The following is a 55,968-nucleotide window of genomic DNA, read 5'->3' as shown; positions in this document are numbered from 1 at the left end:
CGATGAGGGCGGCAGGAGACGCCGGGGGCCCCGGGGCCGGCGAATCCCACCGGCCGCGGGGCCCCCGGTCCGTGCGGCGTGCGGAGCGTCAGCCCCAGGTGATCAGCCGCTTGGGCTTCTCCAGGATGGCGGCCACGTCGGCCAGCACCTTGGAGCCCAGCTCGCCGTCGACCAGGCGGTGGTCGAAGGAGAGCGCCAGCGTGGTCACCAGGCGGGGCACCACCCGGCCCTTGTGCACCCACGGCAGCTCCCGCACCGCGCCGAAGGCCAGGATGGCGGCCTCGCCGGGGTTGAGGATCGGGGTGCCGGTGTCGACGCCGAAGACGCCGACGTTGGTGATGGTGATGGTGCCGCCGGTCATGGCGGCCGGCGAGGTCTTGCCCTGCCGGGCGGTCTCGATCAGCGAACCCAGCTCGGTGGCCAGTGCGGGCAGCGTGAGCGCACCGGCGTTCTTGATGTTCGGCACGATCAGGCCGCGCGGCGTGGCGGCCGCGATGCCCAGGTTCACCTGCCCCTTGAGCACGATCTCCTGGTTGGCCTCGTCCCAGGCCGCGTTGATCTCCGGGTACCGCTTCACCGCGGTGAGCAGCGCCTTGGCGACCAGCAGCAGCGGGGAGACCCGCACGCCGGCGCCCAGCTCGCCGCTCTCCTTGAGCTCGCGCACCAGCTTCATCGTGCGGGTGACGTCGACCTGCACGAACTCGGTGACGTGCGGCGCGGTGAAGGCGGAGGAGACCATCGCCTGCGCGGTGGCCTTGCGCACGCCCTTGACCGGGATCCGCACGTCCAGGCCGGTGGCGAGCGGGGCGGTCGGCACCTCGACCGGCGCGGCGTCGGCGACCGGCGCCTCGACCGGCGGCGGGGTGGCCGGCTGCGCCGGCTGCGGCGCCGGAGCGGCGGCCGCGTGCACGTCCTCGCGGGTGATGACGCCGTCCTTGCCGGTCGGCACCACGGTGCGCAGGTCGACGCCGAGGTCCTTGGCCAGCTTGCGCACCGGCGGCTTGGCCAGCGGGCGCTCGGTGACCTGGGCCGCCGGGGCGGGCGCGGCGACCGGAGCAGGCGTGGGGGCAGGAGCCGGAGCGGGGGCAGGAGCCGCGACCGGAGCAGCGGCGGCCACCGGGGCGGCCGGGGCGGTGCGCCGGGCCCGGCGCTGCGCCGCACCGGTGCGGGGGCCGTAGCCGACCAGCACCTCGCGGCGCTCCGGCTCGGTCTCCTCGGCCGGCGCGGCGGCCGGCGCGGCCGGAGCCGCGGCAGCCGGAGCCGCGGCGGGAGCGGCGCCGGCCACCGCGACCGCGATGATCGCGGTGCCCACGTCGACCGTGGTGCCCTCGGCGAAGTGCAGCGCCTCGACCGTCCCGTTGAACGGGATGGGCAGCTCGACGGCGGCCTTGGCGGTCTCCACCTCGCAGACGATCTGGCCGTCCGTCACGGTGTCACCCGGCTGGACGTACCACTTGAGGATCTCGGCCTCGGTCAGCCCCTCGCCCACGTCGGGCATCTTGAACTCACGGAGTGAGCGAACTTCGGTGGTCATGGACCCACTCCCTCTCAGAACGCCAGCGCGCGGTCGACGGCGTCCAGCACCCGGTCCAGGTCGGGCAGGAACTGCTCCTCGACCCGGGACGGCGGGTACGGCGCGAAGTAGCCGCCGACCCGCAGGATCGGCGCCTCCAGGTGGTAGAAGCACTGCTCCGTGAGCCGGGCCGCCAGTTCGGCGCCCATGCCCATGAAGACCGGCGCCTCGTGCACCACCACGGCCCGGCCGGTGCGCTTGACCGACTCGGCGAGGGTGGCGAAGTCCACCGGGGAGAGCGAGCGCAGGTCGACCACCTCGATGCGGTGACCGTCCTGCTCGGCGACCGCGGCGGCCTCCAGGCAGGTCTTCACCATCGGGCCGTAGGCCAGCAGCGTCAGGTCGGTGCCGGGGCGGACCACCTTGGCGGCGTGCAGGTCCAGCACGGGGGCCGCGCTGATCTCCGCCTTGTCCCAGTAGCGGGCCTTGGGCTCCAGGAAGATGACCGGGTCGTCGGACTCCACCGACTGCCGCAGCATCCAGTACGCGTCGTCCGGGTTGGACGGGGTGACCACCCGCAGGCCCGCGGTGTGCGCGAAGTAGGCCTCGTGCGACTCGCTGTGGTGCTCCACGGCGCCGATGCCGCCGGCGTACGGGATCCGGACGGTGACCGGCATCTTGACGTGGCCGAGCGCACGGGCGTGCATCTTGGCCAGCTGGGTGACGATCTGGTCGAAGGCCGGGTAGACGAAGCCGTCGAACTGGATCTCCACGATCGGCCGGTAGCCGCGCAGCGCCAGACCGATCGCGGTGCCCATGATCCCGGACTCGGCGAGCGGGGTGTCGATCACCCGGTCCTCGCCGAAGTCCTTCTGCAGGCCGTCGGTGACGCGGAAGACGCCGCCCAGCTTGCCGACGTCCTCCCCCATGATCACGGTCTTGGGGTCGGTCTCCAGGCACTTGCGCAGGCCCTCGTTGATGGCCTTCGACATGGTGAGCTTGGACATGGTCGGACTTACTCCCCACCCTCGAACGACTGCGCGTAGGCCACGTATTCGGCCCGCTCCTCTTCCACCAGGGCGTGCGGCTCGGCGTACACGTGGTCGAAGATCAGGGTCGGGTCCGGGTCCGGCATCGAACGGACGCCCTCCCGGACCCGCAGGCCGAGCGCCTCGCTCTCGGTGTCGACCGCGGCGAAGAACTCCTCGTCCGCCAGGCCCTCCTTCTCCAGGTGGGCCCGCAGCCGCGCGATCGGGTCCTTGGCCTTCCAGGCCTCGGTCTCCTCGGCGGAGCGGTAGCGGGTCGGGTCGTCCGAGGTGGTGTGCGCGCCCATCCGGTAGGTGAACGCCTCGATCAGCACCGGGCCGCCGCCGTTGCGGGCCCGGTCCAGCGCCCAGCGGGTGACCGCGAGGCAGGCCAGCACGTCGTTGCCGTCCACCCGCACGCCCGGGAAGCCGAAGCCGGAGGCCCGGCGGTACAGCGGGATCTTGGTCTGGTTGACGGTGGGCTCGGAGATCGCCCACTGGTTGTTCTGGCAGAAGAACACCACCGGCGCGTTGTACACCGAGGCGAAGGTGAACGCCTCGTTGACGTCACCCTGGCTGGAGGCGCCGTCGCCGAAGTAGGCGATCACCGCGTCCTCGGCGCCGTCCTTGGTGATGCCCATCGCGTAGCCCGTCGCGTGCAGCGTCTGGGAGCCGATCACGATGGTGTAGAGGTGGAAGTTCTTCTCGTTCGGGTCCCAACCGCCGTGGTTCACGCCGCGGAACATCCCGAGCAGGTTGAGCGGGTCCACCCCGCGGCACCAGGCGACGCCGTGCTCGCGGTAGGTGGGGAAGGCGTAGTCGCCCTCGCGCATCGCGCGGCCGCTGCCGACCTGGGCCGCCTCCTGGCCCAGCAGTGAGGCCCACAGGCCCAGTTCGCCCTGGCGCTGCAGCGCGGTGGCCTCGCCGTCGAACCGGCGCACCAGGACCAGGTCGCGGTAGAGCGCGCGCAGTTCCTCCGGGCTGACGGTGAGCGGGAACTCGGGGTTCTCCACCCGGTCGCCCTCGGGGGTGAGCAACTGCACGAGCTCAGCGGGGGCGTCCTGCCCGGTACGGGCGCTGTCGGGGACGCCGGGGGCGGCCTTCTTGCGCGCCCTCGACGTGCTTTTGACGGTCACGTTCACTCCTCGGTCTGTCCGGCCGCCCGGGGTCGCCGGTGCCGGTCCGGTCACCTCCGCGCTCGGCGCACCGGGTGAGCGGCCGATGACGTGGCAGGCGGTGATCCTTTGCCGACGGCTTTCCCACGAGAACGTTACCCAGCGAGCGCGTTGGGCGCTCCTGCGCTAGGACGTCCTACTTTTCCGACCGGGTGGGGCTGGAACCGGGTGGCGGTCAGCCTTCCCGGGGGCGCACGTCAGGACACCTGCGCACGCTATCCGGGCGCGGCCTTTCGCGTAAGGGGGTTGCTCGGACGGATTGTGCGGACCGGCAGTGCGGGCGATAGATCATCCCTGTGGGGGTATGGGAGCATTTGTCAATGAGCAAAAACGGACAAATCAGGGTTTTCCTACTGGATGATCATGAGATTGTCCGACGCGGAGTTCGTGAGCTCCTGTCCGCAGAACCGGACATCGAGGTGGTCGGCGAGGCCGGCACCGCGGCCGAGGCGCTCAGCCGGATCCCCGCGGTGCTGCCCGACGTCGCGGTACTGGACGTGAGGCTACCGGACGGTAATGGAATCGAGGTCTGCCGCGAGGTGCGCTCCCGCCACCCCGGGGTCCGCTGCCTGATGCTCACCTCGTTCTCCGACGACGATTCGCTCTTCGACTCGATCATGGCCGGCGCCTCCGGTTACGTGCTCAAGGCGATCCGCGGCACCGACCTGCTCTCGGCGGTGCGCGACGTGGCGGCCGGCAAGTCGCTGCTCGATCCGGCGGCCACCTCGCGGGTGCTGGAACGGCTGCGCACCGGCGGCGAGCCAAAGGACGAGAAGCTGGCGCAACTCACCCGGCAGGAGCGGCGGATCCTGGAGCTGATCGGCAAGGGCCTGACGAACCGGCAGATCGGCGGCGAACTGCACCTCGCCGAGAAGACGGTGAAGAACTACGTCTCCAGCCTGCTGGCCAAGCTCGGCATGGAGCGGCGCACCCAGGCGGCCGCCTACGTCGCACGACTGGGCAGGGATCAGCAGCACTGAGGCAGCTTTCGATCACCGATTGGGCACATCCGGCCAACCGGACGGTGATCAGCCCGTTTCACTACGATCAACGGGCGTGACAGAGAGTCAGATTGTCGCGTTTGCAGCCGGTTTCGCCGAGATCGACGGGCCCGACGCGGACGCACCACCGGTCGGCACGCTCAGCCCCCCGATCCCGGGCTGGGCCCTCGAGCGGGTGCTGCGCCGCTACCGGACCGGCCGGGTGCTGGCCGTCGAGCCGGTCGCCGAGGGACTGCTCAACCGCAGCTACCGGATCACCACCAGCACCGGCCGCTACTTCCTCAAGTGCTACGTCGACCAGACCACGGCGACCCAGGCCGCGATCGCCGCCCAGCACCACGCCACCACCCGGCTGGCCGCCCTCGGCCTGCCGGTGCCGCCGCCGCTGCCGGACCGCACCGGCCGCACCGTCACCACCGTGCTGGGCCGCCGGTTCGCCCTCTACCCCTGGGCGGCGGGGCGGCACCGCACCGGCGCCGAGCTCGGCCCGGACCGGTGCGCCGCGCTCGGCGCCCTGCTCGGCCGACTGCACGGCGCGCTCGCCGAGGTCTGCGCCCCCGTCACCCAGCCCACCACCCTGCCCAGCGCCGACCCGGACACCACCGCCGCGCTGATCGCCGAGCTGCGCGGCCTGGCCGCCCGGCACCGGCCGTACGGCGCCTTCGACCGGCTCGCCGAACGCCGGCTGGCCGAGCGGCTCGACCTGCTGGTCGGCCACCGGCACCGGCGCCCCCGCCCCACCGCCATCGGCCGGTCCGGCTGGGTGCACGGGGACTTCCACGGGCTCAACCTGCTGCACCTGGGCGACCGGGTGACCGCCGTGCTGGACTGGGACCGGCTGCGGGTGCGGCCGCGCGCCGAGGAGGCGGTGCGGGCGGCCACCCTGGTCTTCAACCACCCGGTGACCGGCGTGCTGGACCTGGCCCGGGTGCGCCGCTACGCCCGCGGCTACCGGGCGGCGACCGGGGCGGACGCCGCGGAGCTGGCGCTGGCGGTGCACCGGGTCTGGTGGGAGCGGCTCAACGACTTCTGGATGCTGCGCTGGCGCTACCAGCGCGCCGACCGGCGGGCCGATCCGCTCTTCCCGGCCGCTGCCGCCCAGACCGTCTGGTGGTGCCAGGAGTACGAGCAGGTGCTGGACGCGTTCGTGAACTGACCGGCCGACTCATGGCAGCGGGCGCCGGCCGGCTCACTGCCGGTCGGCGCCCGCGGTCGCTACTGCGGCGAGGCCGCTCCGCTGGGCGGCCCGCCGATGGTCTTCGTCGGCACCGGGATGCTCGGCGGTGCGGCGGTGGTGCCGCCGCCCGAGGTCGGCTCACCGGTCGCCGTGGAGCCCGAGGACGCGGTCGACGACGCACCGCCGGTCGGGCTGGGCTCGCCGGTGGCCGTGGCCTCCCCGGTCGACGTCGCGGTCGGGCTGGAGTGGCCCCGGGAGGTCGGCTGGCTGGTGTACCCGTCGCCGCTGGAGGACGTCGGGGTGTTCGAGGCGTGGCCGTGCGTGGACGGGGCCGTGGTCGGGGCCAGGCTCGGGCTGTCGCTGGTCGGCTCGTCGCTCGGCGACTGGGTGTCCGAGGCCGGGGCGCTCGGCGCCACCGAGCTCCCACCGGTCGTGCCGCCACCGTTGTGGTTGTTCTGGGAGGCCATCGCGATGCCGATCACGGCCGCGACCACCAGCACCACGCCGACCGCGATGGCCGCCAACCGGCGCCGGCCGCCGCCCGGCCGGGGCTCGCCGTAGCCGTCGTCCCCGCCGTGGCCGCCCTGACCGCCACCGCCGTAGCCGCCCTGCCCGCCGCCACCGCCCGGGCCGCCGCCCTGGTACGGACCCCCCTGGTAGGGGCCGCCCTGGTAACCGCCGGCCGCCGAACCGTAGGGCAGCACCGTGGTGCGGTCGCCGACGCCGCCGAGCAGCTGGGTGACCGCGGTGCCGTCGGCGGGGGTGCCGCCGCCCAGCACGGTGGTCGGGTAGCCGCCCGACGCGGAGTGCATCTCGCGCAGCGCGTGCTGCAGGTGGGCGCGGAACTCGGCGGCGCTCTGGAACCGCTCGTCCGGGTTCTTGGCGAGCGAGCGCAGCACCAACTCGTCCAGCTGCCACGGCACTCGGGAGTTGGCCTGGGACGGCGGCACCGGCGCGTCCTGGACGTGCTGGTAGACCACGGAGAGCGGGGTGTCGCCGGTGAACGGCGGGCGCAGCGCCAGCAGCTCGTAGAGCATGCAGCCGGCCGCGTACAGGTCGGAGCGGTGGTCCACCTGCTTGCCCAGCGCCTGCTCCGGCGACAGGTACTGCGGGGTGCCCATCACCATGCCGGTCTGGGTCATGGTGGTGGCCTCACCGGCCAGCGCCCGGGCGATGCCGAAGTCCATCACCTTGACGGCGCCGGTGGTCGTGATGATCACGTTGGCCGGCTTGATGTCCCGGTGCACGATGCCGTGCCGGTGGCTGTAGTCCAGCGCCTCCAGCACCCCGGCGATGATGATCAGCGCCTGGTCGACCGGCGGCGCCTCCTCGGCCACCAGCAGCTCGCGGACCGTGCGGCCCTCGACCAGCTCCATCACGATGTACGGCGTCGACTCCCCGTCCACCAGCTCCTCGCCGGTGTCGTAGACGGCGACGATCGAGTGGTGGTTGAGCGAGGCGACCGAGTGCGCCTCACGGGTGAACCGCAGCCGGGCCACCTCGTCCTGGGCCAGCTCGGCGCGGAGCAGCTTGACCGCCACCGTGCGGCCGAGCCGGATGTCCTGGGCGGCCAGCACCTCGGCCATGCCGCCGCGGCCCAGGCGGTGGGTCAGCCGGTAGCGGCCGCCACCGAGGGTGCCGAGGGCGGACACGCCCCGGCCCGGAGTGGCCGGGCCGCCGAAGGGCGCACCGGCCGGCTGGTCGGCCGCGCGGGCGGCCGTGGTCCCCTCCGCGGCGCTCGGCATCGGAGTCAAGGGGGTACCCCCGGCCGAAGGCGGCTGGGGGAGGGTGACCGCCTCGTCGGCGTCATCGCCTCGGCCAGGTCCGGTACCCGCGAAGGACTCGGGCTCTCCCTCGCCGTCGCCCGGCTGCTGCGTCTGTGCCATTACTCCTCGCCCCGGGTCGAACGCTCTGGTCGCGGTCGCCCTTTCGATTCGCTTCCCAGAACGCTACCGCCTCCGGCCCCCGCACCCCGAATGCGCGCGGCGGCCGCAGGCGTGCGACGACTACCGCTGCGCCTGGTCCGGCAACAACTGCGCCACGTGCGCGGTCAGACTCGGCAGGCTGCTGCTGGAGCTGTCGGTCTTGGTCACCACGATGGCGATGATGATGATGAACAGGATGATCACACCGATGATCACACCGACCACCACGAGCGCCGTCGAGCAGCCGTTGCCGCTGTTCGCCTTCACCGGGGCGAAGCCGCCCCCGTGGACCGGCATCGGCGCCGGAGTGGGCGTCGGCTGTGCGAAGGCCGGCGGCGGGGTCTGGAACTGCTGCTGACCCATCGGTGTCGGGTACTGCGCCGGCGGCGGCGTCTGGAACTGCTGCTGGCCCAGCGGAGTCGGGTACTGCGCCGGCGGCGGGGTCTGCGGCCCGTACGGCCCGGCCTGCGGCGGCTGGTAGGGCTGCTGCACCTGCGGGGTCGGGGTGTTGATGTCCCCGGGCACCGGCGCGAAGTTCTTCAGCCCCGAGGAGTGCGCGGCCGACGGACCCTGGCCGATCACCAGTGGGCCGGCCATCAGCGGCGTGCCGCCCGTCTTCTCGCCGGCCGCGACCCGCTCGACCTCCTCGCGCATCGCCTCGGCGGTCGGGAACCGGTGCGCCGGGTCCTTGCGCAGCGCCCGGGCGACCAGCGCGTCCACCGCCGGGGTGACCGCGCGGTTCAGGCCGGACGGCGCCGGCGGCTCCTCCTGGACGTGCTTGTAGGCGATCGAGAACGGCGAGTCACCGTCGAACGGCAGCTGGCCGGTGAGCAGTTCGAAGAGCATGCAGCCGACCGAGTACAGGTCGGAGCGGGCGTCCACGCTCTTGCCCAGCGCCTGCTCGGGCGACAGGTACTGCGGGGTGCCGACCACCATGCCGGTCTGGGTCATCGAGGTGACCCCCGACTGCATGGCCCGGGCGATGCCGAAGTCCATCACCTTGACGACGCCCTTGGTGTTCACCATGACGTTGCCCGGCTTGATGTCGCGGTGCACCAGCCCCTGGTCGTGCGAGACGTCCAGCGCGGCCAGCACCGCGGCGGTGATCTTCAGCGCCTGCTCGGTGGGCATCGCGCCGTGCTCGGCGATCGCCTGGTTCAGCACGTCGCGCAGCGACTGGCCCTCGACGTACTCCATCACGATGTACGGCACGGTCGCACCGTCGGCGAAGACCTCCTCACCGCTGTCGTACACCGTGACGATGTTGGTGTGCTGCAGCCGGGCCACCGCCTGCGCCTCGCGGCGGAACCGCTCGCGGAACGACGACTCGCGACCCAGCTCGGTGTGCAGCGTCTTGATCGCGACCGGGCGGCCGAGCACCTTGTCGTGGGCCAGGTGGACCGAGGCCATGCCGCCCTGCCCCAGCAGGTGCTGCAGCACGTACCGGCCGTTACCCAGCGAGTGCAGCTGCGGCTGCGGCTGGTCCACTCCGGCGATGCCGTCCTCGCTCATGGTCCTCTGCTTCCCCCTCGGCGCGACCGGTCGGCCACCGCCGTGAATGGTGGTCTCTGAGACGTGGGTGGGAACACCCGGCGTCAGGGTATCGGCCCCGCGCCCCGGCGAAACCCGCAGGGGCGCGGCGCTGAGGGCCGGTCAGCCCGAGGTGCTACAGGTAAGGACCCGAACGGATACCGCGCCCCTCGCCCGGCTCGTCGCCCTCCGAATCGCCCAGCACACCCGGCGGCAGCGCCCGGCGCATCTGCTCCAGCTGCGCGCGGGCCGCCATCTGCTGGGCGAACAGCGCGGTCTGGATGCCGTGGAACAGGCCCTCCAGCCAGCCGACCAGCTGGGCCTGGGCGATCCGCAGCTCGGCCTCGGTGGGGATGCTGTCCTCGGTGAACGGCAGCGACAGCCGCTCCAGCTCCTCGACCAGCTCCGGGGCCAGGCCCTTCTCCAGCTCCTTGATCGAACTGGCGTGGATGTCCTTCAGCCGGGCCCGGCTCGCCTCGTCCAGGGGCGCCGCCCTGACCTCCTCCAGCAGCTGCTTGATCATGCTGCCGATCCGCATGACCTTGGCGGGCTGCTCGACCATCTCGGTCACCGGCAGCTCCCGCTGCTCGCCGCCCTCGCCCGCGGACCGGTCGTGCAGCCGCCCGGCGGCACCGCCGACCGCCAGGCCGTCCGGGCCGACGATCAGCACCTGCGGGTTCTCCTCGGACCGCCCGTTCGACCCGGTCGATCCCTGATACGGCTCGTGCTCCGGCCGTTCGTTCAGCGGCTTCGTCATACCCCCTTCATATGCTTCCGCGCTGAGCAGGGTCAACCGACCGACCCGCCGGGCGCAGCTCGGGGCCTCAACCGCGGCGCAGTCGCAGACCCACCAGGGCGAGCCCCAGACCGATCAGCACCAGTCCCGCGCCCATCGGCAGCACCAGCACCACCGGGCCGCTGAACCGGACGGCGGCGGCCGGGGCCGGCGCGCCCGCCGGGACCACCGCGGCCGGCCCGGCGACCGGCGGCCCGGCGACCGGCCCGGCGGTGGTCGGCGGGGCGGTGGCGGGGGCGCTCGCCGACGGGTCGCCGGTGCCCCGGGCCGGACCGGCCGGCGTCTGCGCCGCCGACGGGTCGCCGAGCGTCAGCGCGTTCGTGCCCTGGCCGGGGGTCTGGTCGTGGGCCGGGGCTCCCGGGTCGAGCGGGGCGTTCGAGTCCGCCGACTCCGTCGAGTCGGTCGGGTCGGTCGGGTCATCGGTCGGGTCGGTCGGGACGGCCCCCGGTGGGGCGGGGGAGGCCGGGTGGACCGCCGTCGCGGTGGGAGGGTCCGACGGGGAGCCCGGCGGGGTGGCGGACGGGACGGTGGCCGCGCCGCTGGGATCGGTGCCGGGCTTGCCGTTCTGCTGGGGCGAGGGCTGGTCGGCGGTGGCGGTGGCGGCCGGGAGCGGCACCGCCGGGGGCGGCACCGCCGGGGGCGATCCGGGCGCACCGGCCGGGCCGGGCCGGCCGGCGGTCCCGCCCCCGAGCGTGGTGCCGCCGGTGGTCCCGGCCGCGCCCTGGTCCGTCCCGGCGCTGCCCGGGTCGGTGGGCGTCCTGCCGGGCTCGGGTATCGGCCGCAGCTGCGGGTGCGACGGCCCGGACGCGGATTGGGTGGGCCGGCTCCCGTCGGTGGGATCGGCCTGCGCGGCGACCGGCAGCACGGCGGTGAGCAGCAGCGGGAGGGCGAGGGTCGCCCCGGCGGCGAGCCGGCGGGGCGGCGCGGCGCGGCGCGGCGAACTGCGCGGCGAGCGGCGCGGAAAGCGGTGGGGGGAGCGAGCGGGGCGGTGGAACGGCGGGAGCGGAGCGGCCACGGACGACGGTCCCTTCCAACGGCCGGCATCCGCGGGGATCCCGGCGGCGGAACAGCTCCGCTCCAGAGTCACACGGGACGGCCGTACGGGCACACCGAACGGCCCCTGCCGCTCCCGCAAAGTCGGCCGCCCACCGGATCGGCCGGGCTGACCGGGGGCGGCCCCGACCGGCCCCGCACCCGGGACAGAGGCCGGGGCGGGGGCAGGTCAGGGGCAGGGTGCGGCTACGACCGGTGCGCGCCGGCCGCAACCGCGAGCGGCGGGAGGCGTCAGGCCCCCGTGCCGTTCCACTCCGCCGGCTGCACCGCCGAGCCGGTGTTGTTCCACACCGACGGACGCACCGCGGAGCCGGTGTTGTTCCAGTCCGACGGCTGCACCGCCGCGCCGGTGTTGTTCCAGTCCGACGGCTGCACCGCCGAGCCGGTGCTGTTCCACTCCGCCGGCGTCGGCGTCCCACCGCTCTGCGCGAAGGCCGTACCGGCCGCCGCCACGCTCGCGGCGCCCACCAGCAGGCCCACCAGGCCCAGCCCCGCCGCCGCCCGGCTGAGCGTCCCGGGCCTCGTCACTCGTGCGTTGTCCATCTCGTTCCCCCGTCCCTGGTCACGCGCTGGGCGTGCTGCCGGCCGGCTTTCGGCCGCCGTGAACGGGGATTGTGCCACTCGTTGATCATCTACCGACAGGGGTTTTCCGCAGACCCGACGCGATGCCGTCCGACGGGCCGTCAGCCGTCCAGTACGCCTGGCGCACCCGGCGCAGCCACGCCTCCACCCGGGCCTCGTCGGGTGCCTGCGGCAGCACCCCGGGGCGGTCCAGCCGCCGCTCGGCGTCGGCCAGCAGCGGCTCGGCCAGCTCCGGGCGGGCGGCGATCCGCTCGCCCGCCTCCCGCACCTGCTCGGGGTCGGCGAGGCGCACCACCAGCTCCCCGGTCTCGTGCAGCCGGACGCCCTGCTCCAGCAGCCGCACCAGGTGCCGGGCGTGCTTGGCGGCCCGCGGCCGTTCGTCCGGCCCTCGGGTGAGCAGCTTGCGGAACTGCTGCCCGGCGTAGCCGAGGTACGAGCCACGCACCGCCCGCTCGCTGAGCAGTGCGCCGCGCAGGGCGATCAGCTCGTCGCCGAGCGCGGTCCGCACCTCGTACAACTCGTCTGGCAGCCAGACCAGTTCGCTCGCCGTCGGGTTGGCGGACAGGGCCAGCCGGCACCACTTGGCCGCCTCGTGCATGGTCCGGTCCGGCTCCGGCGCCGAGCTCACCACCGACTCCACCGGTCGGCGAAGCCCGTGCAGTTCTTCGGTGGGCACCGCGAACAGCCCGAGCCGGTCCACGTCCGAGCCGGCTCGCGCCAGCCCGTAGGCCGTCGACCCGACCACTCCTGCCAGCACCACGTGCACCGGCCCACCCCCTCTTCCCAGTCCGCGGGGGTTCCCCGCGGCAGGCTGGGGAGAGTCTGGCGCCCATGGTCCCGCAGGCGCACCTACTTTTCCCGCTCGATCAGCACGGCGAGGCCGTCGAGCAGCCGCTGCAGACCGAACTCGAAGAGGGCGTCCAGGTCGAAGTCGTAGCCCTCGGCGACCAGTCGGTTCATCATCGGGAAGTCGCCGCCGGCCATGATGGCGTGCAGCGCGGGCTCCTGACTGTCCATCCACTCCTCGTTGTCGATGCCGCTGTGCGCCTGTGCCTCCAGCTCGGACTCGACGTTGACCGCCGTGCCCCGCACGTGGTTGAAGAGCATCAGGTGGGCGTTGAAGGCGGTGCCCAGGTCGAGTCCCTGGGCGGCCAGCGAGGCCAGCACCCACTCGCTGTAGGGGATCGCGCCGGCCACCGGCTGCGGGCGGGTCACCGACAGGGCCGACGCCAGCCACGGGTGGCGGCGGAACATCGCCCACATCATCCGGGTGGCCAGTTCGAGCCGCTCCCGCCAGCCCCGCGGCGGGTCGGCGGGCAGCGGCCACTCGGTGAAGGCCCGGTCCATCATCTGCACCAACAGGCCGTCCTTGTCCGCGACATGGCGGTAGAGCGACATGGTCGCCACGCCCAGCTCGGCCGCCACCCGCCGCATCGAGACGGCGGCCAGTCCCTCCTGGTCGGCGATCCCGATCGCGGCGGCGACGATCCGCTCCGGGGTCAGTGCTCCCTCCTGGGCAGCCCGCCGTGCGGGGCGCGGGGACGCTGCCGCGGGCGCCTGCGGGGCCGCGAGCGCCTGCGAGGCCGCCGCCTGGGGGCCCGACGCTTGGGGGCCCGACGCTCGGGGAGCGGCCGCTACCACCGTGCCCACGCCGGGCACCGCGCGCACCAGACCGGTCTGGCGCAGCTCGGTCAGCACCCGGGTTGCGGTCGCCATCGCCACCCCCCACTGCCGGGTGATCTCCCGGGTCGACGGCACCCGGTCGCCCACCGCCAGCTCGCCCGCCTCGATGCGTCCCCGCAGCTCCGCCGCGATCCGGCGGTAGCGCGGCTCCTCCGGCTCGTCCATGCCCTCTCCTCCGCACTAGTGCACCAGCAGTGCACCGCCACCCTAGTCCACCAGGCCACAGGGGTGCGCAAGCCCTCCGACGCACCCGGCATGCACTAGTGCACTAGGCGGCAACTCCCTTGTTTTCCTTGCAGCATATGGGTTGCACTACCTCATGCATACGCCGTACATTCATCGCTATGACGAACACCGAGATCCTCATCTCCGGCGGCGGCATCGCCGGCCCCGCTCTTGCGTACTGGCTACACCGCGCCGGATTCAGCGTGACCCTGGTCGAGCGCGCCCCGGCACCGCGCCCGGGCGGGCAGACCGTCGACCTGCGCGGTGCGGGGCGCACGGTGATCACCCGCATGGGCCTGATGGAGCAGGTCCGGGCCCGGACCGTCGAGCAGCGCGGGCTCGCCCTCGTCGACGCCGCCGGTCGGACCACCGCCACCATGGCGGAGGACGCCTTCGGCGGCGAGGGCATCATCTCCGAGATCGAGATCCTCCGCGGCGACCTGGCCGACGTGCTCCACCAGGCCACCCGGCACGACGTGGAGTACCTCTTCGACGACAGCGTCACCGACCTCCGGCAGGACGAGCACGGCGTCACCGTCACCTTCGAGAAGGCCGCCCCGCGCCGCTTCGCCCTGGTGGTCGGAGCCGACGGCCTGCACTCGGTGGTCCGCCGGCTGGCCTTCGGCCCGGAGCGGGAGCTGGTCCGCCCGCTGGGCATCTACAACGCCTGGTTCACCACCACCGAGCCGCTCCGACTCGACGGCTGGTACAAGATGTTCAACGCCCCCGGTGGCCTGGTCGCCGCCGCCCGCCCCGGGCGGCTCCCCGGCGAGGTCAAGGCCGCACTCAGCTTCCGCACCGCCGAGCCGATCGGTTACGACCGCCGGGACACGGCCGCGCAGCGCGAACTGCTCGCCCGCCGCTTCGCCGGGGTGTCCGGCTGGGAGGTCCCCGCCCTGGTGCGCGCGCTGCGCACCGCTCCCGACTTCACCTTCGACCCGATGGGTCAGGTGCACCTGGACTCCTGGTCGCGCGGCCGCACCGTGCTGCTCGGCGACGCCGGCTACTGCGCCACCCCGCTCACCGGCCTGGGCACCAGCCTGGCCCTGGTCGGCGCCTACGTGCTGGCCGGCGAGCTGGCCGCGGCCGCCGGCGACCACCGCACCGCCTTCCGCGCCTACGACCGCATCATGCGCCCCTACGTCGACCAGGCCCAGGAGCTCCCGCCCGGCGGCGCCAAGGGCTACGCACCGTCCAGCGCGCTGGCGATCCGCCTGCGGGCCATGTCGATGCGGTCCATGACCCGCTGGCCGATGCGCGCCATCCTGGCCGCCCAGTTCGCCAAGGCCGGCAACATCGACCTCCCCGACTACCGCCTGCCGAGCGCCGCTCGGGCCGCATGAGCCGCTCGGGCCGCACGGGCCGCGTCGTCGCCCGGCCCGGGAAGCTCGAGGAGGTCCAGGAAGGCGGCCGCCGCGGGGGTGCGGCCGACGGGACTCCAGATGACGTACTCGATCCGCACCGGCCCGTCCGTGACCTCGACGGCGGTGACGCCGGAGAGCCGGTGCACCGAGGCGGAGGGGAACATCGCGACCCCGAGCCCCTGCCCGACCAGCCGGTCCATGTAGTCCGCGGTGGTCACCTCGAAGGCGACCTCACGGGTCAGGCCGGCCGCGGCGAAGGCCTGGTCGGTCTGGATCCGCCCCGCCGTCCCGGCCGGCAGGTCGACGAACACCTCACCGGCGAGCCCGGCGAGGCTGACCGAGGGCTCGCCGGCCAGCGGATGGTCCGGCGCGACCACGGCGACCAGCCGGTCCCGGGCCAGTTCCCGTGCCTCGACGCCCTGGACCCGAGCCGTGGTCGGCAGCCCGAGGAACGCCACGTCCAGGGCGCCCCCTTGACCTGCTCGACCAGGTCGTCGCTGGCACCGACCCGCAGGCCGACCCGCACCTGCGGATAGCGTCGGCGGAACTCCCGCAGCGCGCCCGGGACATCGACGGCGGCGACGGTGGGGATCAGGCCCACCACGAGCCGTCCGCGCACCTCACCCAACGCCGCCGCCACCTCGGCGGCCGCCCGCTCGGCGGCGTCCAGGCACTGTCGGGCGGCGGGCAGGAACGCCGCCCCGGCCGGTGTCAGCCGCACCCTGCGGCTGGTGCGCTCGAACAGGCGGGCGCCCAACTCCCTTTCCAGGCGCGCGATCTGATGACTGAGCGCGGACTGGACGACCAGGCACCGCTCGGCGGCCCGGGTGAAACTGTTGGTCTCGGCCACGGCGATCACATAGCGCATCTGCTGGAGCTCCATGGATCCATCGTGATTCGAGATCGATGAAGTGAAAAGCCTGTGTTGGACTCATCGGTTGATCACACGTCAGTTTTGAGGCGTGACCAGCTCAACCGTCCAGCGCGCCTCCCGAGGCGCCGGAGTTCCCGACGCTCCCCGCGGCCATCTGCCGCGCACCGCCCTGACCGCCATCACTCCCGTCATCTGGGGCACGACCTACGTCGTCACCACCGAGTTCCTGCCACCGGCGCACCCGCTCTTCGCGGGACTCATGCGCGCGCTGCCCGCCGGCCTGATCGCGCTGGCGGTCACCAGGACGCTGCCGCGCGGGGCCTGGTGGGCGAAGGCCGCGGCCCTCGGCCTGCTGAACATCGGCCTGTGCTTCCCCCTGCTGTTCCTCGCCGCCGAACGCCTGCCGGGAGGCGTCGCCGCCACCACGGCGGCCGCCCAACCACTCGTCGTCGCCGTCCTGGCCGTGGCGGTGCTGGGTGAGCGGCTGTCCGGCTGGCGCCTCGCCTGGGGGGTGGTGGGCGTGCTCGGCGTCGGCCTGGTGGTGCTCGGGCCGAAGGCCGCGCTCGACACCGTGGGGGTCATGGCCGGTCTGGGCAACGCGGCCTCGATGGCGCTCGGGGTGACGCTCACCAAGCGCTGGGGACGCCCCGCCGGGGTCGGTCCCACCGCGTTCGCCGGCTGGCAGCTCACGGCGGGAGGCCTGTTCCTGCTGCCGGTCACCTTCCTGGTCGAGGGACCGGCGCCGGCCATCGACCTGCGCGCCGTCCTCGGCTACCTCTGGATGGCGCTGGCCGGCGGCCTCCTGGCCTACGTGCTCTGGTTCCGCGGCGTCACCGCCCTGCCGGTCGGCTCGGTTGCCGTGCTGGTGCTGATCTCACCGCTGGTGGCCGCGGTCCTGGGCGCCGCGGTGCTCGGCCAGACCCTCGGCGCGGTCCAGCTCCTGGGCTTCGTGATCTCGCTCGCCGCCATCGTCGCCGGCCAACTCCCCGCACCGGCCAAGTCGTCCACCCGTCGTTGAAAGGACCTCGCAGTGTCGAACACCAAGGCGGCCGTGCTGGTCACGGGCGCGACCGGCGGCCAGGGCGGCGTCGTCGCCCGCACCCTGCTCGCCCGCGGCTGGGCCGTACGTGCCCTGGTCCGCGACCCGGACAGCCCACGGGCCAAGGCCCTCCAGGAGCTGGGCGCCGACCTGGTCAGGGGCGATCTCGGCGATCCGGGATCGCTGCGCGCGGCGGCCCGCGGCGCGTACGGCGTCTTCAGCGTCCAGCCCTCCGATCCGGCCGACCCGAACCCCGAGTTGGAGGTGCGGCAGGGCGGGAACGTCGCCGACGCGGCCCGGGCCGCCGGTGTCGCGCACCTGGTCTACAGCTCGGTCGGCGGCGCCGAACGGCGCTCCGGCGTGCCGCACTTCGAGACCAAGGCGGCGATCGAGGCGCACCTCGCCGCCGGCGGCGTGCCCGCCACCGTGCTGCGGCCGGTGTTCTTCATGGAGAACTGGCGCCACCTGCTGCCGCCGCCCGAGGGCGGCGAGCGGGTCGGTGCCATCGCACTGGACCACGACACACCGCTGCAGATGATCGCCCTCACCGACATCGCCCGGATCGCCGCCGAAGCCTTCGCCCATCCCGAGGAGTTCGTCGGCCGGCAGCTGGAGATCGCCGGTGACGAACTGACCGTGCGCCAGGTGGCCGACGCCTTCACCAGGGCCGACGGCATCCCGACCCGCTTCACTCGCCTACCGATCGCCGAACTGCACTCACAGGTACCGGACTTGGCTGCCATGTTCGACTGGTTGAGCGGGCACGGCTTCCGGGCCGACCTCGCCGCCCTGCGCGCGCGCCACCCCGAACTGCTCACCCTGGAGTCGTGGTTGTCGCCGACTGACCGCCGTCCGTGTCGCGAAACCGCCAGCGCGCAGCGGTCCGCGTTGCTCTAATGGTGATCATGACCGCACAGCACGACAGCGCGAAGCTGTTCCACGCCCTCCACGACCCCGCCGCCCCGCTCGCCCTGGCCAATGCCTGGGACGCCGCCAGCGCCCGCCTCGTCGAGGCCACCGGCGCCCGGGCCATCGCCACCACCAGCGCCGGAGTCGCCTGGGGCCTGGGGGCGGCGGACGGCGACCACCTCGACCGGGACGAGGCGGTCGCGCTGGTCCGGCGCGTGGTGAACGCCGTGTCCGTGCCGGTCACCGCCGACATCGAGAGCGGTTTCGGGGCCACCCCGGCCGAGGTCGGGGACACCGTCGCCCAGGTCATCGCGGCCGGTGCCGTCGGGATCAACCTCGAGGACGCCCACCGGAGCGGCGCCACCCCGCTGCGTCCCGTCGCCGAGCAGTGCGAGCGCCTCGCCGCCGCCCGCTCGGCGGCCGAGCGGGCGGGCGTGCCGCTCTACATCAACGCCCGGGTGGACACCTACCTGCGCGCCGTCGGCCCCGAGGAGACCCGCCTCCAGGAGACCCTGGACCGCGCCCGCGCCTACCTCGACGCCGGGGCCACCGGGATCTTCGTCCCCGGCGTGGCCGACGCTGCCGTGATCGCCGCCCTGGCCGAGTCCATCCCCGCCCCGCTGAACATCCTGGCCGGCCCCGGCACCCCGTCCGTGCCCGAGCTGGCGAAGCTGGGCGTGGCCCGGGTCAGCCTCGGCTCCGGGGTCGCCGAGGCGGCCTACGCCGTTGTGCGCCGGGTGGCGACCGAACTGGCCACCACCGGCACCTACGCCAGCGTGACCGGTGCCCTCGACTACTCCGAGCTCAACGCACTGATGCGCGGCTGAGGAACGCGACCGGGCAACCCGGCGCCGGCCACCGCGGCGGACGGTGGCCGGCCGGCCGCCCGGGGCACCGGAACGGCGGCGACGGCCGTCACGTCCAGAGCTGTTCGCCGAGCGTCCCGCCGGCCGCGGCGCCCGGCAGCACGTAGCACACCGCCGACGCCTGGTGCTGGAGGAACGGCGTGAGGGCGTCGCGGGAGGCCAGGCGGTCCTGGACGCGGACGAACTGGGCGGGGTCGCGCATGAAGGCGCAGAACAGCAGGCCGCGATCGGCCGGGCCGTCGTCGTAGCTGTAGCTGCGGCGCAGCATCCGGGCGCCGCCGTCGAGCCGCGGGCTGGTGAGGCGGACGTGGGCGTCGACGGGGATCACGTAGGAGCCGTCGGGGTTCTTGGCGTAGATGTCCGGGTCGTCGTGCTCGGCGGTGCCGGTGAGCGGCACGCCGTCGCCGGCCCGGCGGCCGATCACCCGGTCGCGCCGGTCCGCGGGGAGGGCGGCGAACCCGGCGACGTCCATGCGGATCCGGCGGTAGACCATGACGGTGCCGTTCCGGTGGGCCCCGGGCGGGCCCCAGACCCACTGCTCGGCCGCCGCGTCATCGGGGTTGGCGGTGCCGTCCTTGAAGCCGAACAGGTTGCGCGGGGTGGTGCCCGGGGCGGTCCGGGGCAGGAAACCGGACTGCGACCAGCGGGGGGCGGCGCCGGCGGCGTGTGCGGCCGTGCCGGCGAGTTCGGCGACGACGGTCAGGGTCCAGCGGTCGGCCGCGCACAGCTGGAGCACGAGGTCGCCGTTGCCGCGCGCCGGGTCCAGGCGGTCGCCGGGGAAGGCCGGCAACTCGGCGAGTGCGGCGGGGACGTCGAGGCCGAGCCGGGCGGCGAGGGCGGGGCCGACGCCGACCAGGGAGGTGAGCCGGGTGGTGCCGCCGCCCTGCAGTCGCGGGTCCGGCGGGGTGTCGGAGGCCACGGCGGCGAGGGTGCGGCCGAGCGCGTCGAGGACGCCCCGCAGGGTCTGCCGGTCGGCGGCGGCGGAGGTCTGCGGGAGGTCGAAGGCGAGCAGCTGGGTGGCCGGTTGCTGAGGCGCCGTCACCCCCGCCTGCCGGACGCCGTGGAAGGGGATCGCCGGCCCGGGCGGCGGGCCGCCGGCGCTGCCGGTGCGGTTGGCCGCCCGGTCGCCCCTCGCCAGTTCGTCGGCCGCCGCGCCGATCCCGGCGGCGAGCACCGCTCCGGCGGCGAGCAGTGCGCCGCGCCGACCGAAACCGGTGGTGGCGGGTCGGATCGGATCCTGCGCGTTTTCCGGTTCGGTCGGCATGCGGCTATTGGAGACGATAGAACACTTGTCATGCAAATGCTGGGTCCTGAAAGCCCGTTGAGTCGCTCTACTGTCCGAACGGCGGTGGTCCGGACGGCACCGGCGCGCCTCTCGTTGCTGGCCGTCTCGGTCGCGCTGGCGGTCGCCGGATGCTCCGCCACGGGCTCCCGGTCCGCCGACGCACGGCACCCGGCCGGGACGGTGCTGCGCGTGCCGCAGGACTTCCGCACCGTGCAGCAGGCGGTGGACACCGCCCGGGCGGGGGACACCGTGCTGATCGGCCCCGGCGTGTACCGGGAGAGCGTGCACGTCACCAAGCCCCGCGTGGTGCTGCGCGGAACGGACCGCAACGCGGTGGTCTTCGACGGCGGCGTGCGCCTGGTCAACGGCATCACCGTGACCGGTGCCGGCTCGGTGGTCGAGAACCTCACCGTGCACGGCTACCTCGCCAACGGCGTGCTGTTCACCGGCGTCACCGACGAGCGGCTGCAGCAGCGCGGCGCCGGCGGCTCCGCCTACAACCCGCTGGACACCGCCCGCTTCCCGGCCGTCCAGGGCTTCCGCGCGACCCGCGTGACGGCGTACGACAACGGCCTGTACGGCATCTACGCCTTCGACGCGCGCGAGGGCGCGATCGAGGACTCCTACGCCTCCGGGCAGGCCGATTCGGGCATCTACGTCGGCCAGTGCCGGCCGTGCGACACCGTGGTGCGCGGGAACACCATGGAGCACAACGCGGTCGGCATCGAACTGACCAACGCCTCCGAGGGGTTGTCGGTGCTGGGCAACCTGGTCGCGGGCAACCGGGTCGGCGTCACGGTGAACTCCAACGACCAGGAGGCGCTCGCCCCGCAGCACGGCGCGGTGATCGCGGGCAACGTGGTCGCCGACGACAACGCCGCCGACACGCCCGAGCAGGCGGACGGCGGCTTCGGGATCGGCATCGGGATCGGCGGCGGCACCGGGAACCGCGTCCAGCGCAACCTGGTCCAGGGCAACGAGGCGGCCGGGGTGATCATCACCGACCCGCCCGGCCACCCGGCGAGCGACAACCGCGTGGAGGGCAACCGGGTCACCGGCAACGGGGCCGACCTGGTGCTGGCCGCGGCCGATCCCGGCAACTGCTTCAGCGGCAACCAGCCCGCCACCCAGAGCCCGGACGGCCTGGAGGGCCTGGCTGGCTGCGGGACCGGCGGCCGGGGCACGCTGCCGATGGGCCGGACGGCGTCGGTGCAGGCACCGCCCGGCATCCCGTTCAGCCAGGTCACGGCTCCGCCCGCGCAGCCGTCCCTGCCCGACCCGACGGCCCCGGCCGTCCCGGCGACCGGCCTGCCGGGGGCCGTCGACCCGAACGCGTACCCGCTGCCGACGGATCCGGGCACGGTGCCGAAGCCGCAGCCGCAGCCGCAGCCGCACTGACGGTCCGGTGCGCCCTGCGGTCAGTCCGTGGCCCAGGGCGCCTCGGGGAGCTTGGCGTCGGCGTCGTGCCCGGCGAACTGCAGGGTGGTCGGCGTTCCCAGGCCGGGCATCCGCATCGTCACCCGGAGCAGGCCGCCGTTGCCGTCGACCCAGTAGGTCAGCGGCGACCGCCCGTCGTCGGGCCCGGTACCGGGCGTGGTGCCCTCGGCGCGCGGGCCGGCGATCCGGTCGTAGCTGCGGCCGTCGATCCGGTCGCGGCCCAGCCAGCGGGCGCCGGACTGGGCGAGCAGCAGCGGGTTGTCGGGCCGGTCCGCCCCGAGCTCCATCAGCAACTGGAGCCCGGCGTCCAGCGGGTCGCTCGTGTAGGAGCGCGGCGACCAGCCCGAGCGGGGTATGTGCTCGGCCTGCTGCCAGGGCGGGGTGCCGTCCAGCGCGGGGGCCAGGCCGAGGCCGTCGCTGTCCCAGACGATCAGACCGTGGTCGAGCTGCGGGGCAGGCGACGCGGCCGCTCCGGCGGCCCCGGTGGTCAGGTAGCTCCCCACCGCCCGGTGGGTGCGGTAGTCGACGACTCCGCTGACCCGCAGCACCACCCCGCCGCCCTCGGTGGCCGTGAGGGTGACCGCGACCGGGCTGGCCTGGTACAGGTTGAGCCGGGTCAGCGCCAGCCGGGACGCCTCGTCCATGGTCACCGGGCGCTCCGCGGTGCTGCCGGCGAGGCTCCGGTAGGCGGCGACGCCGCCCACCGCGGTGCCGCAGACCGCGAGCGCGATCAGTGCCCTGAACCAGCGGGTCCGGTGCGGCGTTCGGACGTCGGTCCTGGTCTTCCGAGCCATGCGGCCGCCTTCTCTCATCGGTCTCTCGCCGGTCTTCGCCGGTCTCTCATCGGTCTCCCGCCGGTCCTTCGCCGATCGGCCACTCCCGATCGGTTACGCGGTCGGGCGGCCACGCGGTCGGGCGGGTCCACGGACCGCTGTCCGCGAACCCGCCCGGTCCGGCCCGGGGTCACCCGTGCCGGCTGCCCCGCTCAGGGGCTAGCGGTGCTGCGCCCTGCGCCTGCGCATCAGCACGAGCAGCGCCGAGCCGAGGGCGGTGAGCGCGGCACCGCCGGTCAGGGCCATCGGCACCAGCCCGCTCATGCCGGTGAACGCCAGGTGCGAGCCGGGCGGGGGGCCCGCCGGGGGCGGTGCGCCCGGTGTGTTCGGCGCCGGCGTCGTCGGTGTCGGCGCCGGTGTCGGGGTCAGCGACGCGCTCGGCGTCGGCGTGGGACTGGGGCTGGGGGTGACGAGCTTCTGGTTGACCGCCGTCACCGAGACGCCGGTGCCGAGGTTGTCGGCATCCAGCACCAGCGGCCCGAACACCGTGTCGGTCGGTGCGGCGTACCCGGCGGGCGGGCTGACCTCCTGCCAGTAGTACGTCCCCACCGTCCCGCTGCCCTGGCAGACGCCGTCGGCCCCGGTGGTGCAGGGGTCGCCGACCCGGGTGTCCGGCTTCGCCCCGGTGGTCTGCAGGCCGTCGGAGCCGTTCGACTCCTTCCACAGCTGGAACTTGGCCCCGGCCAGCGGCTTGCCGTCCTGGTCGTGCTTGACCAGCCGCAGCACGCCCTCCTGCTGCCGGAAGCCGAAGTCGTAGGTGTGGTTGTTCTCGCCGGGCCCACCGGTCGTCAACGCCTTGACGGGGTAGGCCGTGCCGGGCGGCACGGTGCCCTTGGAGTCGATGAAGTGGTTGGTCCCGACGTTCGCATCGGTCGGCACCCACTCGTAGAGCGGGCCGCCCTTGGCGTAGTCGGCCGGGTTGTCGAGCTTGATGGTGTAGTCGGTCTTCGGCTTCAGCCCGCCGGAGACGTCGGAGTCGTCGAAGTAGTACTCACCCCGCGCCGTCGTCCTGGTGGTGCCGACCAACTTGCCCGAACCGTCGTAGAGGTGGACGGTCGCGCCCACCACCGGCTTCTGGCCCGGGTTCTGGATGCCCTTGCGCTCGGGGTCGTACCAGACCCGGTTGCCGATCTGCAGCGGGGCCTGGTCGCAGAGCACCTCCAGGTCGCCCATCGAGGCGCCCTTGCCGAAGGGGGCGCTGGTCCCCTTCGGGGTCAGCCGCAGGCCGAACTGCGGGTCGTGCGTGCCGTCCTTGCGCTCCAGGAACGACGTGCCGTAGCCGACGGGGGTGTGGTCGGGGTCGAAGGCGGAGACCGCGATGGTGCTCTCGACCTTCGAGAGCGCCATTCCGGCGAACGCCGTGTTGTGGTGGCCCACCCCCTCCCAGGCGGTGTCGAAGAACCGGGTGCCGCGGGGGGACAGCCCGCAGCCGTTGTTGGTGTCCATCACGTACATGCCGTTCGCCAGGCATGCCTTGTCGAGGTCACCGCCGGACATGACGTTGGAGACCGAGCCCGGCGCGGGGGCGCCCGGCCCGCGGTCGGCGAACCGGTCGCGGAAGGCGAGCAGCATCGAACCGTCGGTCTCGAAGAGGATCTCGCCCAACTCCGGTTCGGGGTTGGCGATGGTGGAGTTGCCGCACGCCTTGCCGTTCTGCGTGGTCGGGTACGTGCTGGTCCACGGGAACCAGCCCGCGCCGTCGCACGGACCCCCGCCGACCGTCGACTGGCGCGGGTAGTCCAGCGGCTGGTCCAGCACCGCCTTGCGGAACGCGCCGGTGGTGAGGTCGAACGGCAGGACCACCGCGCGCACGTCCGTGAGCTTGCCGGTGGACTGGCCGGAGCAGACGCCGCCGACGTACCCGGTGCCGTCCTGGAGACCGAGACCGAACGGCCGCCAGTCCCCGTCCGCCGGGCAGCCCGGGTCCGGGATCGGGTAGACCGCCTTCGGCGCCGAGGCCGTCGGCACGGAGGCGTCGTAGCGGTACAGCTCGCGGTCGTTGAGGTTGACGACGAAGAGGTCCTTGCCGTCATCGGTGATCTTGATGCCGCCCAGGCTCTCCTTGCCGGGCACGTCGAGGAAGGCGTCGTCCGTGCCCGGCCCGTGCACGGTGCTGCCCGCGTCCGGCACGGTGGTGAAGAGCGTCGTCTTGTTCTGCGCGAGGTCGGTGACGTAGACCGCGCCCGCGCCGCCCGGGCCGTAGTCGGTGCCGCGCTTGGCCACCGCCGAGGAGAAGAGCCGCTGGTCGGTCTTGTTCCAGGCGACGCCGTACAGCGTGCCGGTGTCGGCGTTGGTGGCGATGGTCGTCGCGTGGGCGTCGACGCCGTCCTGACCGCGCGCGCTGTACGGGAAGGTGACCAGCGTGCGCTCGGCCCCGCCCTCGTTGCTGGTCGGCTGACAGGTCGCCACCAGCGGCGCGTTCTTCTGGCAGTAGTCCGCCGGGTTCCACAGCCCCGTGGTGTACGCCACGCTCTTCCCACCGGAGAGGTCGACGAACTCCTCGTTGCTGCTCAGCTGGGTGGGAGCGCCGTCCAGGCCCTGGGGCGAGGCGAAGGCCGGGAACAGCACGCCGGGTTGCGGATTCACCACCTGCACCCGGTACTTGCCGCCGGCGGCCTTGCTCGCGGCCGGGGCCAGGGTCACCGTGCCGTCGGCCGCCGTGACCCCGTTGATGCTGGTCCCGGCGTCGTCGGTGAGGGTCACCGTGACGCCCGCGATGCCCGGTTCCAGACCGGGCGTCCAGACACCGCTGGTGTCCACGGCCCGGATCACCCGGACCGTCACCGAGCCGTCCCCTGCCTGCGGGTACGCCGTCGGCGCCGCCGCCAGCGAGCAGCTGCCGATCCCGAGGAGGATCGCCGCGAGACTGCCTAAGGTGCGACGACCTGCCGACCCTGCCCACCGGCGCGGTTGGCGCGCGGTGCCATCCGATTGGTCATGTGTAGATGTCATCCCCTGCTCTCATCCTCAGAGGGGCCAACGCCCGACCTCGTTGGGGGAGTTCACGAAGTTGGCGGAGTACCGCCATGCGCCGAGCTTAAAGGTGAATTAAGCAAGATCGTGGCGGAATGGCGAATTCAACTTCCGCTTCTCCATCGCACAGGTGTTCATGGTTCGCCCTGCCGTTCGATCCGCTTCACCGGGATCCCAGGGCCGGGGCACCCCGCCCACCCTCCGAACACCTCGCCGAACCGACCCGCAGAACCCTCCCGGCGGGACCCGGCCGACCTAGGGTGAGCAGGCCGACCGGCGGTGGTTGGCGGCCAAGGGAAGGGGCACACCGTGCTGTCAGACGATGCCAAGAAGTACCTCGACGACAACCCGGTCTTCGCGACCGTGGCCACCATCCAGCCCGACGGCAGCGCCCAGCTGTCGGTCGTGTGGATCAAGCGCGACGGCGACGACCTGCTGTTCTCCACGACCGTCGGGCGCCGCAAGCAGCGGAACCTGAGCCGCGATCCGCGGGTGACCGTCATGATCAACCCCCCGAACGCGCCCTACACCTACGCCGAGATCCGCGGCACGGCCACCATGACCACCGAGGGCGGCCAGGAGCTGATCAACGAGCTCTCCCGCAAGTACACCGGCAAGGACTACGCCGAGTTCAACCCGGCCTCGGCGCAGGACGCCCAGCGGGTGGTCGTCCGCATCACTCCCCGCAAGGTCGTCGGCAGCCTCTGAAACCCGGCGCCGTGGCAGCCGGCCGGCGCCACCACCCGCCGCGGCCGCCGGTCTCGGGCGGCAGCGGGCCGCCCAGCGGCGCGCCGAGGCTCGCGCCCCCCGGCGCGAAAGCGCGCACCCGGCCGGCTAACTGTACTTCTCTCTCCTTGCCGGCGGGATCACCGGCTTCAGAAGCCGGCACTGGTCGGCGGCGTCCTGAACGCCGACTTCTCAGCGGCTCGGCGGATCTGCCGGCCAACGACACTGCCTGGCAGATCCGCCAAAAACGCGGCTCACGCCTGGAGCACGACCTTCCCCACCTGCTCGCCCGCCTCCAGCGCCCGGTGCGCCTGGGCCGCGTCCTGCAGCGGCAGCACCCGGTCGATCACCGGCTTCACCACGCCCGACTCGATCAGCGGCCAGACGTGCTCGCGCACCGCCGCCACGATGGCCGCCTTCTCCGCCAGCGGACGCGGCCGCAGCGAGGTCGCCACCACCGCGGCGCGCTTGGCCAGCAGCTTGCCCAGGTCCAGTTCGGCGGTGCGGCCGCCCTGCAGGCCGATGATCACCAAACGGCCCGCCATCGCCAGCGCGTCCACGTTCCGCTGCAGGTACTTGGCCCCCATGATGTCCAGGATCACGTCCACCCCATGACCCTCGGTGGCCTCCCGCACCACCTCGACGAAGTCCTGCTCCCGGTAGTTCACCAGGACGTCGGCACCGAGCTCCTTGCAGCGGGCGAGCTTCTTGGCACTGCCGGCGGTCACGATCACCTTCGCACCGACCGCCTTCGCCAACTGCGTCGCCATCGTCCCGATGCCACTCGCGCCACCGTGCAGCAGCACCGTCTCGTTCGGGCGCAGATGGGCCACCATGAAGAGGTTGGACCACACGGTGGCGGCGACCTCCGGGAGGGCGGCGGCGGCGACCAGGCCCAGGCCGCGCGGGATCGGCAGCAGCTGGCCGACCGGGACGGCGACCTTCTCGGCGTAGCCGCCGCCGGCCAGCAGGGCGCACACCTCGTCGCCGACCGCCCAGCCCGAGACACCGGGGCCCAGCGCCACGATCCGACCGGAGCACTCCAGGCCGGGGTGGGCGGAGGCACCGGGCGGCGGGGCGTAGTTGCCCTGACGCTGCAGCAGGTCGGCACGGTTGACGGCGGTGGCGGCGACCTCGACCAGGACCTCGCCATCGCCGGGGACCGGGTCCTCGGCCTCGGCCCAGACGAGGGCTTCGGGACCGCCGGGCTCAGGAATCGTGATTGCGTACATGGGTCGAAGTTACTCGTCGGTGCAGCCGATCGGGCCTGCGCCACCCTGTGGCCGGCCACACACGACCACATCTCGCCGGCGACGCCGCCCCGCGGGCACCGCACGGGCGCGGGACGGGCACCGCACGGGCGCGGGACGGCTGCCGCGCGAATGCCGGACACCGGCCTGTGACCCGTGAACTGACGGTACATCAGCTGTGGCAGGATGCGACTACCGATCCTTTCGACCGGAAGAGCCGCCGTGCGCGACGAGACGATCAGTGACTTCCTGGACCGACTGGCCACGGGGCCTCGCCCGGCCACAGGCCGGGGGAGGGTGCCCGCGCCCGGCGCCGGTGCGTCGGCCGCCCTGCACGCCGCCCAGGCCGGGGCGCTGCTCGCCTTGGTGGCCCGCTACAGCACCGGGGAGAAGTACGCCGCCCACCAGGTCATGGTGGACCGGATCATCCGGGAGGCCGACGCGCTGCGCGGGCGGGCGCTGACACTGGCCGAACAGGACGGTGCCGCGTTCACCGCGCTGGCCGACGCCCACCGGCTGCCCGAGGACCCCGAGCAGGCCACGACGGTCCGGTCGGCGGCGATCGCCCGGGCGCTGGTCGGGGCCGCCCGGCCGTCGGCCGAAGTGATCGCGGTGGCACTGGACGCGCTGGAACTGGCCGAGGCGCTGCTGCCGATCGGCAACCCCAGCGTGATCACTGACGTGGCTGCCGCCGCGGAGGCGGCCCGCGCCGCCGCGACCACCGCGCGGGTGAACGTCGAGGCCAATCTGACCGGGATCCGGGACGAGCGGGCCCGTGGCGCGCTGCTCGCGGACACCGCCCGGGTGGACGAGATCTCTGCCCGGGCCGAGCAGGTCACCGCAGCGGTCCGCGCCGAGCTGGCCAAGTGACCGGGCGGTAGCGCCGACCGACGAGCCGCGCCTGATGCCGCGCGCTTCATGCCGGATGAGTCGCGGCCGGCCTCAAGCGCACCCCGCAGCGCAGCCCCGAAGCACAACCCCGACGCGCAGCCCCGAAGCCCGACGCGCAGCCCCGAAGCGCCGCCCCGCAGCGCCGGCTCGAAGCGCCCGTCAGGTCGGCACCGGCAGCAGCTCCACCCGCTCCCCGGCCGCCACGCCGCCGGGCGGCAGCACGGCCAGCGCATCCGCCAGCGCCAGGCCGCGCAGCATCGCGGGACCGTCGAAGGCGAGCGGCACCGGACCGTCCTCGGTCAGCCGGACCGGGAGCAGCCGGGTGTCGGCCGGCAGGCCGCGCAACGGCTGCAACGTCCGGGTGAACCGGCCGCCGGACGCCCGGCCGACCAGTGCGTGCAGCAGCGGCAGCGCCAGGGTGACCGTGCCGGCCACCGCGGCCAGCGGGTTGCCGGGCAGCCCGACCAGGTGGCGCACCGGGCCGCCGGGCCGGACCGGCGGCAGTTCGGCGAGCAGCATCGGATGGCCGGGACGGACCGCGACCCCGTCCACCAGCAGCCGGGCGCCGCTGTCGGCCAGCGCGGCGTGCAGGAAGTCCACCGGCCCGGCGGCGGTCCCGCCGGTGGTGACCACCACCTCGGCGGCCGAGTGGCGCAGCGCGTCCCGCAGCAGGCCGAAGTCGTCCCGCACCGCGCGGCGGCCGAGCAGTTCGGCGCCGGCGGCGGCCAGCCAGGGCTGGAGCAGCGGGCCCAGGGCGTCGCGGACCAGGCCCGGCCCGGGCAAACCGGCCGTCAGCAGCTCGTCGCCGAGCACCAGCAGCTCGACGGTGGGGCGCCGGCGAACCGTCAGCCGGTCGTGGCCGCAGGCGGCCGCCAGCCCGAGGACGGCCGCCGTCACCAGGGCGCCCGCCGGCAGCAGCTGCTCCTCCGAGCGGCACTCCTGGCCGCGCGGGCGGACGTCTTTGCCCGGCCCGAGCACGGTGGTGGCCCGCAGCGTGCGGGTCGCCGGGGCGGGACCGCCCGCGACCGTGCCGTGCTCGCGCCGCAGCACCGCGGTGGCGCCCGGCGGCAACTGCGCGCCGGTGGCGATCTCGGTCGCCCAGCCGTCGGCCAGCGGGGGCGGGGTGCGGCAGCCGGCCAGCACCCTGCCCCAGCCTTCGGCCGGGGGCACCCCCATGGCCAACCGCCACGGACCTGGTCCGGCCACCGCCCAGCCATCCATCGCGGAGGTGTCGAAGGCCGGCAGATCGGTGAGCGCGGTCAGCGGTTCGGCCAGCACCTGGCCGAGGGCGTCGGCCAGGGCGGTCTCGGCGCCGGGCTGCAGCCGGTGGGCGCCGGCTTGCCGGGCGGTGTCGCGGGCCTGCGGCCAGGGGAGGGTGGCGAGCCCGCGGGCCGCCGTCACGGTCACCGCTGCTCCGCGGACCCGTCGGAGGCGGCGGCCCGCGCCCACCGCTCGGCGAGTGCGGTCATCTGCTGCGCCGCCTCGCTGACGGCGGCCGCGCCGCCCCCGCGGCCGGCCGCGGCGTAGCCGACCAGGAAGGCGGTGAGCGGGGCGGCCGGGCGCTCCACCCCGTGCGCGACCACCCGGGTCATGTCGAGCAGTTCCCTGATGTCGGCCGTCAGCTCGATGCCCAGCTCGGCGGCGGCCTCGGCCATCCAGTCGTCCAGCGTGCGTCCCATGGGGCACCATGCTGCCCGATCGGGGCGACGGAGTGACGCCCCGGGTGTGAGCGGCGTGGGTCGTTTCGCTCACGTGGTGGGCCGGCGGCCGGTGAGCCCCCCGGCACCCGGCGGCCGGTGAGCCACCGCGCCGGCGCACAGCCGGCTGCCCGCGCCGACGCCCCGCGAGCCACCCGCACCGGCACACGACCGGCTGCCCACGCCGGCGCCCGGCGAGCCACCCGCCGCCCACGCCCGGTGAGCCACCCGGGTCGGTGCCCGGGGGAGCCCGGGGGCGTTCAGCCGGACGTCGCGGTGTTGGCCCGCGCCCCCTCCGTCAGGAACAGCGGCAGGGTGAGCTGCCCGTAGCGCTCGCCCATCGCGGTGATCAGGGCCTCCGGGTCGCCGGGGTGGTCGGCCAGCAGCCGGTCGAACTCCCGCAGGTAGCCGCCAGTGAAATCGAGCACCCGGCCCGCGTCGTCGTCCTGCTCCGGGGCCCGGTGGCCGGCCACCACCCGTTCGGCGTGGAGTTCGGCGATCCGGTTCAGGTTGGCCAGCCAGGCGGCCCGCTGCTCACTGGTGGTCTCGGCGGTCCTCAGGTGGGTGCCGTTGAAGGCGAAGTCACCGGCGATCACGGTGCGCGAACTCGGTACGTGCACCACGGTGGAGTGCGCGCAGTCGCCCTGTCCCAGCAGCAGCACCCGGATCAGCTGGCGGTCGAGCATCAGCGGCAGCGGACGCAGCGGACGCGGCACCAGCGGGTGCTCCGGAACGTCGTCGCCGAAGACCGGCCGCAGCTCGGCGCGGTGGCGTTCGACGTGGGTGGCGATCTCCCCGACCACGGGCGGGGCCGCCAGCACGTGGGCCTGGGGGAAGAGCCGCAGCACCTCCTCGACGCCGAAGTAGTGGTCGGGGTGCGGGTGGGTGATCACCACGGCCACCAGGTTGCGGCCCTTGCCGGCGATCCACTCGGCGAGCGCGCGGCCCGCGCTCCGGGTGGGCTGGGCGTCCACCAGGATGGCGTCTCGAGCGCCGATGATCAGGGTGGAGGTGGTGAAGAAGCCCGACTCGGGGCCGGTGAAGACGGCGATCTCCAGCGGCGGTGCCGGAGACGGGGTGGCGGGCGGGCCGCCCGGTCCGCCCGGCCGGCCGTGCGACGGAACCGGCCCCGGCGGCCGCGCGGGCGCCGACCCGGGCGCGAGCCCGGACGGCCCGCCCGCCACCCCGGAGTCCGGCTCGGACGACGGCTCGGACGATGACGTCGGCGGCACGGGCGCTCCCTGATCGGCGGCGGGCAGGTCGCCCCCCAGCATGGAAGGCCCGCCGTGACCCCGCCCGGCAGGCGCGCCCGGCCGGGTGAGCCGACGCGGTGTGAGGTCCCCCACCACCGATCCCCCGCCGACGACGCGCCAACCGTTTGACGCCCTGTCAGTGGCGGTGTCAGTCCCGGACGAACCCGAACTCGCTCCACCGCACGTCCGACCGCCCGTGCAGGTCACCGCGCTCGTCCCGGTGCACCAGGCGCAGCCCGGCGGCGCCCGCCTGGCCGAGCAGCTCGGCGTCCGGCACCTCGAACATCCGCCGGCCGGCCGGCACCGGACCGTGCCGCACCGTCAACAGCAGCGTGCCGCCGGGCGCCAGCAGCTCCAGCACCCGCGCGAACGCCCCGGCCCGCTCCGCCGGGGAGAGGTGCATCCACACCGCCGTCCCCATGACCAGGTCGAACGGTCCGGAGACACCCGGCAGCAGCGGCAGTGCCCCGGCCACCCACTCGATGTCGACGCCCGCGTGGCGCCGCCGCCCGAGTTCGCGCAGTTCGGCCACCGGTTCGGCGGCGGTCACCCGGTAGCCGCGCCCGGCCAGCGCCGCCGCGTCCCGCCCCGTCCCCGCGCCCAGGTCGAGCACCCGCGCCGGGGCCGGCGGCAGCAGCGGCAGCACCCGCTGGTGCACCTGCTCGAAGCTGACGCCCTCGTACTGCTCCAGCAGCTGCCCGGCCGCCGCCGCGTACCCCGCGGTGCCGGCGGTCGCCCGCTGGCCCGCGCCGCCCAGCTCCTCCAGCAGCACCGGAAGCTCTCCCATGTCGGTGAAGACCTGCGCGCCCTCCGCGGCCAGCCAGTCGGCCGGGGTCAGCCCGCCCGCGTAGCCGAGCACCCGCATCCCGGCCGCCCGCGCCGCCCGCACGCCGTACTTGCTGTCCTCCACCACCACGCACGCTTCGGCCCGCACACCCATCCGCCGGGCCGCGTGCAGGAACAGGTCCGGGGCGGGCTTGCCGCGCGGCACCTCACTGGCGCTGAATATCCGACCGTCGAACCAGTCGTACAGGCCGGTCCGACCCAGCGTGTGCCGCATCTTCTCGTGGCTGCCGCTGGACGCCACACAGCTCGGCAGCCGCAGCTCGGCCAACGCGTCCCGGATGCCGGGCACCACGGCCAACTCGGTCTCCACCGCCTCCCGGTGCAGCTCCTCGAAGCGGCACTGCCACGGAACCACCGCCTGCGCGCCGAGCCGCTCGGCCACCTGCTCGCCGATCGAGGCGCTCGACCGGCCGACGAACCGCTCCACCACCTCTTCGCCGGTCAGCGGCCAGCCCAGCTCCGCCCCCGCCACCACGTGCGCGCGCACCGCGATCGGCTCCGTGTCCACCAGCACACCGTCGCAGTCGAAGACCACCAGCTCGATTTCCGTCATCGGGTCAGGCTAGCCAGTCGCCCGTGCACGACTACCTATGCACGACTGATTCAGGTCCGGCCCCCACCGCCTACCGTCGTGACCACCGCAGCGAAACCACGGATCCCAGACGGAGGACACCATGACCGCGTACGCCCTCGGCAACCTGCACTCGGTCGACTTCGGCCCGCAGATCATCGAGTACCTGGAGAGGATCGACGCCACCCTGGAGGAGTTCGGCGGCCGGTTCATCGTCCACGGGAACCCGATCGACCTGCGAGAAGGCCACTGGGAGGGTGACCTGATCATCATCGAGTTCCCCGACCTGGAGCGGGCGCGGGCCTGGTACGACTCCCCCGAGTACCGGGAGATCCTGCCGCTGCGCACCGACAACTCGGTGGGCGACGTGCTGCTGGTCGGCGGCGTCCCGGAGGGCTACCGGGGCGCCGACTCACTGAAGCACTGACCGGTCGGCGTCCCGACTCGCCGTTCGCCCAGGGAGAAGCCGGTCCACCGGCGGCCGAACCTGGCTGACTATACGTCAGTTCGTCCTTACCGTCGGTTCCATGGACCTCATCCAGCTCACCCCCACCGTCTGGCAGCTCCCGCTCCCGGTCGGCCACGTCCACCTGGTGCGCCGGGAGGACGGTTTCGCGGTCGTCGACACCGGCGTCCCCGGCACCGCGCCGGCCGTCCTGGCCGCCCTGCACGAACTCGGCGGCCGGCCCGCGGACCTGCGCCAGATCGTCCTCACCCACTCGCACTTCGACCACATGGGCTCGGCCGCGGAGCTGGTCGCGGCCACCGGCGCAGAGGTGCTGGCCGGTGCTGTCGACGCCCCGGTGATCAGCGGCGAGGAGCCCGAGCCGGTGCCGGAGCTCAGCCCCGCCGAGGCGGAGCTCCACCAGAAGGTCACCGCGGGCCTCACCGCCGCGCCGCGCCACCTGCCGGTGGACCGAACACTGGCGGACGGCGACCAGCTGGCCGGCTGGGGCGAGCCCGTCCGGGTGCTCCACGTGCCCGGGCACACCTTCGGCGCCATCGCCCTCCACCTGCCCGACAGCGGTGTGCTCTTCCCCGGCGACCTCATCGGCACCGGCCCCGGCGAGGCCCACCTCGGACCGTTCAACGTCGACCGGGCGCAGGCCATCGCCTCGTTCCACCGGCTGGCCGCACTGGCCCCCAAGGTCCTCTGCCCGCCGCACGGCACCCCGGTCACCACCGGAGCCGCCGACCTGCTGCGCGCGGCCACCCCGGAGCTGGACTGGGCCTGACCCGGCCTCAGTCCAGATAGGCGGCCAACACCCGGGCCTCGACGCGCAGTTGCTCGGCCCGGGTGGACTGCCCGGCCTGTTCGTACTGCTCGGCGGCGGCCTCCCGCTCGGCCACCTCGGCCGCCAGCAGCGCGATGTCCTCGGCCTCGGTCAGCTGGCGGCGCGGCGCCTCCGCCGCACCGGCGCCGACCGGGATCCGGCCGATCGCCAGGTTCCGATCGGCGTCCGCGTCCCGCTCCACCGCCTCGGCGTTCTGCAGTACACCGAGGGCCACCCGCAGCACCCCGGCCGTCGCCCGGTCCCGCCCCCGCATCGCCTCGGTCAGCCCGGCCCGCAGCCGCTCCCGCAGCGCACTCCCCGTCGCGTTCACCATGCCCGCGACCATACGGACGGAGTCACGGCCGCGGCGAATGCTTTTCCCCGACTCCCCGCAGCCGCCTCCCTACAGTGGTAAGCATTCACTCACCCGTCAGGAAGAGGGCGCTTGAGCACCCGAGAGCGGATCCTGGACGCCGCCGCCGAGGTCCTGCGCGCACGGTGACGTCCCGCCCGCCGCCGACCTGGTGGCCGGCCTCCTCCCGGCGCTCGACCCGCCGGCGCTCAACTCCTAGCCGGGTCCAGATCCTTGGGCCCGTAGAGGGCGGCCGACGCGCCGGTCCGCAGGGCCCAGTAGCGGTCGCCGTACGACCAGTGCCACCACTCCGTCGGGTAGTTGACCAGCCCGGCGGCGGTCAATGCGCCGCCCAGGACCTCCCGGTTGGCGCGCGCCTGGGCGCTGATGTTCCCGGCCGCCGTGTAGCAGGCGCCGGCGCTCTCCTCGGGAGTCGCGTTCATCCGGGTGCCCAGGTCGAGTTCACGGCCGTCGGCGTCCGCCAGCGTCAGGTCGACGGCCGCACCGGCGCTGTGCGGCGCGATCTCGGGCGGCGAGACGTACCGGCTGGCCGCCTCCCGCACCTGCTCGGCGGACCAGTCGGGCCGCTCGGCCCGCAACCGCGCCGCGTACTCCTCGTAGTACCGCCGCTGCAGGGCCGGCGGGCGGTACCCCTCGACGAACAGCAGCCGTATCCCGTCCGGCAGTTGCTCCTGGGCCCGGCACAGCCGCGCCAGCACCCCGTCGCGCAGCCACCCGAACGCCCCCTCGGAGTCATGCCACTTGCGCTCGTCCACCCGCACCCGGCCGTCCCGCCGCACGTCCACCAGCCGCTCGCCGCACTCCCGGACGGGCACCGCCGCGACCCTCGGGTCGGCCATCAGAATGATCTCGGTCATGCCGTGATCATCTCGCCCGACTGAGTGGCCGTCAGTCCCGGGTCATGTCCACGAAGCGCGAGTAGTGGCCCTGGAACGCCACCGTGATGGTGGCCGTCGGACCGTTACGGTGCTTGGCGACGATCAGGTCGGCCTCACCGGCGCGCGGCGACTCCTTCTCGTAGGCGTCCTCGCGGTGCAGCAGGATGACCATGTCGGCGTCCTGCTCGATGGAGCCCGACTCACGCAGGTCCGAGACCATCGGCTTCTTGTCGGTGCGCTGCTCGGGGCCACGGTTCAGCTGGGAGAGCGCGATCACCGGGACCTCCAGCTCCTTGGCCAGCAGCTTGAGGTTACGGGACATGTCCGAGACCTCCTGCTGACGGCTCTCGGCCCGCCGCGAGCCGCCGGACTGCATCAGCTGCAGGTAGTCGATGACCACCAGCTTGAGGTCGTTGCGCTGCTTGAGGCGGCGGCACTTGGCCCGGATCTCCATCATCGACAGGTTCGGCGAGTCGTCGATGTACAGCGGCGCCGCCGTCACGTCCGGCATCCGCCGCGCCACTCTGGTCCAGTCGTCGTCGGTCATGTTGCCCGACCGCATGTGGTGCAGCGCCACCCGCGCCTCGGCCGACAGCAGACGCATCGCGATCTCGTTGCGCCCCATTTCGAGGGAGAAGATCACGCTGGGCAGGCCGTTGGTGATCGAGCAGGCCCGGGAGAAGTCCAGGGCCAGGGTGGAGTTGTGTGTGGGAACCATCGACCGGGTGGCGAGATACAGGTGATCCGGATTGTCGACCTGGACACAGCGGACCGGGACGCTGTCGACCTCGCGAGCCGCGACGATGAATCGCTGCTTGAGCCGCGCTGTGGCCGCTCGGCGGCGTGCCGCGTGCACTGACCGCTTCCGCTCCAGCCTGAACACCTCGTCGGTCGGCGTGAACGTGATGATGTACGCCGTCGACGACTCCGCGGAGCGCCCGGCGACCCGCTTGGTGGAGAAGCCGCAGCGGTAGCCCAGCCCGACGATCAGCTCTCGGAAGTCCTCCGCCAGAGCTCGCTTCGTCACTACGAACTGCACCGATCCTGTTCCCGTGACCGTCCCGTCGGTGTCGAGGAGCCCCGCCAGGAGCGCCCTGCGCTGAGCGACCGATCCACGCAGGTACTCCGCCGGGATGTGTTTGTTCCCGAGCACGCCCAGGTCACGCAGCACCGCCAGGAGGCTCCCGTGCCTCCTGGTGCAGCTGTCGCAACGGGGCTCGGAGAACGGCGAGGAGCACTCGCTGCCGCAGTCCACGCAGGTCGTGGGAGCCGCTGGTGCCGAGACGACGCGGGCCTTGCCGCCACAGGACCGCCCGCAGCTGCGCACGTGGGCGAGCTCGGGGACGAAAGCCTTGCTGCAGACGACACAGGTCCGCTCGAAGGTCTGCGGCTCCTGCACCGAGAACCGGACCGCGTACGTCAGCGACGTCCCCACCTGGCGCAGCTCGAACCCGTCCTCGGCGATGCCGCGGATCACCTCGGGGTCGGCCGAGGTGATCCGCGCAGCGTCGCTGTGCCCGTCGCCCAGCCAAGCGCCCAGTGTGTACGGCGGCACGGGGAGCTCCCGGTGCGGAAGGTCGAGCGGTGCGGCGTTCCGCACCGAGTGGTTGTGACGCCGGTCGGCCGTGTCGCAGCACAGCGTCGCAGCGATCTCCTTGGTCGTCCTGACCTGACCGGACCGGCCCGAGCGGCGCGAAGCCCGGGTTTCGGTCAGCCACTGGTGGTCCGCGTCCGCGATCACGGAGGTGCCGTCGTCGAACACCACCTCGAAGCACGGTCTCCCGGTCATGACCTCGGTCGCAGCCACGACCCGCGTCGGCTTCCCGTCGGCGTCGAGCAGGTAGTCACCCTCCTGCACATCGCCCATGGTCGTCCACCCCTCCGGCGTCGGGAGCGGGGTGTCGAGGGACAAGGCCTTACCCATCGCGGGTCGGGCCGCGATGACGATCATCTGGCCCGGGTGCAGGCCGTTGGTGAGGGCGTCCAGGTCGGCGAAGCCGGTGGGGACGCCGGACATCTGGCCCTGGCGGGAGCCGATGGCCTCGATCTCGTCGAGGGCGCCCTCCATGATGTCGGCCAGCGGGGCGTAGTCCTCGTTGGTGCGCTGCTCGGTGACGGCGTAGATCTCGGCCTGGGCGGCGTTGACGATCTCGTCCACGTCGCCCTCGGCCGCGTAGCCCATGCCGGCGATCCGGGTGCCGGCCTCGACCAGGCGGCGCAGCACCGCGCGCTCGTGGACGATCTCCGCGTAGTACTCGGCGTTGGCCGCGGTGGGGACGGAGTTGACCAGGGTGTGCAGGTAGGTGGGGCCGCCGACCCGGCTGAGCTCGCCCCGCTTGGTGAGCTCGCTGGCGACGGTGATCGGGTCGGCCGGCTCGCCGCGGGCGTAGAGGTCGAGGATCGCGCTGTGGATCAGCTCGTGGGCCGGGCGGTAGTAGTCGATCGGCTTGAGGACCTCGACCACGTCGGCGATGGCGTCCTTGGACAGCATCATGCCGCCGAGCACGGACTGCTCGGCCGGGATGTCCTGCGGCGGGACCCGCTCGAAGCCCTCGGCACCGCCGTGGCCGTCCCGGTCGCCGTCACCGTCCCGCTTGCGGAAGTCACCCTTGCGGAAGTCACCCTTGCGGAACTCGCCGTTCTTGCGGAACTCGCCGTCGCCCTGGCGGCGGGCGGCCGGGAGGCGGTCGCTGGGGGTGTCGGTGGGGAAGTCGTCCAGGCCGGCCCAGTCGTCCTCCGGGGGCGGCGGCACGTCGTTGTCGTCGTACTGGGTGCCGGTCACGCGTGATCCCCGTTCAGCGAGCGTGCGAGTGGTGCGAAGGGTGAACGACCACGCTACGGGGACGGTCGCACCGGGGCCAAGCCGGACCACGCCAGTTATCCACAGGGGGTGTGGATGGTTCTCCCAAGTCTGTGGACAAGAGCCCGAAACCTGTGCACAAGCATGGGGACAGTCCTGTGGATAACCACACGATCTCTTCGGTGTCAACTCGCTGACCTGCGACAACTCTGTCCACTGGCTGTGCATGAGAAAAACTTCACACGTACCTGCCGCCCCCGCGGTGCCCTGTGGATGGCTACGGTGCCACCATGTCCGCTCGCACATCCGCCCGAAGCCCCGCCCAGTCTCCGGCCGGGAGGGGCCCCCGGCACGACCGGGAGATCCTGGCGCTGGCGGTCCCGGCCTTCGGCGCCCTCGTCGCGGAGCCGCTGTTCCTGATCGGTGACTCGGCGATCGTCGGGCACCTGGGCACCGCCCAGCTGGCCGGTCTCGGGGTGGCCGGGACGGCGCTGACCACGCTGACCGGGGTGTTCGTCTTCCTCGCCTACGCGACCACCGCTGCGGTGGCCCGGCGGATCGGTGCCGGTGACCGCCGGGCGGCCGTCCAGCAGGGCTTGGACGGGCTCTGGCTGGCCCTGCTGCTGGGGCTGCCGCTGGGCCTGCTGTCGTACCTGCTGGCGCCCGCGGTGGCCGGTGCGCTGGGCGCGTCGAGCACCGCCGCGCCGTACGCGGTGACCTACCTGCGGATCAGCGCGCTGGGGATCCCGGCGATGCTGCTGGTGCTGGCGGCCACCGGGGTGCTGCGGGGCCTGCAGGACACCCGCACTCCGCTGGCGGTGGCCGTCGGGTCGTTCTCAGCCAACCTGCTGCTCAATGCGGGGCTGGTCTACGGCGCCGGCCTGGGGGTGGCCGGCTCGGCCTGGGGCACGGTGCTGGCGCAGACCGGGATGGCGGCGGTCTACCTGGTGGTCGTGGTGCGCGGCGCCCGGCGGGAGCGGGCCGGGCTGCGGCCGCACCCGGCCGGGATCCGGGCCTGCGCGCGGGCCGGCGGGCCGCTGCTGATCCGCACCCTCTCGCTGCGGGCGATCCTGGTGCTCGCCACCGCGGTGGCCGCCCGGCTCGGGGACCAGCAGGTCGCGGCCCATCAGATCGCGATGACGCTGTGGAGCTTCCTGGCCTTCGCGCTGGACGCCATCGCGATCGCCGGGCAGGCGGTCATCGGACGCTACCTGGGGGCCGACGACCCGGCGGGGGCGCGGGCGGCGACCCGGCGGATGACCCGGTGGGGGATCGGCTCCGGGGTGGTGCTGGGGCTGCTGGTGGTGGTCGCGGGGCCGCTCTGCACACCGCTGTTCACCGCCGACCCCGGGGTGCGCCACCAGCTGGCCGGGGTGCTGGTGCTGCTCGCGCTGACCGAGCCGGCCTGCGGGCTGGCCTTCGTGCTGGACGGCGTGCTGATGGGCGCCGGCGACGGCCGCTACCTGGCCGGGGCGATGCTCGCCACCCTGGCGCTCTTCGCGCCGGTGGCACTCGCCCTGCCGGCGCTGGGCGGCGGACTGGCCGGCCTCTGGTGGGCGATGAACCTGATGATGCTGGTCCGCGCGGCGTTCCTGGTCGGCCGGATGCGCACCGGCCGCTGGCTGGTCACCGGCGCGGTCCGGGCCTGACCGACCGGCCCCGGGAACGCCCGGGGCCGGGACCTTCCTGGTGGAAGGCCCCGGCCCCGGGGTCACGACCGGTGGTGCGCCTGGACTCAGGCGACGACCAGGTCGAGGTTGGCCTGAACGTCAGCGTGCAGCTTGACGGCGACCTTGTGGGTGCCCACGGTCTTGATCGGCGAGCCGATGGTGACGGCGCGCTTGTCCACCGCCGGGCCGCCGGCGGCCTTGACGGCCTCGACGACGTCGGCCTGGGTCACCGAGCCGAACAGGCGGCCGGCGTCACCGGAGCGCACCTTCAGCTTCAGCTGCAGGCCCTCGAGGGTGGCCTTGACCTCGTTGGCCGCCTCGATGGTCTGGATCTCGTGGATCTTGCGGGCGCGACGGATCGCGTCGACGTCCTTCTGGCCGCCCTTGGTCCAGCGGATGGCGAAGCCACGCGGGACCAGGTAGTTGCGGGCGTAGCCGTCCTTGACCTCGACGACCTCGCCGGCGCTGCCGAGGCCGGCGACCTCGTGGGTGAGGATGATCTTCATTCTTCGGTCACCCTCTCTTAGCGCGCGGTGCTGGTGTAGGGCAGCAGCGCCATCTCACGGCTGTTCTTCACGGCCGTGGCGACGTCACGCTGGTGCTGGGTGCAGTTGCCGGTGACCCGGCGGGCACGGATCTTGCCGCGGTCGGAGATGAACTTCCGCAGCAGGTTCGTGTCCTTGTAGTCAACGTAGTTGACCTTGTCCTTGCAGAAGACGCAAACCTTCTTCTTCGGCTTGCGAGCAGGCGGCTTCGCCATGGTGTGCTCCAAATGAGGATCACGATCCGGGTCCGTCGACGGGACGGGGCCCGGGTCGCACGAAATCTGTCAGCTCTTTAGAACGGAGGCTCTTCCGAGTAACCGCCACCCGACGGCGCACCCCAGCCACCGCCGGCGTTGCCGCCGGACGGCGCACTGGACGCCCACGGGTCGTCGGACGGGCCGGACTGGCCGCCGCCGGAGTTGCCACCCCAGCCGCCGCCACCCTGGTTGCCGCCCTGGCCACCCCAGCCGCCCTGGCCGCCGCCCTGCTGCGGGCCGCCGCCAAAGCCACCACCGCCGCCACCGGGACCGCGGTTGGCCCGGGTCACCTTGGCGGTCGCCGAACGCAGGCTCGGGCCGACCTCGTCGACCTCGACCTCGAAGACCGTCCGCTTCTCGCCTTCCTTGGTCTCGTAAGACCGCTGGCGCAGTCGGCCCTGCACGATCACGCGCATGCCGCGCTGCAGCGACTCGGCCACGTTCTCCGCCGGTTGACGCCAGACGTTGCACGTGAGGAAGAGGCTCTCGCCGTCCTTCCACTCGTTGGTCTGGCGGTCGAAGGTGCGGGGAGTGGACGCGATGCGGAACTTCGCGACCGCCGCACCCGAGGGGGTGAAACGCAGCTCGGGGTCGTCGACGAGATTGCCGACGAGGGTGATGACGGTCTCGCCTGCCATGGTGTGCTGACCTCTCGGGAGGAGGAGTTCCGTTCAGCGATGTTTCACGTGAAACATCGGACGCGAGCCCTCGGGACCGTCAACGGTCCCGCAGGTGGCTCAGTGGGTGTCCGGGCGCAGGACCTTGGTCCGCAGAACCTGCTCGCTCAGCGACAGCTGGCGGTCAAGCTCCTTGACGACCTCAGGCGTGGCCTTGAGGTCGATGACCGAGTAGATGCCCTCGGGCTGCTTCTTGATCTCGTACGCCAGGCGACGACGGCCCCAGGTGTCGACCTTCTCGACGGTGCCGCCACCAGTGCGGACAACGTTGAGGAAGCTCTCGATCAGGGGGGAGACAGCGCGCTCCTCGACCGACGGGTCGAGGATGACCATCACCTCGTAGTGACGCATGGGTAAACCCACCTCCTTTGGACTCAGCGGCCACGGTCTCTCCGTGGCAGGAGGGTTGTACGGCGTCGGCACTGGTGGGTGACGTGCCTTCGGCCACCGTAGCGGCCCGGTCCGACAGCCGGCCCCCAGGTGGCCCAAGAGTGGGCAGACGGGGGCACAGATACACCAGTGCAGTCCGCACAGCCTACCCGCACCCATCCGGCCGAACAAAACGCCCATCGATTGCCGCCCGGTCTCAACGGGCGCAATCTGGGCAGAACGGGTTTCATCAGCATCGCCCGGCCCGCTGGAGGTGGGTTTCCATGGCACAGACCATCCGCCGAGTCCCCGCGTTCACCCTCAACACCGACGGCCACCCGCACCCCAGGGAGAACACCCTGGTCGCGGTGACCGCCGTGCTCGGTGTACTGGCGTTCACCTCGTCGTTCTTCCACGACCTGCACCTGTTGAGCTCCTGGAGCGGCCTGATCGGCGTGGTCACCGGCCTGTGGGGGCAGTTCATCTCGGCCACCACCGCGGAGCGGTTCGTCCTGGTGATCGGCATCGCGATGGCCGCCTTCGGCTTCGGCATCGCACTCGCCCACGGCGGGCTGTTCGGCGCCACCAGGGGCTGACCGCCGAGCGGGTGCGACGGGGGTGCGAACCCCGGCGCGAGCACGGCGCACGAGACGGCGCTCCCCGTGCGGGGGCGCCGTTTCGGCACCCCGAGCCCTCGTCCCCGCCCCGGCTCTAGGGTTCGATCGAACGCGCCGCGCCGGAGCCACGCGAAACGGACTATTCGGGCGTTAGGGTCAAGTGCCAACAAAATCTTCCAAGGGAGCACCCGGAGCAATGAGCCTGCGTCTGAGGACGATCACCCGTGAGGAGCACCTCGCCTTCGTGCGCGGTCGGCCCTCCGTCAGCCACATGCAGGTGCCCTCCTGGGGCGAGGTCAAGTCGGAATGGCGCCACGAGTCGATCGGCTGGTTCGACGCCGCCAACACGCTGGTCGGCACCGGCCTGGTGCTCTACCGGCAGCTGCCCAAGCTCAAGCGCTACCTGGCCTACCTGCCCGAGGGCCCGGTGATCGACTGGTTCGACCAGGACCTGGACCGCTGGCTGCACCCGATGCTGGACCACCTGAAGGAGCAGGGGGCCTTCTCGGTGAAGATCGGTCCGCCGGTGGTGATCCGCCGCTGGGGCGCCGCGACCATCAAGGAGGCGGTGGCCGGCGGACAGGCCAAGCGGCTGCGCGACGTGGACCCGGACTGGTACGAGCCGCGGGCCTTCGCGGTGGCCGAGCGGCTGCGCAAGGCCGGCTGGCGGCAGGGCGAGGACGGCGGCGCCGGCTTCGGCGACGTCCAGCCGCGCTACGTCTTCCAGGTGCCGCTGGCCAACCGCTCGCTGGACGACATCCAGCGCAACTTCAACCAGCTGTGGCGGCGCAACATCAAGAAGGCCGAGAAGAGCGGCGTCGAGGTGGTCCAGGGCGGCTACGACGACCTGCCGGTCTTCCACCGGCTCTACCTGATGACCGCCGAGCGGGACGGGTTCACCCCGCGCCCGCTGGACTACTTCCAGCGCCAGTGGCAGGTGCTCACCGCCGAGGACCCCAACCGGATGCGGCTCTACCTGGGCTACCACGAGGGCGAGCCGCTGGCCGCGACCACCATGCTGACCGTCGGGCAGCACGTCTGGTACTCCTACGGCGCCTCGGCCAACCACAAGCGCGAGGTCAAACCCTCCAACGCCGTCCAGTGGCGGATGATCCGGGACGCCTACGCGCTGGGTGCCGGCGTCTACGACATGCGCGGGATCAGCGACACGCTGGAGGAGGACGACCCGCTCTACGGGCTGATCCAGTTCAAACTGGGCACGGGTGGCCAGGCCGCCGAGTACCTGGGCGAATGGGACTTCCCGGTCAACAAGCTGCTGCACAAGGCGCTGGACCTCTACATGTCGCGCCGCTGACCGGGCCCGCCCCAGCCGCAGCACCGCACCACCCCGCCCCCAGCCTCCGGCCGGGGGCGCCCCCACCGCAGGGAGCGCACCATGAGCCTTTCGCTGTACGTGGACACCGACCGCTGGCGGGCCCACCAGCGCGCCCTGCTGGCCGAGTTCCCGGGCCTCGTGCCGGTGGCGAAGGGCAACGGCTACGGACTGGGCAACCTGCGGCTGGCGCAGGAGGCGCAGCTGCTGGGGAGCGACCTGCTGGCGGTCGGCACCGCCGCCGAGGCCGCCGAGGTGCTCGCCGCCGGCTATCCGGGCGAGGTGCTGGTGCTCACCCCGTACCGGGTCGGCGAGCCGACCGTGGCACTGCCCCGACCCGACGACGGGCGCAGGGTGCTGCGCACCGTGGCCGGCCTGGAGGCGCTGCGGGCGCTGGCGGGGGCCCGGGTGGTGGTGGAGTGCATGACCGGCATGCGCCGGCACGGGATCGCCCGGGCCGACCTGGCGCACTGCGCGCAGGCCGCCGGCCCGGCGGACGGGACGTGCTCGTCGACCGGTGGCGGGGGGACGATCGAGGGCTTCGCGCTGCACCTGCCGCTGGACCGGCCGGACCGCAGCAGCCCGGTCGCCGAGGTGGCCGACTGGGTGGCCGCGATCACCGGGGCCGGGCTGCCGGCCGGAACCGTCTACCTCAGCCACCTGAGCGCCGCCGGAGTGGCCGAGCTGGCCGGCCACCACCCGCGCACGGTGTTCCGCTCCCGGATCGGCACCCGGCTGTGGCTGGGCGACGTGGCGGCGCTGGAGGCGCGGGCCGCCGTGCTGGACGTGACCCCGGTGCGCCGGGGGGAGCGGTACGGCTACCGGCAGCACCGGGCGCCGGCCGACGGGCACCTGCTGGTGGTCTCCGGCGGCACCGCCCACGGCATCGGCATGGAGGCCCCCAAGTACCTGCACGGGATGCTGCCCCGGCTCAAGGGCATCGCCAAGGCCGGACTGGCCACCGTCAACCGGACCCTGTCGCCGTACCAGTGGGGCGGCCGCCAGCTGTGGTTCGCCGAGCCGCCGCACATGCAGGTGAGCATCCTCTTCCTGCCCGGCGGCGCCAAGCCGCCGGTGGTGGGGGACGAGCTGGTGGTGACCGTGCGGCACACCACCACCCACTTCGACCGGGTGCTCGACCGTCAGGCCCGGGCGCTGCCGTCGGACCCGGCGGGCCCCCACTCCTCGACGGCCACCGACAGCTCCTCCACCGGCGCGTCGCCGTGGACGTCCCCCGGCGCGTCCCGGGGCGCGTCCACCGGGGTTTCCCGGGGTGCCGACCAGTCCACCACCCCGTCGACCGGGGCGGTCGGGACGTAGACGGCGTGGAGCGCCCGGTCGCGCAGCCGGCGGGCGGCACCCAGCACGAACGCGTCCGGCGCGAAGTCCAGCACCCCGCCCGACGGATCGTCGCTGCCGTCCCAGCGCACCGGGTCGCATTCCGGGCGCAGGATGTCGCGGACCACCATCACGCACAGGTAGAACGTGCCGGCCAGGTGCAGGATGATCGCGAAGTGGTACCAGTCCTGGCCGATCCCGTGCTGCTTGGCATCTCCGCTGTAGGCCAGGTATGACCAGATGCCGAGGTAGTAGAGCACCTCGCAGGCCTGCCAGACGAGGAAGTCGCGCCAGCGCGGCCGGGCCAGCACCGCCAGCGGCAGCAGCCAGAGCACGTACTGCGGCGAGTAGACCTTGTTGGTGAGCACGAACACGGCCACCACCAGGAAGACCAGCTGGGCGTAGCGGGGCCGCCGCGGGGCGGTCAGCGCCAGCCAGCCGATCATCAGGCAGAGCCCGATCAGCAGCCCCGCGATCCAGCTGTTCAGGGTGTCCAGCGACTGGTTGCGGTCCTGCATGAGGATCATCCAGAACGAGCCGAAGTCCTCCTTGCGGCTCTGGCTGAAGGTGTAGAAGGTCTTCCAGCCGTCCCAGCTGGCGATCATGATCGGCAGGTTGACCACCAGCCAGGCGCCGACGGCGGCACCGGCGGCCTGGCCGAAGGCCCGCCAGCGGCCGGCCCGCCAGCAGAGCACCAGCAGCGGGCCGAGCAGCAGCAGCGGGTAGAACTTGGCGGCAGTGGCCAGGCCGATGAAGACCCCGGCCCAGACCGGGCGGCTGCGCGACCACTGGGCCATCGCGACGGCGGTCAGCGCGACCGCTAGCAGGTCCCAGTTGATGGTGGCGTTCAGCGCCAGCGCCGGGGCCAGCGCGAAGAGCAGCGCGTCCCACGGGCGGCGGCGGTGGGTGCGGGAGAGCGCGACCACCGTGACCACCGCGCAGATCAGCAGCATGGCGGCGTTGACCAGCCAGAACCACTGCTCGCGACCCTGGATCGCCCCGGTGGTGGGGGTCAGCCAGCCGGCGATCTGCATGAACAGACCGGTCAGCACCGGGTACTCCAGGAACTTCATGTCCGGGGTGGGCATGGGGATCTGGTCGAGGTACGGGTGCAGGCCGTCGGCCAGGCCGCGGGCGGTGTAGAGGTGCGGGATGTCGCTGTAGCAGGCGTGGGTGTACTGGCTGGTGGCGCCGTAGAACCAGCCGCTGGTGTAGCAGGGCAGCTTCTGGACCAGGCCGAGGCAGTAGGTGAGCACGGTGGCCAGCGCCAGGAAGCGGGCCGGGATCCACCAGGAGACCCCGAGCAGCGCCCGGCGCCCGGGCGGGCCGCCGATCAGCTCGCTGCCGGCCGCCGAGACCGGGTCCTCGTCCGCGGGGACGACCACGGTGTTGGACAGCGGGCCTTGCGGCTGGACCGGGACGGCCTCGGCGGCGGTCTGGTCGCGCGTGCTGGACGTCATGGCCGACATACTGCCGCACGCGCCGCCGATCCGACGAGGACCGGCCCGTGGTGGTGCCGGAAAGGCCTGCGGCCCCGCTCCGAGGAGCGGGGCCGCAGGGGGATGTGGTGCGGGGTCAGCCGCCGGCCGGGTTGGCGGCCCCGGTGGGCGTGCTGCCGCCGGTGGGCCCGGTGCCGCCGGGGCCACCTGGGCCGCCGGTGCCACCGGTACCACCGGAGCCGCCGTGGTGCGGCGGCGGCGAGGCCGGGGTACTGGTGTCCGGCGGGCAGAGCAGCCCCACGCAGCCGCCGTTGCCACCGCCGTTGCCGCCACCGTTGCCGCCGCCGTTGCCACCGCCCGGGCTCTTGCTGGTCGGCGAGCCGGTGGTGCAGTCCAGACCCTGCAGGCAGGTCTCCGGCGCGCTGGTCGGAGTCGGCGCCTGGGTGGTCGCCGGGGCCGTGGTCGGCGCCTGGGTGGACGCCGAGGCGCTGGGCGAGGTCGTCGGGGAGGACGAGGTCGACGGGGACGCCGAGGCGGTGCTGGGCGCGCCCGAGGAGTCGACCTCGGTGTTGACCGGAGCCGGGTCGGGGAAGTCCGCCGGCGGGGTGTTGGCCAGCGCGGCCTTCATGTAGTCGGCCCAGATCTCGGTCGGCAGGTCACCACCGTAGAACGTCTTGCCGCCGCCGGTGCCGATGAGCGACTGCAGGCCGGGGTGGGCCGGGTCCTCGCGGAACATGGCGACCGCGGTGGCCAGCTGCGGCGTGTAGCCGTCGAACCAGGCCGAGGTGCCCTTGTCGGTGGTACCGGTCTTGCCCGCCACCGGCCGCCCGATCTGCGCCTTCACACCGGTGCCCTTCTGCACCACGTCCTGCAGCACGCTGGTGATGTTGTCGGCCACCGCCTCCTCGAGCACCTTCTTCTTGGCCGGCTTGGCGAGGGTGCTCAGCTCGTGGCCCTGGTACTCGACCTTGGTCACCGCGTACATGTCGGTCTGCTGACCGCGGGCCGCGAAGACCGAGTAGCCGGAGGCCATCTGGATCGCGCTCGGGGTGCCGGTGCCGATCGCGAAGGACGCGGTGTTCTGGGTCGCCAGCTGCGGCGCCTTCGCCGGGTCGAGGTTCATCATCAGGCCGGCCATCTTGGCCACGTTCGGGTCGCCGACGTCCTCGCCGAGCTGCACGTAGGGCACGTTGTACGAGTTGATCATCGCGTCCCGCAGGGTCACGTAGCCCTGCTTGCCGGGCTCGTCGTTGTGCTGGCGGAAGACCGAGCCGTCCGCGTTGGTCACCAGCGAGCCGTCCGGCTTGCGGATGGTGCTCAGGTCGTCGGCGTTGTAGCGGCTGTCCTCGTTGATCCGCATCGGCTTGCCGTCCGGACCGGTCTGGGTCAGCACGCCGTCCTGCATCGCGGTGGCCAGCACGTAGGGCTTGAAGGTCGAGCCGACCGGCACACCGCTGGTGTCGGCGTTGTTGGCGTACTGGCCCTTGTCCTGGCCCGGACCGCCGTAGATGGCGACCAAGGCACCGTCACCCGGTACCACCGAGGCGGCGCCGACCTGCACGAAGGTGTCGTTCGAGGGGCGCTTGACCGGGTCCAGGTTGGCCTTCGCCATGTCGTCGACGGCCTTGGACAGCATGTCCACCTTGTCCTTCTGCAGGGTGGTGTAGATGTTGTAGCCGCCGTGACCGAGCTTGGCATCGGTGATCGACGGGTCCTTGGACTCGATGTACTGGTTGACCGTGTCGACGATGTAGCCGATCTGGCCGTTCAGGTTGGAGGACGGCGCCTGCTTTATCGGCTCCGGCAGTCCGGCCTTGGTGCACTGGTCCATCTGGGCCTGGGTGATGGCCTTGGTCTGCACCATCTTGCCGAGGATCCACTCCCAGCGGCCGCTCGCCGGGTCGCTGGGGGTGCCGAACATCCGGGCGTGGTTGGCGGCGCTGAGCGACGGGTCGTAGTAGCCGGCGCCCTTCAGCAGACCGGCCAGCATGGCGCTCTGGCAGGGGGTCAGGTCCTTGGCCTCCACCCCGTAGTACGAGTGCGCGGCGGCCTGGATGCCGGTGGAGTTGCGGCCGAACCAGCTGGTGTTCAGGTACCCGTCCAGGATCTGGTCCTTGGACGTCGTCTGACTGAGCTTCAGGGTGATGAACATCTCCTTGAGCTTCCGGGTGACCGTCTGCTCCTGGCTCAGGTAGGCGTTCTTCACGTACTGCTGGGTGATCGTCGAGCCGCCCTGGGTGGACTGGCCGGAGGCCATGTTGTAGATGGCCCGGGCGATGCCCTTGGGGTCGATGCCGCTGTCGGTGCGGAAGGTCTCGTTCTCGGCCGCGATCACCGCGTCCTGCATCGACTTGTTGATGTCGCCGATGTCCACCAGCTGGCGGTTGGTCTGGCCGGTCCGGGTCATCTCCGAGCCGTCGGCCCAGTAGTAGATGTTGTTCTGCGGCGGGTTTATGTCCTTCAGCTGGGGCACGGTGGTCATCTCGTAGGCCGTGCCGACGGCCGCCACGCCGCCGCCGAAGAAGATCAGGAAGAGCGACAGCACCAGCTTCCAGGACGGCAGCCAGCGCCGGACCCCGCGCTTGCCCCAGCGCGGGTAGTCGATGAACCGCTTCTTGCCCGGCGGCTTGCCGCCGCCCCCGCCGCGTCGGCCGCCGCCGTCGGCCGGACCGCGGCCACCCGGGCCCTCCGGGCCCCGGCGGCCGCCCTTCTGGGCGGCCTTGCGCATCTCGGCCCTAGTCAGCCGGGGCTGCTGACTCGTCTCCCGCATGCCCTGCGGGCCGCGCGGACCGGCTGCGCGGTTCCCGGGTACCGCGCGGCCGGGCATGTCATAGGACGGCGCCCCTTCCTGCGGGGTGCCGTAGCCATGCGGCCGCGCGCCCGGACGGTTCGGCGGCTGCTCGCCGCCGCCCTGACCGGGCGTCCGTCGCCGGTGTTCGCTCATGTCCAGTAACTCCTAGGCCAGGCGTCAGCGCCCGTCGGCAGGATTGCTTCCGATGCCCGCAACCGCCCTAGGCCCTTGTACCGGCCCGCTTCCCCGGAGGTGGTCCTCGTGCACACGCGACAGCGTACGCATGACGAATGAGAGATAAATCGGGCATTTCGCAGCAATCTTCATGAATCACCGTCAGATCATTACGAGCCCGTTGCCCAGTCACCCCGAGTCGGCCTTGAACCGGCCGTCCGAAACTCACTCCATCAGCGGAAACGCCCCCGGGAGATGACGCTGTGAACTCCTGTGATCACATTCACCCGTGCCCCCCTTGCCCGAATCGTGACCCCGGCCTATCGTTCTCGATATATCGAGTCGATACATCGCGGCGGCATAGCCGTGGCGATGCGGCGAATCGGGAGCCGTCGGAAGGAGGCCGGACCGCGTGAGCAGGCGCTCAGGAGTGCTGGAGTTCGCCGTCCTCGGCCTGCTGCACGACGCCCCGATGCACGGTTACGAGCTGCGCAAGCGCCTCAACGTGCTGCTCGGTTCGTTCCGTGCCTTCTCCTACGGCACGCTCTACCCGTGCCTGAAGAGCCTGGTCGCCCAGGGATTCCTGGTGGAGGACAACCCGGACACCCAGTACGTCCCGGCCACGGCGCTGAACGGCAAGCGATCGAAGATCGTCTACCGGCTCTCCGCCGAGGGCAAGCAGCGGTTCGAGGAACTGCTCGCCGACTCCGGCCCGGACGCCTGGGAGGACGAGCACTTCGGCGTGCACTTCGCGTTCTTCGGTCAGACCGACCGAGCAGTGCGGATGCGCGTACTGGAGGGCCGGCGCAGCCGGCTGGAGGAGCGCCTCGAGCGAATGCGCTCCTCGATCGCACGCACCCGCGAGCGGTTCGACGACTACACCCTCGAACTGCAGCGGCACGGTCTCGAATCGGTGGAGCGCGAGGTCCGCTGGCTCAACGAGCTGATCGAGACCGAGCGGGCCAACCGGACCGGTCGGGCCGCCGCACCGCCGGGTGGACCCGGCACACCGCAGACTTCGGACGGCCGTGACCACGCGGACGGATCCCCCGATCCGGCCCGGTCACCGTACGACCGCCCGGGGCGCTCCGGATAGGGAGAGCCACCACCGCGCCCGCGTGCTCGCTACGCGCGTCGCGCGGTGGACCTGGGCGCCGTGCGCGCCCGTCAGATAGTCAGATGAGATGCACACGAGGGTCGTCGTTCCGCGGCGAAGCCTCACGAGTACACAGGGAGCAACCGGAATGGGTTCGGTTCGCGTAGCCATCGTGGGCGTGGGCAACTGCGCCGCGTCGCTGGTGCAGGGTGTCGAGTACTACAAGGACGCCGACCCGGCCGGCAAGGTCCCGGGCCTGATGCACGTGCAGTTCGGCGAGTACCACGTCCGTGACGTGGAGTTCGTCGCGGCGTTCGACGTCGACGCCAAGAAGGTCGGCCAGGACCTGGCGCACGCCATCACCGCCAGCGAGAACAACACCATCAAGATCTGCGACGTGCCGCCGACCGGCGTCACCGTGCAGCGCGGTCACACCCTCGACGGTCTGGGCAAGTACTACCTGGAGACCATCGAGGAGTCGGACGAGGCCCCGGTCGACGTCGTCCAGGTCCTCAAGGACACCAAGGCCGACGTCCTGGTCTGCTACCTGCCGGTGGGCTCCGAGGCCGCCGCCAAGTTCTACGCCCAGTGCGCCATCGACGCCAAGGTCGCCTTCGTGAACGCCCTGCCGGTGTTCATCGCCGGCACCAAGGAGTGGGCCGACAAGTTCACCGAGGCCGGCGTGCCGATCGTCGGTGACGACATCAAGTCGCAGGTCGGCGCCACCATCACGCACCGCGTGATGGCCAAGCTCTTCGAGGACCGCGGTGTCATCCTCGAGCGCACCATGCAGCTGAACGTCGGCGGCAACATGGACTTCAAGAACATGCTCGAGCGCGAGCGCCTGGAGTCCAAGAAGATCTCCAAGACCCAGGCCGTCACCTCGCAGATCCGCGACCGCGACCTGGGCGCCAAGAACGTCCACATCGGTCCGTCGGACTACGTCGCCTGGCTGGACGACCGCAAGTGGGCGTACGTCCGCCTGGAGGGCCGCGCGTTCGGTGACGTCCCGCTGAACCTGGAGTACAAGCTCGAGGTCTGGGACTCCCCGAACTCGGCCGGCGTGATCATCGACGCGCTGCGCGCCGCGAAGATCGCCAAGGACCGCGGCATCGGCGGCCCGATCCTCTCCGCGTCCTCCTACTTCATGAAGTCGCCGCCGGTCCAGTACTTCGACGACGAGGCCAAGGAGAACGTCGAGAAGTTCATCCGCGGCGAGGTCGAGCGCTGAACACCCGGCACCCGGTGACCGAGTACCGCTGACACCGCGCCGGCACCCGCGAGGGCCGATGTTTCACGTGAAACATCGGCCCTCGTCGTGTCACCCTGGGCGGGTGGCGATCACTCGACGACCGGCGCCGGCCTCCCGCGCCCCGGATGGCGGCCGGGCGGGCCTGCGCGGCCTGCTGCGGGCCCGGGACTTCCGGCGGCTGCTGGGGGTGCGGCTGCTCTCCCAGCTCTCCGACGGCGTCTTCCAGGCCTCCCTCGCCTCCTACGTGATCTTCTCCCCGGAGCGCCAGTCCACCCCGGCGGACATCGCCTCGATGATGGCGGTGCTGCTGCTGCCGTTCTCGGTGGTCGGCCCGTTCGCCGGTGTGCTGCTGGACCGCTGGCGCCGCCGGCAGGTGCTCTACCTGGGCAACCTGACCCGGTTCGGCCTGGGCCTGGGCACCGCCGCCATGCTCCTGCTGCACGCCCAGGAGTGGCTCTTCCTGGTGGCCGCCCTGCTGGTCACCGCGGTCAACCGGTTCATCCTGGCCGGCCTGTCCGCCGCCCTGCCCCGGGTGGTCCAACCCGACCGCCTGGTCACCGCCAACGCGCTCTGCCCGACCGCCGGCACGGTCGCCGCGGTGGTCGGCGGCGGGGCCGGCTTCGTGGTGCACCAGGTGCTCCCGCCCGGCCCGCACGCCGACGCCACGCTGGTCACGGTGGCCGCCGTGCTCTACCTGGCGGCCGGGCTGGCGGCCCGCCGGATGGACGTGGAGCTGCTCGGCCCCGAGCACCACCCCGACCGGCCCGATCTGCGCCAGGCCCTCGGCCAGGCCGGACGGGCACTGGCCGAGGGGCTGCGCCACCTGGCGCGGGAGAGCCGGCCCGCGGTGCGCGCGCTGGCCGCGGTGACCGCCGCCCGGTTCTGCTACGGGGTGCTGATCGTCACCGTGCTGATGCTCTCCCGCTACACCTTCAACGCCCCGACCGACTCCCGTGGCGGGCTGGCCACCCTGGGCACCGCGCTGGCCTTCTCCGCCGTCGGCTTCTTCCTGGCCGCCGTGGTCAGTCCCTGGTGCTCCCGGCGGCTCGGGCTGGACGGCTGGATGACCGCCTGCCTGGCCTCCGCCGCGGTCTTCGTGCCCGGGCTCGGACTGTTCTTCGCCCCCGGTCCGGTGATGGCGGCCGCACTGCTGCTCGGGTTGATCACCCAGGGCACCAAGATCTGCGCGGACACCATCGTGCAGAACTCGGTGGCGGACGACTACCGGGGCCGGGTCTTCGCCGTCTACGACGTGCTCTTCAACGTCGCCTTCGTCGCGGCGGCCGCCGTCTCCGCCCTGGTGGTGCCGCTCAGCGGCCGGTCCGTGCCGGTCGTGGCCGCGGTCTCGTTGGCATACGCAGTCAGTGCCGCCCTTTACTCCCGGGCCGGCACCCGGCGGCGCTAAGGTACCTGGGCGCACCGACGCCCCGTCAGCCGACCACCGGAGAGCCGTGGTGACCCAGCCTCAACAGCCGCCGAACCCGTACGTTCCGCCACCACCGACGGTGCCGCCGGCCGTACCCACCCCGGTACCCGCCCAGCCGAACCCCTGGGCGGCACCGGCACCCGCCACGCCGTACCCGGCACCGCCGGCACCGCCGCAGGACGCGGTCCCGCCGGCGTTCCCCGCCCCGCCCACCGCCGCCCCGCAGTTCGGCCCGCCGCAGCCCGACCACCCCTACGGCAGCTACCCGCCCCCGGCCCCGGGGTACGGCTACCCGCAGCTGCTCGCCTGCCGGATCTGCGGCGGCATACCGGCGGCCGACGTCACGGTCCGCGGCCACCAGGGCCTGGTCGTGATGATGCGGTTCCTGAGCAGCCGCGGCCCGTTCTGCCAGGTCTGCGGCACCTCGGTGGTCCGCGACATGTCCGAGCGGACCCTGTGGCGCGGCTGGTGGAGCTACGTGTCCAGCCTCTTCACGCTGATCGCGCTGCTCCGCAACCGGTCCGCCTACCAACGACTGCGCCGACTGCCGGCGCCGCAGCCCGGCACCCACGGTCCGCAGCTCGACCCGGGCCGTCCGCTCACCAAGCGGGCGGCGATCTGGATGCTGCTGCTCCCGGTGGTCGCGGTGGTGCTGGCCGTGGTGCTGCCGCTGGTACTGGCGGCCTCCGCGGCCGACGGATCCACCGACACCGGTGCCGACGTGGTCACCGTGCAGGCCGGCGACTGCATCCACGACGCCAACGGCAGCGGCGGTTCGGACGACGCCAACGCCTCGGTCACCGTGGTCCCCTGCTCCGGCTCACTGGCCGACTACAAGGTGGTGGCCCGGGTCGCCAGCCTCGGCGACGAGCCCTCGCAGGACTGCCGGCCGTACTCCAACGCCACCCACTGGTTCGTCCACCACGACGCCGCTCGGAGCTTCGTGCTCTGCCTGGCCTCGCCGCAGTCCGCGGACAGCGGCGGCAGCAGCGGCGGCGGCAGCGGCTCGGGCAGCGGCAGCTCGGTCTCCGAGCAGACCTGACGCGGCCCCGGGCCCGGCGCGCCGCCGACCGGGCGGTGCGTCAGGCCCGGGGCTGGGCGGCCCACCAGGCCTTGAGCTCGGCCACCGCCTCGTCCCGGGTCATCGGGCCGTGCTCCAGGCGCAGCTCCAGCAGGTGCTTGTAGGCCCGGCCGACCACCGGCCCGGGCTTCAGCCCCAGCAGCTCCATGATCTCGTTGCCGTTCAGCGCCGGCCGGATCGCGTCCAGCTCCTCCTGGGCCCGCAGCTGGGCGATCCGCTCCTCCAGGCCGTCATAGGTGCGCGACAGCGCGGCGGCCTTCTTCTTGTTCCGGGTGGTGCAGTCCGACCGGGTCAGCCGGTGCAGCCGCTCCAGCAGCGGTCCGGCGTCGGTCACGTAGCGGCGCACCGCGGAGTCGGTCCACTCGCCGCCGCCGTAGCCGTGGAACCGCAGGTGCAGCTCGACCAGCCGCGAGACGTCGTCGATCAGGTCCTTGGAGTACTTCAGCTCCCGCATCCGCTTGCGGGTCATCTTGGCGCCGACGATCTCGTGGTGGTGGAACGACACCCGGCCGTCCGGCTCGAACCGGCGGGTGCGCGGCTTGCCGATGTCGTGCAGCAGCGCGGCCAGCCGAAGTGTCAGGTCCGGTCCGTCCGACTCCAGCGCGATCGCCTGCTCCAGCACGGTCAGCGAGTGCTCGTAGACGTCCTTGTGCCGGTGGTGCTCGTCCTTCTCCAGGCTCAGCGCCGGCAGCTCGGGCAGCACGAAGCCGGCCAGGCCGGTGTCCACCAGCAGCCGCAGGCCCTTGACCGGGTGCTTGGCCAGCAGCAGCTTGTTCAGCTCGGCCTGGATCCGCTCGGCCGACACGATGGTGATCCGCTCGGCCATGGCGGTCATCGCGGCCACCACCTCGGGCGCCGGGTCGAAGTCCAGCTGGGCGGCGAACCGGGCGGCCCGCATCATCCGCAGCGGGTCGTCGGAGAAGGACTCCTCGGGGGTGGCCGGCGTGCGCAGCACCCGGGCCTCCAGGTCCTCCAGGCCGTGGTGCGGGTCGACGAAACCGCGCCCGGGCAGGTCCACCGCCATCGCGTTGACCGTGAAGTCGCGGCGCACCAGGTCCTGCTCGATGGTGTCGCCGTAGGTCACCTCCGGCTTGCGAGAGGTGCGGTCGTACGCCTCGCTGCGGTAGGTGGTGATCTCGATCTGGAAGCTGCCGCCGTCCGGGGTGTCCTTGCGGGCGCCGACCGTGCCGAAGGCGATGCCGACGTCCCAGACCGCGTCCGCCCAGCCCCGCACCAGCTTGAGCACCTGCTTGGGGCGGGCGTCGGTGGTGAAGTCCAGGTCGTTGCCGAGCCGGCCGAGCAGCGCGTCCCGCACCGAGCCGCCGACCAGCGCCAGCCGGAATCCGGCATCCTGGAACCGGCGGGCGATCTCGTCCGCCACCGGAGAGACCCGCAGCAGCTCCTGCAACCCCAGGGCCTGGGCCTCGCTCAGCCCTGGCAGGGCCGCGACGGCGGACGGGGCGGTACGGATCTCGGTGGGCTCATCAGTGTTGGACACGGCACACAAGGGTACGTGGCCGCGTCCACCCGTCGCTCGCGCCTTTTTCCGGGCGCCCGCGCGCTCCCGGCGACGCCCGCTTCGCCCAGCCCGCAACACCGGGACCCGGGCAGCGTCGTTACCATGCCGGGGAACCCGCGAAGCGGCGCGACGCGTCGCTTGTGGGTGGACGCACACCGGGCAGCACGACGGCACGGCGATCAGCAGCGAAGACGACGGCGATCCAGAACGGCGAGGACGAAGCGCGTGGGCGAGCCAGCACGGCACTCCGAGGGTACCCGCGGCGCGCGCCGGGGCCGCCGACGTGGCCCCAGCCGGAGACTGGGGACGGCCGGGCCGGCCCCCCAGCCGCGGGCCGGCCGGACGGCCGCCCTGCTGGGCGGCGCGCTGGCACTGATCGGCGTCACCGCCGCCCCGCCGGCCGTCGCCGCCTCCCCCGACTACCCGGCCACCGTGACGATCACCGATGTGCAGCAGACCCCCGACGGCAAGCTGGACGTCTACGGCACGGTCAGCAATCCCGGTCCGACCGCGCTGAAGGCCCCGAAGATCGGCCTGACCCTGGGGCGCGGCAGCCAGCC

At 73.0% G+C, this 55,968-nt stretch carries 47 protein-coding genes and 2 pseudogenes (1 of these 49 cut by a window edge); 20 read left to right on the top strand and 29 right to left on the bottom strand.

Annotated features, from left to right (window positions below):
• Nucleotides 1-88: 88 nt before the first annotated feature.
• Genes LN042_RS13525 through pdhA form a run of 3 tightly spaced genes read right to left on the bottom strand, consistent with a single transcriptional unit; the run spans nt 89 to nt 3,674 of the window.
• Entirely contained in the window at nt 89-1,534 is a 1,446-nt protein-coding gene (locus LN042_RS13525) for a dihydrolipoamide acetyltransferase family protein (RefSeq protein WP_230051403.1), read from the bottom strand.
• Between the two features lie 14 nt (nt 1,535-1,548).
• The gene (locus LN042_RS13520; RefSeq protein ID WP_230051402.1) at nt 1,549-2,520 is read right to left on the bottom strand and encodes an alpha-ketoacid dehydrogenase subunit beta; all 972 of its coding nucleotides are present in this window, start codon (nt 2,518-2,520) and stop codon (nt 1,549-1,551) included.
• An 8-nt stretch (nt 2,521-2,528) separates the two neighbouring features.
• Nucleotides 2,529-3,674, bottom strand: coding sequence for a pyruvate dehydrogenase (acetyl-transferring) E1 component subunit alpha (pdhA, locus tag LN042_RS13515; protein ID WP_230051401.1), 1,146 nt, complete (start codon nt 3,672-3,674; stop codon nt 2,529-2,531).
• 359 nt (nt 3,675-4,033) lie between these two features.
• Here pdhA and LN042_RS13510 point away from each other — a divergent pair, with 359 nt between their 5' ends.
• Both LN042_RS13510 and LN042_RS13505 read left to right on the top strand, forming a co-directional pair.
• The gene (locus tag LN042_RS13510; RefSeq protein ID WP_230051400.1) at nt 4,034-4,693 is read left to right on the top strand and encodes a response regulator; all 660 of its coding nucleotides are present in this window, start codon (nt 4,034-4,036) and stop codon (nt 4,691-4,693) included.
• A 172-nt stretch (nt 4,694-4,865) separates the two neighbouring features.
• A complete protein-coding gene (locus LN042_RS13505; protein WP_230051418.1) occupies nt 4,866-5,870 on the top strand; it encodes a phosphotransferase in 1,005 nt (334 codons plus the stop codon).
• Between the two features lie 59 nt (nt 5,871-5,929).
• Here LN042_RS13505 and LN042_RS13500 read toward each other — a convergent pair whose 3' ends face one another.
• From LN042_RS13500 to LN042_RS13470, 7 genes are all read right to left on the bottom strand, one after another.
• Nucleotides 5,930-7,636 carry a protein kinase domain-containing protein gene (locus tag LN042_RS13500; protein ID WP_372495731.1) on the bottom strand — a complete coding sequence of 569 codons (1,707 nt, stop codon included), beginning with the start codon at nt 7,634-7,636 and terminating at the stop codon, nt 5,930-5,932.
• A gap of 261 nt (nt 7,637-7,897) precedes the next feature.
• On the bottom strand, nt 7,898-9,328 hold the full coding sequence (locus LN042_RS13495) for a protein kinase domain-containing protein (RefSeq protein ID WP_230051399.1): 1,431 nt from the start codon (nt 9,326-9,328) through the stop codon (nt 7,898-7,900).
• A 154-nt stretch (nt 9,329-9,482) separates the two neighbouring features.
• A complete protein-coding gene (locus tag LN042_RS13490) occupies nt 9,483-10,103 on the bottom strand; it encodes a bacterial proteasome activator family protein (RefSeq protein ID WP_230051398.1) in 621 nt (206 codons plus the stop codon).
• Nucleotides 10,104-10,170: 67 nt separating this feature from the next.
• A complete protein-coding gene (locus tag LN042_RS13485; protein ID WP_230051397.1) occupies nt 10,171-11,157 on the bottom strand; it encodes a hypothetical protein in 987 nt (328 codons plus the stop codon).
• Nucleotides 11,158-11,426: 269 nt separating this feature from the next.
• Nucleotides 11,427-11,738, bottom strand: a complete 312-nt coding sequence (locus LN042_RS13480; protein WP_230051396.1) for a hypothetical protein — start codon at nt 11,736-11,738, stop codon at nt 11,427-11,429.
• A gap of 85 nt (nt 11,739-11,823) precedes the next feature.
• Nucleotides 11,824-12,543: a nucleotidyltransferase domain-containing protein gene (locus tag LN042_RS13475; RefSeq protein ID WP_230051395.1), complete on the bottom strand. Its 720-nt coding sequence runs from the start codon at nt 12,541-12,543 to the stop codon at nt 11,824-11,826.
• 83 nt (nt 12,544-12,626) lie between these two features.
• Nucleotides 12,627-13,625: a TetR/AcrR family transcriptional regulator gene (locus tag LN042_RS13470; RefSeq protein WP_230051394.1), complete on the bottom strand. Its 999-nt coding sequence runs from the start codon at nt 13,623-13,625 to the stop codon at nt 12,627-12,629.
• A 179-nt stretch (nt 13,626-13,804) separates the two neighbouring features.
• Between LN042_RS13470 and LN042_RS13465 the strand changes: the two genes are divergently transcribed.
• Nucleotides 13,805-15,028 carry an FAD-dependent monooxygenase gene (locus LN042_RS13465; protein WP_230051393.1) on the top strand — a complete coding sequence of 408 codons (1,224 nt, stop codon included), beginning with the start codon at nt 13,805-13,807 and terminating at the stop codon, nt 15,026-15,028.
• Here LN042_RS13465 and LN042_RS13460 read toward each other — a convergent pair.
• A pseudogene (locus LN042_RS13460) lies at nt 14,995-15,932 on the bottom strand (LysR family transcriptional regulator). The gene LN042_RS13465 and the pseudogene LN042_RS13460 sit on opposite strands and share 34 nt — an antisense overlap.
• A 145-nt stretch (nt 15,933-16,077) precedes the next feature.
• Between LN042_RS13460 and LN042_RS13455 the strand changes: the two are divergent.
• Genes LN042_RS13455 through LN042_RS13445 form a run of 3 tightly spaced genes read left to right on the top strand, consistent with a single transcriptional unit; the run spans nt 16,078 to nt 18,698 of the window.
• Nucleotides 16,078-16,941, top strand: a complete 864-nt coding sequence (locus LN042_RS13455; RefSeq protein WP_230051416.1) for an EamA family transporter — start codon at nt 16,078-16,080, stop codon at nt 16,939-16,941.
• Nucleotides 16,942-16,953: 12 nt separating this feature from the next.
• The gene (locus LN042_RS13450) at nt 16,954-17,859 is read left to right on the top strand and encodes an NmrA/HSCARG family protein (protein ID WP_230051392.1); all 906 of its coding nucleotides are present in this window, start codon (nt 16,954-16,956) and stop codon (nt 17,857-17,859) included.
• An 8-nt stretch (nt 17,860-17,867) separates the two neighbouring features.
• Nucleotides 17,868-18,698, top strand: coding sequence for an isocitrate lyase/PEP mutase family protein (locus LN042_RS13445; protein WP_230051391.1), 831 nt, complete (start codon nt 17,868-17,870; stop codon nt 18,696-18,698).
• Between the two features lie 88 nt (nt 18,699-18,786).
• Here the strand turns inward: LN042_RS13445 and LN042_RS13440 are convergent, their stop codons facing one another.
• Nucleotides 18,787-20,001, bottom strand: coding sequence for a Dyp-type peroxidase (locus LN042_RS13440; RefSeq protein WP_230051390.1), 1,215 nt, complete (start codon nt 19,999-20,001; stop codon nt 18,787-18,789).
• Between the two features lie 84 nt (nt 20,002-20,085).
• Here LN042_RS13440 and LN042_RS13435 point away from each other — a divergent pair, with 84 nt between their 5' ends.
• Nucleotides 20,086-21,420, top strand: a complete 1,335-nt coding sequence (locus LN042_RS13435; protein WP_230051389.1) for a right-handed parallel beta-helix repeat-containing protein — start codon at nt 20,086-20,088, stop codon at nt 21,418-21,420.
• Between the two features lie 20 nt (nt 21,421-21,440).
• On the opposite strand, the gene LN042_RS13430 is transcribed toward LN042_RS13435, so the two are convergent.
• Nucleotides 21,441-22,253, bottom strand: coding sequence for a hypothetical protein (locus LN042_RS13430; RefSeq protein ID WP_230051388.1), 813 nt, complete (start codon nt 22,251-22,253; stop codon nt 21,441-21,443).
• 198 nt (nt 22,254-22,451) lie between these two features.
• The gene (locus tag LN042_RS13425) at nt 22,452-25,076 is read right to left on the bottom strand and encodes an SdrD B-like domain-containing protein (protein WP_230051387.1); all 2,625 of its coding nucleotides are present in this window, start codon (nt 25,074-25,076) and stop codon (nt 22,452-22,454) included.
• Between the two features lie 498 nt (nt 25,077-25,574).
• On the opposite strand from LN042_RS13425, the gene LN042_RS13420 reads away from it, so the two are divergent.
• On the top strand, nt 25,575-25,973 hold the full coding sequence (locus LN042_RS13420) for a PPOX class F420-dependent oxidoreductase (RefSeq protein WP_230051386.1): 399 nt from the start codon (nt 25,575-25,577) through the stop codon (nt 25,971-25,973).
• Between the two features lie 272 nt (nt 25,974-26,245).
• Here the strand turns inward: LN042_RS13420 and LN042_RS13415 are convergent, their stop codons facing one another.
• On the bottom strand, nt 26,246-27,223 hold the full coding sequence (locus LN042_RS13415; RefSeq protein ID WP_230051385.1) for an NAD(P)H-quinone oxidoreductase: 978 nt from the start codon (nt 27,221-27,223) through the stop codon (nt 26,246-26,248).
• A gap of 240 nt (nt 27,224-27,463) precedes the next feature.
• Here LN042_RS13415 and LN042_RS13410 point away from each other — a divergent pair, with 240 nt between their 5' ends.
• Nucleotides 27,464-28,111 carry a cyclodeaminase/cyclohydrolase family protein gene (locus LN042_RS13410; protein WP_230051384.1) on the top strand — a complete coding sequence of 216 codons (648 nt, stop codon included), beginning with the start codon at nt 27,464-27,466 and terminating at the stop codon, nt 28,109-28,111.
• Between the two features lie 180 nt (nt 28,112-28,291).
• On the opposite strand, the gene LN042_RS13405 is transcribed toward LN042_RS13410, so the two are convergent.
• The 4 genes from LN042_RS13405 to LN042_RS37720 form a co-directional block, all read right to left on the bottom strand.
• Entirely contained in the window at nt 28,292-29,539 is a 1,248-nt protein-coding gene (locus LN042_RS13405; RefSeq protein WP_372495728.1) for a molybdopterin molybdotransferase MoeA, read from the bottom strand.
• Entirely contained in the window at nt 29,536-29,811 is a 276-nt protein-coding gene (locus LN042_RS13400) for a DUF6457 domain-containing protein (protein WP_230051383.1), read from the bottom strand. The genes LN042_RS13405 and LN042_RS13400 overlap by 4 nt, the downstream gene beginning before the upstream one ends.
• Nucleotides 29,812-30,089: 278 nt before the next feature.
• Nucleotides 30,090-31,061 (bottom strand): MBL fold metallo-hydrolase, encoded by a 972-nt coding sequence (locus tag LN042_RS13395; protein WP_308191808.1) that lies wholly within the window; start codon nt 31,059-31,061, stop codon nt 30,090-30,092.
• A 169-nt stretch (nt 31,062-31,230) separates the two neighbouring features.
• Nucleotides 31,231-32,481 carry an HAD-IA family hydrolase gene (locus LN042_RS37720; protein ID WP_308191807.1) on the bottom strand — a complete coding sequence of 417 codons (1,251 nt, stop codon included), beginning with the start codon at nt 32,479-32,481 and terminating at the stop codon, nt 31,231-31,233.
• 121 nt (nt 32,482-32,602) lie between these two features.
• Here LN042_RS37720 and LN042_RS13380 point away from each other — a divergent pair, with 121 nt between their 5' ends.
• Nucleotides 32,603-32,926 carry a DUF1330 domain-containing protein gene (locus LN042_RS13380; RefSeq protein WP_230051382.1) on the top strand — a complete coding sequence of 108 codons (324 nt, stop codon included), beginning with the start codon at nt 32,603-32,605 and terminating at the stop codon, nt 32,924-32,926.
• Between the two features lie 100 nt (nt 32,927-33,026).
• The gene (locus tag LN042_RS13375) at nt 33,027-33,734 is read left to right on the top strand and encodes an MBL fold metallo-hydrolase (protein WP_230051381.1); all 708 of its coding nucleotides are present in this window, start codon (nt 33,027-33,029) and stop codon (nt 33,732-33,734) included.
• A 7-nt stretch (nt 33,735-33,741) separates the two neighbouring features.
• On the opposite strand, the gene LN042_RS13370 is transcribed toward LN042_RS13375, so the two are convergent.
• From LN042_RS13370 to dnaB, 3 genes are all read right to left on the bottom strand, one after another.
• Entirely contained in the window at nt 33,742-34,107 is a 366-nt protein-coding gene (locus tag LN042_RS13370) for a GatB/YqeY domain-containing protein (RefSeq protein ID WP_230051380.1), read from the bottom strand.
• 227 nt (nt 34,108-34,334) lie between these two features.
• Complete coding sequence (locus tag LN042_RS13365; protein WP_230051379.1) at nt 34,335-35,003, bottom strand: M15 family metallopeptidase; 669 nt, start codon at nt 35,001-35,003, stop codon at nt 34,335-34,337.
• A gap of 31 nt (nt 35,004-35,034) precedes the next feature.
• Nucleotides 35,035-37,806 (bottom strand): replicative DNA helicase, encoded by a 2,772-nt coding sequence (dnaB, locus tag LN042_RS13360; protein WP_372495727.1) that lies wholly within the window; start codon nt 37,804-37,806, stop codon nt 35,035-35,037.
• Nucleotides 37,807-38,114: 308 nt separating this feature from the next.
• Here dnaB and LN042_RS13355 point away from each other — a divergent pair, with 308 nt between their 5' ends.
• Nucleotides 38,115-39,473: an MATE family efflux transporter gene (locus tag LN042_RS13355; RefSeq protein WP_230051378.1), complete on the top strand. Its 1,359-nt coding sequence runs from the start codon at nt 38,115-38,117 to the stop codon at nt 39,471-39,473.
• A gap of 86 nt (nt 39,474-39,559) precedes the next feature.
• On the opposite strand, the gene rplI is transcribed toward LN042_RS13355, so the two are convergent.
• The 4 genes from rplI to rpsF form a co-directional block, all read right to left on the bottom strand.
• Entirely contained in the window at nt 39,560-40,000 is a 441-nt protein-coding gene (gene rplI / locus LN042_RS13350) for a 50S ribosomal protein L9 (protein WP_230051377.1), read from the bottom strand.
• A gap of 17 nt (nt 40,001-40,017) precedes the next feature.
• Entirely contained in the window at nt 40,018-40,254 is a 237-nt protein-coding gene (rpsR, locus tag LN042_RS13345; protein ID WP_030304537.1) for a 30S ribosomal protein S18, read from the bottom strand.
• Nucleotides 40,255-40,331: 77 nt separating this feature from the next.
• Nucleotides 40,332-40,934, bottom strand: a complete 603-nt coding sequence (locus tag LN042_RS13340; RefSeq protein ID WP_230051376.1) for a single-stranded DNA-binding protein — start codon at nt 40,932-40,934, stop codon at nt 40,332-40,334.
• A gap of 99 nt (nt 40,935-41,033) precedes the next feature.
• Nucleotides 41,034-41,324, bottom strand: coding sequence for a 30S ribosomal protein S6 (rpsF, locus tag LN042_RS13335; RefSeq protein WP_141634892.1), 291 nt, complete (start codon nt 41,322-41,324; stop codon nt 41,034-41,036).
• 302 nt (nt 41,325-41,626) lie between these two features.
• Between rpsF and LN042_RS13330 the strand changes: the two genes are divergently transcribed.
• The 3 genes and pseudogenes from LN042_RS13330 to LN042_RS13320 form a co-directional block, all read left to right on the top strand.
• On the top strand, nt 41,627-41,938 hold the full coding sequence (locus tag LN042_RS13330) for a hypothetical protein (protein WP_230051375.1): 312 nt from the start codon (nt 41,627-41,629) through the stop codon (nt 41,936-41,938).
• 217 nt (nt 41,939-42,155) lie between these two features.
• Nucleotides 42,156-43,274 carry a lipid II:glycine glycyltransferase FemX gene (locus LN042_RS13325; protein ID WP_230051374.1) on the top strand — a complete coding sequence of 373 codons (1,119 nt, stop codon included), beginning with the start codon at nt 42,156-42,158 and terminating at the stop codon, nt 43,272-43,274.
• An 81-nt stretch (nt 43,275-43,355) separates the two neighbouring features.
• A pseudogene (locus LN042_RS13320) lies at nt 43,356-44,435 on the top strand (alanine racemase); the annotation flags it as partial.
• On the opposite strand, the gene LN042_RS13315 reads toward LN042_RS13320, so the two are convergent.
• Nucleotides 44,435-46,090, bottom strand: a complete 1,656-nt coding sequence (locus LN042_RS13315; RefSeq protein WP_230051373.1) for a glycosyltransferase family 87 protein — start codon at nt 46,088-46,090, stop codon at nt 44,435-44,437. The pseudogene LN042_RS13320 and the gene LN042_RS13315 sit on opposite strands and share 1 nt — an antisense overlap.
• 115 nt (nt 46,091-46,205) lie before the next feature.
• The gene (locus LN042_RS37255) at nt 46,206-49,013 is read right to left on the bottom strand and encodes a transglycosylase domain-containing protein (RefSeq protein WP_283843706.1); all 2,808 of its coding nucleotides are present in this window, start codon (nt 49,011-49,013) and stop codon (nt 46,206-46,208) included.
• A gap of 433 nt (nt 49,014-49,446) precedes the next feature.
• Between LN042_RS37255 and LN042_RS13300 the strand changes: the two genes are divergently transcribed.
• From LN042_RS13300 to LN042_RS13285, 4 genes are all read left to right on the top strand, one after another.
• Entirely contained in the window at nt 49,447-50,130 is a 684-nt protein-coding gene (locus LN042_RS13300; RefSeq protein ID WP_230051372.1) for a PadR family transcriptional regulator, read from the top strand.
• Between the two features lie 148 nt (nt 50,131-50,278).
• Nucleotides 50,279-51,361, top strand: a complete 1,083-nt coding sequence (locus tag LN042_RS13295; protein ID WP_230051371.1) for an inositol-3-phosphate synthase — start codon at nt 50,279-50,281, stop codon at nt 51,359-51,361.
• Between the two features lie 103 nt (nt 51,362-51,464).
• Nucleotides 51,465-52,787, top strand: coding sequence for an MFS transporter (locus LN042_RS13290; protein WP_230051370.1), 1,323 nt, complete (start codon nt 51,465-51,467; stop codon nt 52,785-52,787).
• Nucleotides 52,788-52,836: 49 nt separating this feature from the next.
• A complete protein-coding gene (locus tag LN042_RS13285) occupies nt 52,837-53,850 on the top strand; it encodes an LppU/SCO3897 family protein (protein WP_230051369.1) in 1,014 nt (337 codons plus the stop codon).
• A 40-nt stretch (nt 53,851-53,890) separates the two neighbouring features.
• Here LN042_RS13285 and LN042_RS13280 read toward each other — a convergent pair whose 3' ends face one another.
• Nucleotides 53,891-55,330, bottom strand: a complete 1,440-nt coding sequence (locus LN042_RS13280) for a CCA tRNA nucleotidyltransferase (protein WP_372495730.1) — start codon at nt 55,328-55,330, stop codon at nt 53,891-53,893.
• 303 nt (nt 55,331-55,633) lie between these two features.
• On the opposite strand from LN042_RS13280, the gene LN042_RS13275 reads away from it, so the two are divergent.
• On the top strand, nt 55,634-55,968 hold the start of the coding sequence (locus tag LN042_RS13275; protein ID WP_230051368.1) for a hypothetical protein. It continues 2,086 nt past the right edge of the window; only the first 335 of its 2,421 coding nucleotides appear in the window; the start codon lies at nt 55,634-55,636; the stop codon falls past the right edge of the window.

The organism is Kitasatospora humi, assembly GCF_020907985.1.
GTDB classification, from domain to species: domain Bacteria; phylum Actinomycetota; class Actinomycetes; order Streptomycetales; family Streptomycetaceae; genus Kitasatospora; species Kitasatospora humi.
The sequence above is the reverse complement of the archived record's forward strand: the minus strand, read 5'-3'. Positions and strand labels throughout refer to the sequence as shown.

Excerpts from the sequence above, each read along its gene's own strand:
- LN042_RS13525 (WP_230051403.1), bottom strand. The coding sequence starts at position 1,534 with ATGACCACCGAAGTTCGCTCACTCCGTGAGTTCAAGATGCCCGACGTG.
- LN042_RS13520 (WP_230051402.1), bottom strand. The coding sequence starts at position 2,520 with ATGTCCAAGCTCACCATGTCGAAGGCCATCAACGAGGGCCTGCGCAAG.
- LN042_RS13510 (WP_230051400.1), top strand. The coding sequence starts at position 4,034 with ATGAGCAAAAACGGACAAATCAGGGTTTTCCTACTGGATGATCATGAG.
- LN042_RS13500 (WP_372495731.1), bottom strand. The coding sequence starts at position 7,636 with ATGCCGAGCGCCGCGGAGGGGACCACGGCCGCCCGCGCGGCCGACCAG.
- LN042_RS13495 (WP_230051399.1), bottom strand. The coding sequence starts at position 9,328 with ATGAGCGAGGACGGCATCGCCGGAGTGGACCAGCCGCAGCCGCAGCTG.
- LN042_RS13490 (WP_230051398.1), bottom strand. The coding sequence starts at position 10,103 with ATGACGAAGCCGCTGAACGAACGGCCGGAGCACGAGCCGTATCAGGGA.
- LN042_RS13480 (WP_230051396.1), bottom strand. The coding sequence starts at position 11,738 with ATGGACAACGCACGAGTGACGAGGCCCGGGACGCTCAGCCGGGCGGCG.
- LN042_RS13470 (WP_230051394.1), bottom strand. The coding sequence starts at position 13,625 with ATGGACGAGCCGGAGGAGCCGCGCTACCGCCGGATCGCGGCGGAGCTG.
- LN042_RS13465 (WP_230051393.1), top strand. The coding sequence starts at position 13,805 with ATGACGAACACCGAGATCCTCATCTCCGGCGGCGGCATCGCCGGCCCC.
- LN042_RS13445 (WP_230051391.1), top strand. The coding sequence starts at position 17,868 with ATGACCGCACAGCACGACAGCGCGAAGCTGTTCCACGCCCTCCACGAC.
- LN042_RS13440 (WP_230051390.1), bottom strand. The coding sequence starts at position 20,001 with ATGCCGACCGAACCGGAAAACGCGCAGGATCCGATCCGACCCGCCACC.
- LN042_RS13430 (WP_230051388.1), bottom strand. The coding sequence starts at position 22,253 with ATGGCTCGGAAGACCAGGACCGACGTCCGAACGCCGCACCGGACCCGC.
- LN042_RS13415 (WP_230051385.1), bottom strand. The coding sequence starts at position 27,223 with ATGTACGCAATCACGATTCCTGAGCCCGGCGGTCCCGAAGCCCTCGTC.
- LN042_RS13400 (WP_230051383.1), bottom strand. The coding sequence starts at position 29,811 with ATGGGACGCACGCTGGACGACTGGATGGCCGAGGCCGCCGCCGAGCTG.
- LN042_RS37720 (WP_308191807.1), bottom strand. The coding sequence starts at position 32,481 with ATGACGGAAATCGAGCTGGTGGTCTTCGACTGCGACGGTGTGCTGGTG.
- LN042_RS13380 (WP_230051382.1), top strand. The coding sequence starts at position 32,603 with ATGACCGCGTACGCCCTCGGCAACCTGCACTCGGTCGACTTCGGCCCG.
- LN042_RS13375 (WP_230051381.1), top strand. The coding sequence starts at position 33,027 with ATGGACCTCATCCAGCTCACCCCCACCGTCTGGCAGCTCCCGCTCCCG.
- LN042_RS13370 (WP_230051380.1), bottom strand. The coding sequence starts at position 34,107 with ATGGTGAACGCGACGGGGAGTGCGCTGCGGGAGCGGCTGCGGGCCGGG.
- LN042_RS13365 (WP_230051379.1), bottom strand. The coding sequence starts at position 35,003 with ATGACCGAGATCATTCTGATGGCCGACCCGAGGGTCGCGGCGGTGCCC.
- LN042_RS13355 (WP_230051378.1), top strand. The coding sequence starts at position 38,115 with ATGTCCGCTCGCACATCCGCCCGAAGCCCCGCCCAGTCTCCGGCCGGG.
- rplI (WP_230051377.1), bottom strand. The coding sequence starts at position 40,000 with ATGAAGATCATCCTCACCCACGAGGTCGCCGGCCTCGGCAGCGCCGGC.
- rpsR (WP_030304537.1), bottom strand. The coding sequence starts at position 40,254 with ATGGCGAAGCCGCCTGCTCGCAAGCCGAAGAAGAAGGTTTGCGTCTTC.
- LN042_RS13340 (WP_230051376.1), bottom strand. The coding sequence starts at position 40,934 with ATGGCAGGCGAGACCGTCATCACCCTCGTCGGCAATCTCGTCGACGAC.
- rpsF (WP_141634892.1), bottom strand. The coding sequence starts at position 41,324 with ATGCGTCACTACGAGGTGATGGTCATCCTCGACCCGTCGGTCGAGGAG.
- LN042_RS13330 (WP_230051375.1), top strand. The coding sequence starts at position 41,627 with ATGGCACAGACCATCCGCCGAGTCCCCGCGTTCACCCTCAACACCGAC.
- LN042_RS13325 (WP_230051374.1), top strand. The coding sequence starts at position 42,156 with ATGAGCCTGCGTCTGAGGACGATCACCCGTGAGGAGCACCTCGCCTTC.
- LN042_RS13315 (WP_230051373.1), bottom strand. The coding sequence starts at position 46,090 with ATGACGTCCAGCACGCGCGACCAGACCGCCGCCGAGGCCGTCCCGGTC.
- LN042_RS37255 (WP_283843706.1), bottom strand. The coding sequence starts at position 49,013 with ATGAGCGAACACCGGCGACGGACGCCCGGTCAGGGCGGCGGCGAGCAG.
- LN042_RS13295 (WP_230051371.1), top strand. The coding sequence starts at position 50,279 with ATGGGTTCGGTTCGCGTAGCCATCGTGGGCGTGGGCAACTGCGCCGCG.